The following is a 51,106-nucleotide window of genomic DNA, read 5'->3' on the forward strand; positions in this document are numbered from 1 at the left end:
GCAAAATCAACTATCTTACCACCCAAATCAACGTGCAAGTCATACAACGGCGTGCGGTTCAAACCAGGCATCTCATAAACCTCTCTTTTAGCGAGACTGGTCACGAACGACCATGACAGTGCAATGCGCGTTGCGCACGACACGGGCGAGGTTCGGACCAATCTCATAGTTCGGGAAATCGCCTTTGGTCGATGCCATGACGATCAGATCGAAGCCGTCCTTATGGGCGAGCTTCAGGATTTCGCGGTAAACACTGCCTTCTTCGATATGCACCGGCACGTCGGAGGCATTGTTCTGATCCAGAATAGCCTGAACCGCTTGGCGCACATGATCTTTGGCGCCTGCGCCATAGTTGGCGGGTAGGTTCGGCAGCTGGATGATCTCGGGGATAACGGACACCACATGCAGCTCGGCGCCGTAAAACTTCGCTTGTTCCAATGCGACCGGCAGGGCTTGCTTCCAGGAACGGTCCTCGGTGTGGTCAATGGGCAAAAGAATCTTGTTGGCCATCACGTCTCTCCTCGAGAAATGGAATTCGGTTTCAGGAAGCCGGGGGGCCAGATCAGTCCCCCGGCAGTTTCAATTCCGTCGATTACTCGGCTGCGGTACCGCCCGGCTCTTCGGACTGTCCGTTGCTGGCAAAGAACTCTTTCGTCAGTTTGAAAACGACAGGGCTCAGCAGAACCAGAGCAATCAGGTTCGGAAGCGCCATCATCGCGTTCAGCGTATCCGCCAGCAGCCAGATAAAGCCCAGATCCGCGGTTGCGCCGAAATAGATCATGACGATCCACAGTACGCGGTACGGCATCAGGGATTTAACACCCAGCAGGAATTCAACGCATTTCTCGCCGTAGAACGACCAGCCAAGGATAGTGGTGAAGGCAAAGATCGAAAGAGCGATCGCGATCAGATAGCCACCGATACCCGGCAAGGACAGTTCGAACGCTGCCGAGGTCAGCGCTGCACCGGACTCACCCGATGTCCAGGCACCCGACGAGATGATCGCCAGACCAGTGATCGAGCAGACGATGATGGTGTCGATGAACGTACCCAGCATCGCGATCAGACCCTGGTTGACCGGACCTTTGGTCTCAGCCGCAGCGTGAGCGATCGGAGCAGAGCCCAGACCGGCTTCGTTCGAGAAGACGCCGCGCGCAACACCAAAGCGGATTGCGGCCCATACAGCTGCACCGGCAAAGCCACCTTCAGCAGCGGACGGAGTAAACGCGTGTGTAAACACCAGCGACAGCGCGTTGCCGATTTCGCCGATGTTGATCAGCAGCACCAGCAGACCTGCGATGATGTAAGCAACCGCCATGAACGGAACCAGCTTACCGGCAACCGCACCGATACGGGTGATGCCACCCAGGATGACGGCTGCGGTGAGAACCATAAGCACGACGCCAGTGACCGAAGTGTTCAGGCCAAAGTTTGATTCCAGAACCTGTGCCACACCGTTTGCTTGCACACCGTTGCCAATGCCGAAGGCTGCAATTGCGCCAAACAGCGCGAACGCAACGCCCAACCAGGCCCATTTCGCACCCAGACCGTTCTTGATGTAATACATCGGGCCACCGACAAAGTTGCCCAGCTCATCCTGCTCGCGATACTTCACGGCACAGACGGCTTCAGCATATTTGGTGGCCATGCCCACCAGGGCGGTCATCCACATCCAGAACAAAGCGCCCGGACCGCCCAGGAAGACAGCAGTGGCCACACCGGCAATGTTACCCGTACCGATGGTCGCCGACAGCGAAGTCATCAGCGCATTGAATGGGCTGATTTGCCCTTCACCCTGACCTTCGCGACCTTTGAACAGCAGGCTGAAGCCTGTGCCAATGCGCATGATCGGCATGAATTTCAGGCCGACCTGCAAGAAGAAGCCAGCGCCCAGGATAAGCACCAGCATTGGCACCCCCCATACGACGCCATTTATGGCCCCTACGATTGAATTTAACGCTTCCATGGTATCCCTCCCATTTGCGTTAGGTTATGCCCCGTTTGCGAGAGCCCGCTGACGGGCCTGCTTGAGAGCGGCAAAATCTTCGTCCGCATGGAACGACGAACGGGTCAGCGGGGTCGCCGACACGTGCAAGAAGCCCTTGGAACGTGCGATCTGTTCCAGTTGGGCAAACTCCTCCGGTGTCCAAAAACGATCAATCGGGTGATGCTTCGGGGTGGGCTGCAGGTACTGACCCACCGTCAGGAAATCGACATTGGCAGCACGCAGGTCATCCATGACCTGACGCACATCATTCAGGCTTTCGCCCAATCCGACCATCAGGCCGGATTTCGTGAAGATCTCAGGGTTGGCGCGTTTTGCGTCGTCCAGCAAGCGTAGCGAGGTGTAGTATCGCGCACCGGGGCGAACGGTCGGATAGAGATGTGGGACGGTTTCCAGATTGTGATTGAACACATCCGGAGAAGCATCGAAAACCACTTCCGCCGCATCGCCTTTACCCAAGAAATCAGGTGTCAGAACCTCAACCGTTGTGCCCGGGTTCTGATGACGCACGGCGCGGATCGTCTGCGCCATATGTTCTGCGCCACCGTCGGCCAAATCATCGCGATCAACCGAAGTGATCACCACGTGACGCAAACCCAGTTTCTTAACAGCAGCCGCTACACGCCCCGGCTCGAATACATCCAACGCATCTGGCCGACCGGTTGCCACGTTGCAAAAAGAACAGCCCCGAGTGCAGACCTCGCCCATGATCATCATGGTGGCGTGGCGCTTAGACCAGCATTCCCCGATATTCGGACAGGCCGCCTCTTCGCAGACGGTCGCCAGATTGTGGTCGCGCATCAGGCGGCGGGTTTCGTAGTACTCAGGCCCTTCGACCTTTTTCTTTCTGATCCATTTCGGTTTGCGCGGGATGACACTGTCAGCCTTTTTGGCTTTTTCAGGGTGACGTGGACGAAGCTGAATGGTCATCTGTCTATCCCTCAGTTCACGCGTGAATGGCGCGGCCCATGGCATCAAGGCAGGCTTCTTTGACCGCCTCACCCATCGCGGGATGCGCGTGGCAGGTTGCGGCAACCTCGGCGACAGTTGCGCCTTTGGTCATGGCAAGGACCAGTTCGGCGATCAGGTCGCCACCATGGGCGCCACAGATATGGGCTCCCAGAATTTTGCCATCAGGGCCTGAAAGCACCTTAACGGCACCGTCTGTTTCTCCGGTCGAGCGCGCGCGGGAATTGGCCATGAAGGCGAATTTACCAACCGAATACTCCGCTCCCGCTTCCTTCAGAGCTTCTTCGGTCAAACCAACCGAAGCGACCTCGGGATCGGTGTAAACCACGCCCGGAACGGTGTTGTAATCGACATGGCCAGCCTCACCTGCCAGCATCTCGACACAGGCGACCCCATCTTCCTCGGCTTTGTGCGCCAGCATTGGGCCGGGCACGCAATCGCCGATGGCGTAGATGCCAGGGATTGAGGTTTGGAAGGTGCCATCAACCTCAATGAAACCACGGGGGTTCAAAGATACGCACAGATCTTCCAGCCCAAGTCCGCGTGTAACCGGTCGGCGGCCGACTGCGATGAGAACCTTGTCGGCCTCAATCACTTCTTCCTTGTCCTTGCCAACACGATCCACCGTCAGCGACAAACCCTCATCGGTTTTATCGACCGACTTCAAAGCGCGACCCAACTGAAACTTCAGTCCACGCTTGGACAGCGCGCGCTGCGCCAGTTTGGCAATCTCTCCGTCAATACCCGGCAGGACACGGTCCAAATATTCGACAACGGTGACTTTCGCACCCAGTCGCGCCCAGACCTGACCCAGTTCCAGACCGATCACGCCTGCCCCGATCACGACCAGATGTTCCGGCACATTTTCCAGCGCAATCGCACCAGTCGAGCTTAGGATGTCCTGTTCATCAATCTCGATCCCGTTAAGCGGAGTAGGCTCCGAGCCAGTGGCGATCAGAATGTTCTTGGCCTCGTAAACCTCATCGCCGACCTTGACCTGACCTGCCTTCGGAATGCTGGCCCAACCTTCGATCAGGTCGACACCATTCTTTTTGAACAGAAATGCAATTCCCTTGGTCAGATCGCCCACGATCTTGTCCTTGCGCCCCATCATCGCGCCCAGATCGATGCTGGCCCCCTCAACCTCAATACCGTGAGAGGAGAGATGAGAAAGTTCGGCATATTTGGCCGAGGAGGTCAGCAACGCTTTGGAGGGAATACACCCCACATTCAGACATGTACCGCCGAGCGCACTGCGCCCTTCAACACAGGCTACTTTCATACCCAGTTGAGCCGCGCGGATCGCAGCGACATAACCGCCGGGACCGCCCCCGATAATGATGAGGTCGTAGGTGTTCATTGGTCTTCTCTCAGTAGATCGGGTGGTTGGCACACAGTGCGTGGACTTTGGTACGGGTCTCTTTTTCAACCGCCTCGTCACCCTCGGGTGACTGTGCCAGAGCATCCAGCACGTCACCGATCAGATGACCGATCTGTTTGAATTCTTCGGGGCCAAACCCGCGGCTGCAGCCTGCCGCCGTTCCCAACCGGATACCGCTGGTGACGGTGGGCTTTTCCGGATCACCGGGGACGCTGTTCTTGTTGCACGTAAATCCGGCGCGTTCCAAAGCCGCTTCTGCAGCATTGCCTTTGACGCCAATCGGGCGGAGATCAACCAGCATCAGGTGATTGTCTGTACCGCCGGATACGATGTCACATCCACGGGACATCATCACATTGGCCAATGCATCGGCACTGTCGATGACCCGCTGCATGTAGTCTTTGAACTCAGGCTGCAGAGCTTCTCCAAATGCGACCGCCTTGCCCGCGATCACGTGCATCAGCGGACCACCCTGAAGACCAGGAAAAACAGCTGAATCGATCTTCTTCGCCAGCGCCTCATCATTGGTCAGGATGATGCCACCGCGCGGTCCACGAAGGGTTTTGTGCGTGGTTGAGGTGACTACATGTGCATGACCGATCGGCGAGGGATGCAAACCTGTTGCGACCAAACCTGCGATATGAGCCATGTCCGCCAGCAACCATGCACCGACTTCGTCCGCAATTTCGCGGAAGCGGGCAAAGTCGATCTTGCGCGAATAGGCCGATGCCCCTGCAATGATCAGCTTGGGCTTTTCAGCGCGCGCAAGCTCGGCGACCTGTTCATAGTCAATCAGCCCGGCTTCGGTCAGACCATACTGGACCGGACGGAACCACTTACCGGATTGCGCTGGCTTCGCACCATGAGTCAGGTGCCCTCCTGCGTCCAGCGACATGCCAAGGATCGTGTCGCCCGGGCTTAGCAGCGCCAGCTTGACCGCGCCATTTGCCTGAGCACCAGAATGCGACTGGACATTGGCGAAGCTGCAACCAAACAGCTTCTTGAGCCGATCGATGGCTTCGGCCTCAACCTCATCTACGTATTCGCACCCGCCATAGTAACGGCGACCCGGATAGCCTTCGGCATATTTGTTCGTCAGAACCGAGCCCTGAGCATCAATGACAGCCTGCGAAACGATGTTCTCAGACGCAATCAATTCGATCTGTTCAGCCTGACGCGTGGCTTCCCGCGAGATCGATGCCGCGATGATCGGATCTGCCTCAGTAAGCGACGTTTTGAACATGGTGTCCTCCTCCAATACCGAATCCTCAGTACGAAATTTTGTTTCCTATAGTGGAAATGATTCCCTTAAGGCAACATATTTCTCCTATTTGTGAAGTTGTGTGCGCATGGGGAAATTAGTAAACTACGATAAAGTGGAGGAATTTTCTGATGGGTGAAGGTGGCCGTAGCGAGGTTTCCGGGCAGGAAGAACTGGATGATGGCGCCGCACTGGGCCGTTCGATCCGCGATGCACGACGCGCGAAAGGATGGACGCTGGAGGAAGCGGGGCGCGTAGCTGGTATCGGCCGGTCAACGCTCTCGAAGATCGAGAATAACCAGACACGCCCGAGCTTTGACATCGTGCGACGACTGACGCAGGCGCTGGATATGAACACGCCGCAGTTGTTTCTGCAGTCTGGCCAGACCGGCATTGCGGGGCGACGCGACTTCACACCCAAAGGACAAGGCGAAGTTCGCAAGACATCAACTTATCTGCATGAACTTTTGTGTTCGGAACTCACAAGCAAGCGAATGCTGCCCTACGTCGCGACTATTACGGCCCGTGATATCTCAGAATTCGAAACCTGGATCCGGCACGCCGGTGAAGAATTCATGTATGTACTGAGCGGTGAACTGACCTTTATCTCGGAACACTACCGCCCGCTGCCAATGAAGGCCGGGGATTCCTTGTACTACGATAGCGGTATGGGCCACGGCTGCATCTCGACAAGTGAAGAAGACGCGCAGGTTCTTTGGGTATCGCTAGAGTGACGATCGGCACATCAAACAGCTTGGACTGTCCGTTTGCCAATACTGTCCATAGGGGCCTCCCAATGCCGCCCATCACGTCGACCTGTTAGCTACGGGCGATAAGCAGGATGCTTCTGGAACGACTGCACGCCAGGCATTGGTAGATGCATAAATCAAAGCGTAACTAAAGTGCTACCATCGAAAATTTGCTGATAGAATGTACTTTCCCACTACCGCGAAATCAGCCAATGTCCTGCTCGGCCAAACCCCCGTATGTGGTTGTTGTGCTAGTGGAAATTTTGGGGATTGTTCGAGAACGAAATGGTAAACTTCAGCATCGCAAACGGGAATTCCACGACGTTCGTCGACACCACCCCCGATGGTGGATTGGTTATCGATTTTGCCACCCTCGACAACAGCTTTAGCATTCAGGTCAACGGCGTAGACCTGTTTGTTGGCGGACCTCCCGGAGCACCGAACGAACTTCAGTTTCAGACGCCAGGCACCGCAGGTCAGACGGTCCGGTTTGCTGACGGTGACAGGTATGAGGTCAATACACCTGCCGTCTGGCAGCTTGGGAATACAAACGGCAATCCCGTCGTCCGCCTCGAGATAAATCCCGACGGGACCATCGTACTGTATGGCGTGAAAGCGAACAATGGGCCGCTCGTGCCTCTCGAGCTATTCAATGGGCTGACGGTAAACACTGCTGCAATCGCAGCGGCCTGGAACGACAGCGGTTCAAATACCATTGTTTTGGACCAGTCAGTGACCGGTCCGACAAACGCTGCCGGCGAGTTTGTAGACGTGCTTTGTTTTGCATCGGGGACACTGATCGAGACTTTGCGCGGCCCGGTGCGGGTTGAGGACATGAAAGTTTCGGATGAGGTTTTGACCTATGATCATGGCTACAAGCCGATCAGATGGGTTGGGTCCCGTCACCTGAGTGGTGCTGAACTTGACGCTCAGCCGCGACTTAAGCCGATTATGATCCGTGCTGATGCTTTGGGGGTGGGATACCCCAAACAAGACCTGATCGTCTCGCCGCAACATCGCGTTCTGGTGTCTTCAACCGTCGCCATGCGCATGTTCGATCGCAAAGATGTCCTGATCCCGGCAAACAAGCTTCTCTCGCTTGATGGCGTAGACGTGGTGGAAGACACGCCGGACGGCGTCACGTATTTCCACTTTCTGTTTGATACACATGAAATCGTCTGGTCCAACGGCACGCCAACGGAAAGCCTCTTTACCGGTCCCGAAGCTCTTAAATCGGTCTCGGCAGAGGCCCAGCAGGAGATCAAAGATCTGTTTCCAGCCTGCTGTGACCCACAGTTCGAGGCCCTTTCCGCGCGTTATATACCTAAAAAGGGCAAGCTCATGCGAAAGCTAGTTGAGCGGCATCAGGCCAACCAAAAACCTCTTTTCAGCAGATCAGCGGCTGGGAGTTCCACTGCTTGATTTCGGTTCTTCCCGCCTACGACCTGATACCTCCTCGAAAGCTCTGCTTATTGAGCTGCTCATTTTATGCGGTCATCCAGATACAAGTTGCTTTGGAAGCAACGATTTGACCGCAAGCGTCATGCGTCGCGCGTGAAACGGCATACCGCTTGGACCTCAACCACCGAATTACTTGGCACATCCGCGTTCTCGAGCCCAAACATCTAACGCTCGTGAAGCTTCCGAACATATTCAGAGTTTGAAGTTCTGCACATGTTCGGGCACCGCCACCTCAGGCAAATTTCGATCATCCGGAATTGGTGTCCCTACTTCTGTTCGAACAGGGATGACACCCGCCCATATCGGCAATGCGTAGTCTGGTTCCTCGTCGCTTGGACCACCTGTGCGGATCTTGGCGCTACCTTCGCTGATTTGCATCCCAAGAACCGTGGTCGCCTTGAGATCCTGAGCATGGTCAGGGCGCAGATCTTCGTAACGACCCGGGAACAGGCCATCGACAAAGCGCGCTAGCTTACGCAGTTTTTCTTCCGGATCCTCGACCTTTACAGCAGTTCCGAACAAGGTGACCGACCGCGAGTTCACTGAATGATGCATGCCGGATCGCGCCAAAACAAAGCCATCCAGAATAGCGACGCTGAGACAAACATCCGTACCCCGCGAATGGCGTAGCGCGCGACTGGCGGAAGATCCATGCCAATAGACATGATTGCCCTCGCGCCATTGAAGCGTCGGTGTCACGACGGGTTTACCATCAATCACGTATCCAACTGTGCACATGGGTTGCGCATCAAGAATGGTGTTGATGGTTTCTCGGTCGAAATGCCCGCGCTGATGCGACCGGCGCAGACGTGACCGTTCGGTGATGGTGAGCATATCTGTCATATCGATAATCCACTGTAAGTCTTGCGACTCCCGGTTTGCAGCTATATTGGCAATCTGTGAATGGCCAATTCTTTGAAAAAATGTCAGTCCAATTTAGACAGCGAACTCTTTGCGCTTTCGCTTGACCCAGATGAGAAAACAGCTCTGCAAATGCAATTGCTTGAGGGATTGCGCAGTATCATCGTGTCTTCACCGAAGTACGCAGGGGCACGGCTGCCCGCCAGCCGTATGCTTTCGGCAGAATTGTCAGTCTCGCGAACAACAGTTCAAGCGGCTTACGATCAACTGATCAGCGAGGGATATCTAATCACGCGCCAGGGAAGCGGCACCTTTATCGCTGAGAATGTGAGCCACCTTGCTCCACCTCGCCCCCGGGCCAAGACCAGCCAATACAAAGTTGACAGCTGGTTGCCATTTCAGACTGGCTTACCCGACACCTCGCTGATGCCACATGCCCTATGGGCGAGACACCTTGATCGTGCCTGGCGCAGACCAGATCCAGAGTTGCTGGCGCGCGCCGATCCCCTTGGCTGGTATCCCTTACGCGCGGCCATTTCTGATCACCTGGCCACATGGCGTAATCTGAACTGCGATCCAGAGCAAATCATCATCACCTCCGGCGCGTGGGAGTCTCTTGAACTGATCTGCCGAACCTTGATCGGAGAGGGAAATACCGTAACCGTCGAAGATCCCTGTTGGCACAAGACTCGTGACGTGCTGAGCTTAACGGGGCTGAAAGAGCATTCTGCTCGCATAGATCACGACGGGCTCAATCCGGCCAAAATCTCGCACAATTCTGCAGCAGTGATCGTCACACCTTCCAGGCATTACCCAACAGGTAGAAGTCTTCCGATGCCACGCCGCATCTCATTATTGGATTGGGCCGACCGGGTCGGAGGATTGATCATTGAAGACGACTATGACAGCGAATTTCGTTACCAGGGATATCCATTGCCATCCCTATCCGGTCTCGATGGACTGCAACACACTCTGTATCTAGGGAGTTTTTCAAAGCTCATCAGTACCGCTTTACGGATCGGATACATGGTTGTCCCGAAACGCCTTGTGGACAAAGCGCGCGCCTGTCTTGAGCAGGTTGGACCTCGCGCTTCGCTTATTCCGCAACCTGCGTTGGCCGCATTTATGCAGAGTGGCGACTTTGCTATCCATCTGCGGCGAATGCGCCGTATCTATGCACAGCGCCAATCCCACTTGATTTCGGAACTCAGGGCAGTCGATGATCTGCTCGAAATTCATCCGGATGTCGCCGGCATGCATTTGTGCTTACCGCTGAAGCCCGGTTTAGCCGCCAGAACCACCGATCAGGACATCAGCCACTTGGCTCGCCAGCAGGGACTATCGGTGGGTGCGCTGTCCGCTCATTGCGTCTTACCCACAAAGCAACAGGCGCTGTTGCTGGGATACGCGGCATTCGACAATGAAGTTCTGACCAAAGCGGCCAGTAAGTTATGTCACGTTTTGCGCGGTTAGCTCGGCCGCTCGAAAGCCGATGTTCATCGGCATTAAACTGTTTTCAAGAGCCGCCGGGTTCTGCTTCAATCAACGGCGGCTCCAGGCAACTGGTCAGTCGGTCACAGATCGGCCATTACTTGGTGCTTTTTGCCTCCGCCTTTCAGACTGATCGTGTTTCCGACCGGTCATAGCAAACAACGCAGGCGTTAGTCGCGGATGCACAAAGGCGAAACCATGCTGCTGCAGTCGCATGGGCACCACGCGCTGTCCGCTCAACATGGTCTCGCGCCCCATTTCACCAAGCCCACCCGAGATTAGCCATCCAGGGAACCTCAGCAGGGCTGGCCGTTGCAGAGCCCGGGAAAGCGACTGTGTGAAATCAACGTTCCGGACCGGTTCCGGCGCCGTCGCATTGATGACGCCATCAATATCCTGTCGCGCAAGCGAGAACGCGATCACACGGATCATGTCATCAAGCGCAATCCAGGGCATCCACTGCTGACCGGTTCCAAAAACACCACCGCCGCAGAACTCGAATGGTGTCAGAAGTCGAGCCAGCATTCCGCCATCGACACCCAGAACCAACCCGATGCGCAAAACAACTACACGCACCCCGCTCTGCGCGATCTTGTCGGCTGCTTGCTCCCAAGCCTGACACACATCGTGCACGAAGGCCGGTTCGGCTCCGGATGTTTCAGTCAGCGTTTCATCACCCCGCAATCCATACCACCCGATTGCAGAACCGTTGATCAAGCATTCGGGTTTTTGTCGAAGACGCTGAATCAGCATGCGCAACGCTTCGGTGGCAGCAACCCGGGATTCAACTATGCGAGCGCGCTTTTTGGCGGTCCAAAACCAGTTTGCAACAGGCTCTCCGGCAAGGTTGATGATCGCATCAAACCGTTCCGTGTCGTGGATCTGATCGAGGCCGGTTATTATTCGCACAGGGTGGGATAGCGTGGCAGCTGTTTCAATATTTCGCGTAAACACAGTCACATAATGCCCACCAGCAACAAGTGCCTGCACCAATCGCCGTCCGATAAATCCCGTGCCACCGGTGATCAACACGCGCTGCCTGCGGGGCATATCCGTCACCAGACCAGCCGGATCGCCGCGATCCAAATAATCACAGCGCACAGCAGCAACAAGATCACGAGCGCTGAACAAACCCACACCAATTGCCGAGAGAGTCGCCATGACGCTCCACCATCCATAGCTGACTGGGACAAGTGCTGTGGGCAGGAAAGCCCAGGACCAAAGATAAGGGGCTGCCAACGCCAGAATAGCACCGTAATTCAGCGCCAGAAGCGTATGATTGATGCGTTCGCTACCGGGCAGTCTGCGCGTAAGATCTTCTTCGACAAAATCCCAAAGCGTGATGAAAACTTCCAACATCAGGATCGCAGATAGCACGATGGTGAAGACCCCGTGCGGCTCAAACCAACCGAAACACAGAAATATGACGGCGTAAAACAGGTTGCGAACGCCATGTAGGCGAAGCTCGGTTTTTTGCGAAGCACGCCACGCAAGGCGTTCCGTTCCTTCGTGATGAACGAGCGTGTCGAAAGCACCCATAAATACCTGAATTGAAATGAGTGTCCAAAGGATTGGGTTATCCATAACGTCCCTCCTGTATGTCGTGAAAGACCGCATCCTGCTGAATCAAATTGCCAAGAAGGCGGCTCTGCAATTTCAGGGAAAAAAGAAAGCGCGATTGCCCCAGATCGATATGCGCGATGGTCAGCGCTCCTGGTTGCAGCCAAGCCGGCAACCTGAGTTTTCTACGGCCCAACTGCAGAAAAAAATGGTCACTTTTGAAATAGATGCCCGCACGATCGGCACTTACACGCAGAGCCATTCCGATCCCTGCACCGATATACTCTTCAATGCCGGTAGGGCCCGCGAAGCGCTTTGAACTGCGGATAACCTGAGGAAAGCCTGCAGCCCGACCATATTGGCGCACCCAGAATTGACCTTTACCTAGGCAATCCTCGGTTACAGTTACTACCGCGGGTTGGTTCAGGCAGGACGTATCGTAAGGCAATGGCCCCCCGAGCAGCCGGGTAATTTGGGCTATCAGGCGACCCACCATGTTCATGCGCATGGAAGCCACTTTGCCCTGATAAACAACACTTGCCCCATTTCGCAGGCGATAGCCAAACCGCTTTCGAACCTCGTCGGGAAGCGCGCGCCAGGCGTTCTTGCCAACAAGATCTCTGAACCGGTTGTCCCTAAGAATTTGATGGTGAGGCGAAAAGTTAATCTGCTTCATTCTACTTCCTACTGTTTAGTCAGGTATTTCTGCATAAAGAGAAATCATGTTCCAAAAAATTTTAGACTACTTGCTGTTGATCTTGAGTAGCGACAAAACCTTGTCCCCCATTTTCATCAGCAAAGAGAGTTTTGACTTGGGCACATTGAGCATCTGCTCCGACCAGCGATCGGCCGTGTTCAGGAAATCCTGCATCTCCTGCATCCGACTGAAAACGGCCGGATGCAAATCCGGTTCCGTGGCGGCCTGAGCGACACAAACGTTAATTGCGCGCATGGCCGGATCAATCTCGCGCTCTTTTCGCCCCTTTGCGATCAGCAGAGCCATCTCCCAAACATCGGTTTCGGCGGCGAAGTGCTCTCTGCGATCACCAGGAACCGGAATTCGGTGGATCAACCGCCAGCCAACGAGTTCTTTCAACGAATTCGAAACATTTGACCGAGCAATTCCCAATTTCTCGGATATCTGCTCGGCATTAAGCGGAGTTTCACTGAGAAACAACAGCGCGTGGATCTGGGCCACAGATCTGTTGACCCCCCATTGGCTGCCCATATCACCCCAATACAGAATGAACTTGGACTTGGAGGATGAGTCAGATATATCATTTATTTCTGTCATAACAGAAATAAATGATATCCCCCAGAGAATGTCAAGCCGATGCCACGAGGCGCAATGCCAATCGACATAACGGCATTTTTCTAAGGGCTTCAGATAACACCCACGCTCGCGGTATCGGGTCCAGCTACTGTTAAGACAATGGGCCGATGTGCGGGAGGAACCGCAACTCAAGGCTACCGCCGTTTCGGGACGGCACTCCCTCCCTTGGCCGCTTTTACAGCAGCCCGAGCACGGTTTTTCTTGCTATTGGGCTTTCCTTTGGGGGGAGGAGGACCTTTAGCGCCGCTTTTGCGAGATTTGGAATGCACGTCTTTGCCAGCCTTGGCCTCAGCCTTTGGCTGACCCTTAGGGCTCGCCGCCGCGGGCTTTCGTTTTTTCAAGGGCGCTTGCGCTATCTTTTCCGCGTCTTTCGCCCTGGGCTTTTGATCTTCTGATTTACGGGGTTTGCGATCCTCGGATTTCGACTTGCTGCGCCGAAGTTCCGGCGTGGCGTCCCGTTCCGTTGGGTGGGAATCCATTTTGCGCCGACGCGGTTTGCCGGTAGGCGCGCGATCAAATTTCGGACGCTTGAACGCTGGAATATCTGGCGCGGCGTCCAGACGAACAATGTCTTTTGCCCCCTCTATCTTCATATCTGGGCCTATAGCCGTCAGAAAACCCTCAACGGCAGCTTCACGGATTTCGACATAAGACAAGTCATCCGCGATACGTATCGCGCCTATATCGTCTTTTGTAATCTTGCCCGCCTTGCAGACCATCGGCAGCAAATGACGTGGGGATGCGCTTTGATTTCGCCCCTCCGACAGCGAGAACCATACGCTTGGGCCAAACTCTGCCCGAGGTTTTGGCTTTTCAATCTGTACAGCACCCAGCTCTTCCGGGGCAGAATACCGCTTCTTGTACTGGCGCAGATAGGCTGCTGCGATTTGCTGAGGTGTGAATTTTTCAACCAGTTGGTCGACCGTCGCGCTCTCACTCTCAGTAATGTCGGTCTGCCAATCTTCGGCCGACAGCATACGCACTTGATCGCGTTCGTTTACATCATCAGCAGAAGGCGCAGATACCCAATCGGCGCTTAGTTTGGCGAATTTCAAAATGCGCTCCGCCTTCTTTCGGGAAGACGGAACTACGACCAAAGCACTAACACCTTTTCGCCCTGCCCGACCTGTGCGGCCGGAACGGTGCAAAAGGGTTTCGTGACTGTTGGGCAATTCGGCATGCACCACCAGATCGAGATTGGGCAAATCAATGCCTCGGGCAGCAACGTCCGTTGCGACACATACCCGGGCACGCCCATCACGCATCGCCTGCAATGCATTGGAACGTTCGCTTTGAGTGAGCTCGCCTGATAGCGCTACGACCGAAAAACCACGGTTCGACAGTCGCGTCGTCAATCGCGAGACCATCGCACGGGTGTTACAAAACACGATAGCGTTGGGCGCTTCGTAATAGCGAAGGACATTGATGATCGCGTTTTCACCATCGCGCGCGGCCACCATCATGGCGCGGTAGTCGATATCGGCATGCTGGGTCCGCTCGCTTACCGTCGAGACGCGTTCCGCATCGCGCTGATAGCTTTGGGCAAGCTTGGCGATCGCGCCGGGAACCGTGGCAGAAAACAACAATGTCTGACGGCCTGACGGAGTTTCATCCAGTATGAATTCCAGATCCTCACGAAAGCCCAGGTCCAGCATTTCATCAGCTTCGTCCAAAACCACCGCGCGCACTTGGGTCAGATCAATGGATCCTCGCATGATATGATCGCGCAACCGACCAGGAGTAGCGACGACAATATGCGAACCGCGTGCCAAAGCACGACGTTCATCGCGCATATCCATGCCACCCACGCAAGACGCCAGAAACGCGCCCGCATCGGCATAAAGCCATCCAAGCTCACGCTTCACCTGCATCGCCAGTTCCCGGGTCGGTGCGATAACCAGAGCCAATGGCGCACCGGAAGCACCGAATGTGTCATCGTCTCCCAGCAAGGTGGGGGCTATCGCCAATCCAAAGCCGATGGTTTTCCCCGACCCCGTTTGTGCAGACACCAACAGATCCCGGCCTTCCAGTTCTGGCTGAGTGACCGCTTGCTGAACTGGTGTCAAAGCCTCATAGCCCTTACGGGCAAGCGCGTCTGCGATGGTTTTTTTCACGGCTGAGATTCTCTGTGTAAGGCAGGCTGTGCGACTGAGCAGCATTGCAAGCAGCGCATCATCCGAGATTAAAGACCGCCCTCTATCGGGTAGAATTCGGTTTGTATAGCCACTGTATCCTACTTGTTGCGGAAAACGGCGCGTTTTGTGCAAATAGTCCCCGCCGCAACGCAATCTACGCGGTCAGCCTCAGGGCGATTGGCAAGGAGCAGCACCTACAGCGCCTCGCACCTCAGGCGTTACGGAACCGCAATCGGCATTTTAATTATCAATTTAAACTGCGTTCTTAGATGGTGGCACAGGTTCAGAAACAGAGCATAAAGTCCGAGCGAACCTCTCCGGCCTCGGTCGTATTACCATGATGCGCATGGTGAAACTGGTGCGCGCGTCCTTCAGCTTCGGTTTCAAGTGTCGGGTGCAACGGGCAGACGTAGCCGATCTGGGGGGTAACAACCGCGCGGGATACGCTGGATTGGTCACTTTTCAATGCGCCACCTTTTTGAGGGTCGGCGTGTAGCCCTTTCTAGGCATTCAGGCACAGCGAGCTTCGCCAATACTATTGGCGTCGTCGCCGAAGCCAGTCACTGCCTTAAGCCGATAAACTTAGTCATAGATTTCTTTGGGTGCTTGCGCCCCGTCACAATCGATCTCCGCGATCTATATCTGACCAAGATTTTTGAGGATTGGACAGTCGGGGCGGTGGTCGCCAGCACATTCGTCGATCAGATGAGACAGCGTGTCATGCATCGCTTTCAGATCGGCAATCTTATCGTCTATCTCTTTGAGATTCTGTTTGGCGATTTCTTTCACGTCAGCGCTGGCGCGTTCTTTGTCCTCGTATAGCGCCAATAACGAGCGACAATCCTCAATGGTGAAGCCCAAAGAACGGGCTCTTCCGATGAAGGCCAGTTTGTGCAGTTCCTTTTCATCGAAATGGCGATACCCATTCAAACTGCGCTTTGGCTTGATGAATCCGATATCTTCGTAATAGCGGATCGTTTTAGCTGGCAGACCCGAACGTTCTGCTACATCTCCAATATTCATAGCAGTTCTCCTATACTATTCAGCAGGCACTGAATGCAGCGTCTGTTTGGCATTTTCCGCTGTCTGATCCTGCACAACCTTGTTTGATTTAACCCAACGCAACCGTAGCGCGTTGGTCAGAACGAATACGCTGGACAATGCCATGGCACCTGCGGCCAATACCGGCGAGAGCAACGGGCCGCCAAACGGGTAAAGTACCCCCGCCGCAACCGGTATGAGTAGTGTGTTGTAACTGAACGCCCAGAACAAGTTTTGGCGGATGTTGCGCATAGTTCGCTGGCTGATATTGAAAGCGTTGACCACGCCGGTCAGGTCGCCTGACATCAAAACGACATCGGCTGCTTCGATTGCGATGTCCGTGCCTGTGCCGATCGCAATTCCCACATCAGCCGCCGCCAAAGCAGGCGCATCATTAATGCCGTCACCTACAAAGGCCAGTTTTCCACCATTCAAACGCAAATCTTCCAACGCGGACACTTTACCCTCGGGCAAAACCTCGGCCACAACATGATCAATACCCAGCTGCGCCGCGATAGATTTAGCAGTAGCGGTATTGTCACCGGTGATCATCGCAACTTTCAGCCCCAGTTCGTGCAAAGCTTCAATTGCGGCAGGCGTGGTGGTTTTGATCGGGTCAGCCACAGCAATAATGGCCGCGATAACCCCATCTATGGCGGCATAAAGTGGAGTCTTTCCGTTGACTGCCAGTTCAGCGCCCCGATCTGACAACGCGCCTATTTCAACGCCTTCGCGGACCATCAGTCGGTCAGCCCCGATCAGGATTGTATGGCCTTCAACTTCAGCACGCACGCCGTAGCCAGTGATCGAAGTGAAGTCTTCAGGCTGCGGAAGTTCCAGCCCTCGGGTTTCAGCCGCGCGCACGATAGCCGTGGCGATAGGATGTTCGGATGTGACCTCAACTGCAGCAACAAGGCGCAGAACCTCATCTTCGGTCATTTCTTCAGCCACTATCAGGTCGGTCAGTTCCGGACGCCCTTTGGTCAGGGTGCCGGTCTTGTCCACCGCCACAACGGTTGTTTCCTGTAGCATTTGCAAGGCGTCGCCCTTACGGAACAGGACACCCATCTCGGCCGCGCGTCCGGTGCCAACCATGATTGAGGTTGGAGTAGCCAACCCCATGGCGCAGGGGCATGCTATGATCAGCACCGCAACCCCGGCTACCAACGCCAGGCTGAGCGCAGGATCGGGTCCGAACAACAGCCAAACCAGAACCGTCATCACGGCAACAGTGATAACTACCGGCACAAACCATAGCGTGATGCGGTCGACCAGGCCTTGAATCGGCAGTTTGGCCCCCTGGGCTTGTTCGACCATCTGGATTATCTGGGCCAACATAGTATCGGCACCGATCTTTTCGGCCTGGTAGGTCAACGCACCAGTGCCATTTACGGTCCCTCCAACCACAGTAGCGCCTTCGGTCTTTTCGACTGGAACCGGCTCACCAGTAATCATGCTTTCATCGACATATGACACACCAGTCACTACGGCACCATCCACCGCGATCTTTTCGCCCGGTCGAACATGAACAAGATCCCCTACAGCGATCTGCTCAATCGGAAGCTCAACAACCGATCCGTCGCGTTCAACGCGCGCTGTTTTTGCCTGTAAACCAACCAGTTTGCGAATTGCTTCACCAGTTCTGCCCTTAGCGCGAGCCTCAAGGAAACGCCCCAGCAAAATCAGAACCACGATCACCGCGGCAGCCTCGTAGTAGACGTTTGCAGTTCCCGCAGGCAGGATACCGGGCGCAAAGGTCGAGATAAGCGAGAAGCCATAAGCCGCTGAGGTGCCCAGCGCCACCAGAGAGTTCATGTCTGGCGCGCCTTTGAACAAGGACGGGAAGCCCTTGGTATAGAACTGCAAACCTGGCCCAAAAAGAACGATCGTGGTCAAAAGGAACTGCATATAATAGCTGTTTTGGATGCCTATCGTACTCGCTATCAGATGGTGCATGCCCGGAATAACATGCGAACCCATTTCAAGGATGAACACCGGCAAAGCGAGCAAGGCAGCAAAGCCCGTTCGCCGGGCCAACTGGAGGATCTCTTCTGCTTTGCGGTCTTGTGGTTCGGTTTGCGAAGCCGATCGCACGGTTGCCGGATAGCCTGCAGTTGCGGCAAGCGCCGCGATGGCTTCGGGCGTGGTGACACCCTCAGCATAGCGCACCGTGGCACTTTCGGTAGCCAGATTGACTGACGCAGACAACACGCCATCATCAGCTTCCAAGGCTCGCTCAACGCGCCCTACGCACGATGCGCAGGACATGTTTTGAATATCAAGCGTGACCTCATTGGTCAGGGCCGGGTATCCGGCGCTGCTTAGCGCATCTGCAATAGCCGCTTTATCAGCTGGATCGCGAAAATCGACCTGAACACTTTCGCTGGCAAGATTAACCGAAGCGGCATCAACCCCAGGAACAGCTTTCAGCGCACGCTCGACCCGCCCAACACAGGACGCACAGCTCATCCCCTGAACCTGAAACCGCGCATGTGAATTTTCAGTCATATTGTCACCACAAGTAGTCTGCTGACGTGCAACATAAGGGTTCCAGCAAGTGGAAGGTCAAGGGACGTGGGTGACTTTCTTTCCAACTAATTTTGGTGATCCATTCGTCATAAGCTGACCTTCCTGTGCTGGAATACTTAGCCACAACAACAGAATACAGGAGCGACCCTCCATGACGACCCTGAGTATCCTGAGGAGGCGAAGCTATGGTCGCATGATAAGTTGAGGCGCGCATAATCCTGCCCCATTAGCTCTATCTTACGTCTCTAACAAACTCGATGAGACGGGTCATTTCACCTTCGGCGCTCGCCACACGAACACCGATCAACATGGCTGCCGCGATTTGACCTGTGCGTAATCTCATCACATCAGTTTCCGTCCACTTGTTCTGCCTCAGTGCGCTGCTCTTGCAGTTTGCGCTCCCGATCCGGCCAACTGTCCTTGATAAATGCAAGGATGTCCCAGATGTCCTGATCCGACAGGGTGTCCCCGAAACCTGGCATGCCACTTTTGACGTCGGTGACACCCATCTGTTTCAAAGTCTGTTCCCCACCAAGCTTTGTATAGTCGAACAACAGCTTGTCGCCGTGGTGCCATGTGTGGCCTGTTCGGTCATGTGGGGGCGCCCGCATAACGCCATCTGGATCAGGTGTCTGCCAATCCTGCTGACCCTCCAGATTCGCCCCATGGCATGACGCGCAGTTTTCGGCGTACAAATCTGCACCGCGTGCCGTATCCGAGGGCGAGCTGTTCTGTGCACGCCCGCTAAGACCCCAGCCTGTGACAGTGACAATGATCACTACCGCAGCCAGTGACATCCATTTCGCAACGCTTTTATTCATCACACCACGCTCAACCAAGTCTTCATACCAGCGGCCTGATGCGACAGCATGTGGCAATGAAACAGCCAATCCCCCGGGTTATCCGCAACGAACGCGATTTCTCGTGTTTCGATCCGGTCGACCAGGATTGTGTCCCTCAGCGGCCCAAGACCCCCGTCCGCCAGAACTTCCTGAAAGTGCGTCCCATGCAGGTGCATGGCGTGGGGAAAGACGGTGTCGTTTTTGATCTGTATACGAACGACGTCACCACGAGAGACAGAGGCCAACGGGTTCTCTGGCAAACCAGCAATACCATTGAAAGTCCAGATCTGACCCTGCCGAACCAATTCATCGCTACTCATGATCTGGCCTTTGTACGAGCCTTGGCGCAGCCCACCCATTGCTCCTCCTTCCATTACCAAAGGAACGGTCAGAGCGTCCGAAACATCCTTGAGCACAGAAACGGGATTGGGTGGCAGAGCCTCTATCGCGCCCCGGGCGACAGTTGTACCGCGCCTCGAAACCGGAAGCTCAGCAATGACAAATGCTTCATCACGTTCGTGAAGAATGATTTGAACGGCTTCACCCACGTCAGATGTGACATCTACAACTAGATCCACTCGTTGCGCAGGCCCGAAAACAAGGGTTTCAAAATCCTCTGGCTGCGTTACTGGCATGCCGTCATAAGCGATCAGTTTCCCGATTGCTCCACTGACTGAGACATACATGATCCGATCAGTCGCGACATTGACCAAGCGAAGCCGCAATCGCTGGTTCTTTAAAATTTCGGTCATGGGCGATACATGCGCGTGAACGTAATTCCCAATTCGACCTGCATGCGTCCAGTCATGCATTGAGCCAAAATCATCGACAATTTGGGCATCCTGCCCCAACCGCCAGTCATCCAGCAGAACCGTAATGTCATGATCCGTGTCCGGCGGGTTCGTTTCATCGACGATGAACACGCCGTAAAGGCCCCGGGCGACTTGTTCCGTCGACTGGTTATGTGAGTGATACCAAAAGGTTCCCGCGTCCTTGAGCGGTAATTCATACTGAAATTTATTGCCCATTTGCACCACCTCCTGTGTGAGACCCGGCACCCCGTCCATGTTGTTTGGAACCCGCAATCCATGCCAGTGAATAGCCGTTGGTTGGGGGAGCGAGTTCAGGAGCGTCCGGCGAACCGTTTCGCCCTGACAGGCACGAATTTCGGGGCCCGGAACACCGCCGTCATATCCCCAAATCTCGGTTTCCGGATAGCTGTCGGGCGCTATACGCGCCAACCCTGAACGCGCCTCAATTGTTTTAGGAGGCGTAGCCGCCCTCCCGATAGCAGGCACCGCGAGCAGTGCCGATGTACCTGCAACGAATTGCCTGCGATTGAGCGTCATGATGACTTCCTTCCCAAGAATACTTGATCTCTCATTGGATTATCCGCCGTCGTGCACATCCAGCAGATAGATCGCCATCGCCTTGCGGTCATCCTCTGTCAGAAAGCTGGTGCCATAGTTCACGACCTCTCCCATTGCGCCCCCGAATACATCGCCATCAGGCATGACACCTGTGCGCAAGGCATAGACCAAATCATCAACCATCCAGCCACGCTGTTGCAGCGTCTCAAAGTCGATGGCTGGCGCCTTGTCACCGCCCGGCAGAGAGTCACTTCCCTTGAAGTGTTCGGTGTCTGATTTTCTCGCGCCAACCAAGTTCCTCCCGGTGTGGCAGGCCGCACAATGCGTGGCGCCTTCGACCAGTAACCGGCCCCGGTTCCAAACATCATCCTTACTCGGCACAGGATCGGTGCGGGGCGGTTCCAGAAAAGCTGCGCGCCACAGTTTCAGGCCCCAACGCTGATCGAAGGGGAACGCCATATCCTGCTCTTTTGACGGTTCCGCGACCGGTGGAACCGTTTGCCAGGCAGCCCATAGATCGGCGATGTCCTGATCCGTGAAGTTGGCATAGAACGGATAAGGAAATGCCGGGTAGTAGGGTTGTCCGTCGGGCGACACACCCTGTCGTACGGCACGGGCAAACTCCTCGACAGTCCAACCACCGATCCCGTGATCAGGATCGGTAGTCAGATTCGGAGAATAAAGCGTACCGAACGGTGTATCTAACTCTACCCCGCCGGCCAGCGGCGCACCCCCTTTGGCAAAATCTGTGTGGCAGGCGATACAGCCACTTGCCCTAGCCAGATATGCCCCACGGTTAACGTCACCCTCGATGTGAATAGATTGTAGTGGCCGGCCAATCGGCCAAGCCATTATTGCAACAAGTCCCGCTGACGCCATGACGGCAGCAGCAAGGCCCAATCGGACTAGCGGACTCATGACGCATTCCTATTCCGACCGAAATCGCGTGTGGCATGCCGAGCAGGTCTGGCTCAGCATCATGAACACGCCATCTGCTGGCATTTCAGAAAGTTGTGCCTGATCCGGGCCCCCGCCCATCATGTCGGCACCCGTCATAGAACCAGCACCCATCATGGTTGCATTGCCCATCATACCGGAATCCTTGCCCGATCCGGACGCCATCAACCCGTTGTCCGCCGCAAGCACGAGACCTTCAGAGTAAGTTTCCAACTGTCTGGCCAATTCTGCAAAGGAACCCCAGTCCTGCCAGATTTCCGGTTTTGCCTCCGAGGGTTTGCCATCAGTTCCCTCTGGAAACAGCTTTGTCATGCTCTGACCGGCATGGAGCCCTATTTTCTTCGCTTCGCTCCGCACCGTTTGCGCGTTGTACGGCGTTTTCCCCTGCATCATCGGCGTGAGGACTTTCATACTGTCCTTCATCGCGGACATACCGTCCATGCGCTCTTTGACGATGCCTGTTGCACCACCATGAGCCAGAGCGGCTGCAGCAAACAGAGAAACCAGGGCGACGCCTGTGGTCATTTTTAGAATGTTCATTGCTTTGTCCTTATCGTCTGCTTCGACGCGCTCGTACTGAGCGCAATTCGACTGATCAGATCAGGACGCGCGGCGGCGGCGGGTCAAATGCTGTGATACCGAGAACCCGGTATTGGGCGCGTGGTATCGAGTATCTTTGTTCCGTGTCTTTGGGGGCAGGCAGCGGCGGACCTATCGAAAATAGCCCGACAGCGTTGCAAATCGATCCGCCATGACAATGCCCCGGATGACCTTGTTGGACATGCTCCACGTCCGCAGTGTCCGTATGGTCAACAACATGTTGCGAGCTGCTACCATGCGCATGAGCAGAGTCGGCAGTCACAAGTAATCCGCCAATGGTCAGCACCATTGACAGGATCATGTAACGAATTGCACTGCCAATCCGGCTCGTCACTTTCAGAAAATCCCGTTTTCCTGCTGCAACTCTCTGATATAGGCAACGATGCCTTTCACATCGGCACGGGTCAAGCCATCGACCGGCGGCATATTGCCAAACCTCCAATGGTGTGCCCGAACTCCATTCTGGACTGCGACATAAAATGACTCGTCCGAATGGTGGCTTGGTTCATAGATCTTATGCACCAATGGCGGCGCAAGCCCCTCCAGACCAGTTGCATTCACACCATGGCAGGCCGCACATTTAGCGTCGAATGCCACCTTTCCGACTGCCGCAAACTCGCTCAACTGCCCCGGTGGATTGACGTTTTGGATTGGGTCTCCCGGCTCCAGCGTCACCGTATCAGGTGGCGCCATCGAGTGGCCAGTTGGTTGCTGATTGAGATTGTAGACGAGTACGGCGGCACCTGCGACCGCTACGCCGCCGATCAAGAGTGTAAGTTTATTCATCTCTGTATTTCACTTGATTGTCAGTTATCGGTCAGTTTTGCACGCCCGGTGAAATCGACCTGGACGAGGTCAGATCAGTTTTACCTGCGTGCCCACTGCCGCCAATTTGAACAGTTCTGCAATCTGCTCGTTGTACAAGCCAATGCAGCCGTTGGAGGATCGTCTTCCGATCTTGCGGGTGTCGTTGGTGCCGTGGATACGATAGTACTGCCAGCTCAAGTATAGCGCATGTGTCCCCAGAGGATTCTCGGGGCCCGGGCCTACATAGTCAGGCCACGCCGGATTGCGCTTTTTCATTGCCGGTGTCGGTCGCCAAGATGGCCCTTCGACCTTGCGAGTAATTGTAGTGTAGCCCAGCCTTGTAAGGTCTTCCGTGAGCGGAACGCTGGTGGGAAACATACGATAGACGCTTTCGTCCTCCGACCAGTATTGCAGCACTTTTGACTGTGTATCAGAGAGGATCACACCGTTCCTGAGTGTATCAAAATGGTCCTGCCATTTGGCAACGCGGAACGACGAAACGTTTCGGAGCGTACCTTCGATTGCTGCGGGTTGGGCCAAAACGGCCGGTGCGGGAAAAAGCGTCGTTGCAGCGAACGCGGCTATCACTTCGCGTCGCGATATACCCTTTCTATCTTCGCTCGGTTTCATGCCTGCCATCCTGATCGGTTATCCTTGTTTCTCGATTCAGGTAGCTCATATGCCCGATTCCTGCGCTGGAAGGTCAACATGAAAAAAACTTCGCACAAAGAAGCGCCAATACCTTTCGTGCAGCCGACCCTCTGCGAGCGAGGGGACATTGCTGGGGCCGCGAGGCACAGAGGCAGCTGGCATTCACCATAATCGGCGCCACTGAATAACTGGTGTGGTGAAAATCCCTGCATTGCAATGCTTAGCTCGCCACACGTCTGATCCAACAATCAAGACTGGGTCGGATTTCGTCAGCTGTTGTTTTGTATTGACCTGCTGCCTCTCAAACTGACGGTGTTGATACCGGTCTCACTTCCGTTCCAAACGATGAAACCCCATTAAAAATCTGTGGACCACCCTCGTGAGCGGCTAAAGGTGGCCCACAGAGATAGCAGGTTAATGAGTTGTTATCTCAGGGCCTCGCAAAAGAATGTCGGCGTGGCCAATACGAGTTTTCTGCTTTGGCTAACAAAACGCTGACGCATTCCCGGTTCAGAAGCTCCATTCATAGGATGCCCACAAAGCTTGCGTAGACACATCAGCGCCTAGGGTTGATCTTGCCTCCAAGCGCAGGTTTCCACCGTGCTTAAAGGCTCTCTCATAGCTCAGACCAACTTCGCCGAAAGTATCGGTTCCACTACCGCCCGAGGCCAGAGCAAGCGTATTGCCGAAGACTGCCACATCTATGATCGATGGCGCATCTGCGTCACGGTGAACCGCTGCCAATGATGCAGATAGGTTTCCTCCGCCCAATGACGCTGTATAGGCAGCCCCGATGCGGGTTTCATTGAACGTGATGTCTCTTGCGCCCACAGTCGCATTGGCTCTGCTGCCCATCTCGGTGTAAGCATCCAAATTCTGCTCGCCATATAGAAAACTGGCTCTGGGTGTCAGGACCGCGCCGTGCTCCAACACAAAATCACGTTCAGCAGCAACGAAAGCTGTGATCATATCGCTCGAGTAGTCAGCAGCCGACCTTGTGTTTCCACTGACGCGGGTTTCGTTGTGATCCAAATCGCCATAACCCAACCCGAAACTTACATCAGCAACTCCGAAGTTTTGCGCAACAATCCCGCTGACAAACACGCCGGACGTATCGAAAGACGTCGCGCCAAAGGTTCCGTCATTCTTGAAATAGCTGGCCCCGAACCCGTATCGCAGCCCGGCTCCAAGATCGCGGGTCAAACCAGCGCTGGCGCTCCACATATTTGATGAAAGCGCCAAAGAGCTGCCGTTCGAGGTACCGTCACTTCTGCTGCCGCTGACAAGGAAATACGGTCTAAACCCTTCGATTGCACCGCTTCCGCTCGTGCTGAGCACAACTCTGTCTCGGCTCACATCGGTGCTGTCTGCTTTGTCCAACTGACCTGTAAGGACGTAGGACAGCCCTGCGACCTCGAAAGCCTGGTTGGTATTGGGCTGAAACTCACGCGCATCGATGGAAGCATAGACAGGCGCCGCGCCACCTTCGTCGTCAACAAACCATCCCTGGGACGGTGCGGACACCGAAGTTGTAAACACCCCGTTTGACGTATCGTCGTCCCGGAAGCGGTAGATCACTTTGCCTCCGACATGGGTCAGGTTGACATCGTGGTCACTCACCCGCATCAACCCATCGATGTTTGCCGTGGATTCCAGATTTAGTGTGCCCCCACCATCACCCAAGTAAATGGCGTAACCCTTGCCGGCGGACTTCACTGCGATGTCGCCCGTGACATTGATCGTTCCCTCTGCGGTACCGACATACAATCCGTAGGCTTCAACATCCCCCCCATTGGCCGCCACCGCAATCGACCCGCTATGCGACAGAACTCCGTTCTCGTTCAGCGCGCGCGCTTTGACGCCATATGCACGCACCTGATCGGATCCGTCCGCAGCCACAGCTATGGCTCCTGAATTGTCAAGAACCCCGGAGATGCCCCCATCGATCAAAATTCCGGACGCAATAAGTTCAGCTGTGTTTCTGGCCTTTGCACCAACCGCAATGGTTCCACTATTTTTCAGTATACCACTGGTGTCGATTGAGTTTATCGACGTTCCAACAGCAGAGCCGCTTACGCCATCGTTCAGGTCGAGCGACACACCGATACGACCCGAGTTATGAAGCTCACCCAGGAAGCTAATGATACGGACACCAGAAGCTTCAGCATTAATAACTCCATCCCCTTTGGCCGAAACGTTAATAGAACCGGAATTCGATAAGTCGGTAGAATCGAACAGAAATCCAAGGCCTACGCCAACAGCCTCGACGGAACCGCCTTGCGTGCTTTCCGCTGTTACCGTGAGTTCGCCGCTGTTGGAAATATGACCATCGGCCAATATGTTCGCGCTGACCCCGTTTGCACTTACGAAGGTTCCGTTATCACCTTGGGCCGCAACCACGATTTTCCCTGAATTCGAAATCGATCCTCCCATCTCCAACAGTGATGCAGAAGCACCCGTTGCGAATACTTCGCTGGCACCGCGACCAACTGCCGTTACAGCAACAGTGCCCGAGTTAGAAATGCTGTCGGAAATGGTGTCGGTTTCAAACCCCCTTGCATATACCGATTGCGTGCCGGCTGCTTTCGCCAGGACGATGCCTGAGTTGACAACCTGTCCACTAGTGCCGCCCAGCCTTATCCCCATGGCTGAGGCGGTAGCACCGTCCGCTACTACAGTCAGGTTCCCGCTGTTGCTCAGCGTACCCTCAATCGTGCCTGCTGAAATGCCATAGGCATATGCGCTTGAGCCATTGCTCTGGGCCTTGACGGAAATTGTACCTGTGTTGTTGAAGTCGGCATCGCCAACAACACCGCCAATCCGTATTCCTCCGGCCGAAACGTAAGAACCCTGCGCTGCGACCGAGATTTGACCGCTGTTGGAGAATGTACCCGCCACGGTAGAAGATCGGATACCGATTGCTTCGACACTAGAACCATTGATCACATCGACGGTAATCGCGCCCGAGTTGTTCATCGCGCCGTTGATCTGGCCCAAGCTTATACCATACGCCGAGGCATGGCTGGAGGCATCAATCTGAACGGTCACATTGCCCGAGTTCGACAGCGTGCCATCCACTGTATTTGTTGAAATACCCGAGGCGTCACCGGTACCCGTGCCAATCGCTGTGGCACTAATGGAGTTTGTGTTGTTTAGGGTGCCAACAATATGCCCGGCTTCAATTCCAATGGCATTGGCGGTTCTTCCCCGACCCGTTGCCCAAATAGGCCCAGTGTTCGCCAACGTGCCTGTAACAGTTTCGGCGAGTATACCGGTTGCGGTTACGGTACCCGAACCGGTTGCAGCCGCGATCAGAGGCCCGGCATTGGTTAGTTGACCGGAAATATCTCCAACCTCGATTCCATATGCGAAAGCCTGTTGGTTCCCAGCGCGAGCATCCACAAATATCTGGCCACTATTGTCGAGCGTACCTGCCAGATCTTCCGCCTGAATCCCGCGGGCCCGTGCGCGGTCACCGTTTGAGGTAACGATGAGTTGCCCACTGTTCGTGACGCTGCCATCTACATCTGCAAAATCCAGCCCGTCCGCAACAGCACCCGAACCCAGCGCAATCGCGCGGATTGTCACGAGACCCGAATTGTCGAAACGGGCGGCTGTGCTGAGACTGCCAATGTCAATGCCGTCCGCACCGGCTGAGCCGCCGATAGCCTGCCCATCGATGGAACCGGAATTGGTCAGGCTGCCGGTAAGATTGGAAACTTCAATAGCATCAAAATTTGCCGCACCGGTGCTGCCGGCGGTCATTGAAACGGTCAGGGCACCGCTGTTGTGCAAATTGCCGGATACGGTGGAAATCTCAATTGCATCCCCATTTGCATTGGCTCCCCCGTTCCCAGTGACAGAAATGACACCGGTATTGTTCAAATCACCGGACAAGTCGCCGATGCCAATGCCATCGACGCTGGCAGTTGTTCTGGCAGTTGCAGAAGCCGTAACGGGTCCTGAATTCTCAACTGTCCCAGCGACGGTTGTCAGTTCAATGCCATCCGCAAACACATTCCCGCCGGAGCTGACGGCGTCGACAGCAATGCCGCCACTGTTGCGGAAGGTTCCATTCACGCTCTGCGCAACTACCCCAGAAGCAAACACGCGGGAGCTGAGATCAGCACCAACACTGATCGTTCCGCTGTTGGCCAAAGTGCCATCAACTTGGTTAACGTTAATACCGGCAGCGGTGCCAAAGGTCAGCGCCGAATTTGCGATGTCGATGGTGCCAGTATTCTGAATGGCGCCTGTCACATTCCCCGACACATCAATACCGTGCAACACTGCACTGTCGCCAAACGCCGCTCCCATCGAAATTGTGCCGGAATTCACAACGGCACCGGACAAATCGCCGTTGATGTCGATCGCGGCTCGGGTTCTCTGAATGCCTTCGGGCGCTGTCAGCCGCCCGTCATTTGTCAGCGTGCTGGAATAGTCCGCCACATTAACTTGAACCAGGCCCCGTCCCGGCAACGGGTCTACGTTAATCGACCCGGTCGCCGTAATGGTATGATCTTCGTCAACACTACTGATCAGAGAAGCGGTCCGCGCCCCATCAACGACCTCACCAAAAACAGATCCTGTTGAAATTGCCAAAACCGAAGCTGAACACAAAAAAACGGAAGGGGCGACACTTGCTACTCTTCCTTTCCATTTGGTCAACCGTCCCCCACGTGCGAAAGCACGAACTCTTTGCTGGATCTGCATATAACTTTGCCCCATCTGGCTAAATTTCCGTTCCCTGGGTCCGGAGGGTTGTTTCCCCTGCGTCACCCGTTCCATGCGCCATTTGTTTGCACACTCAAAACTGGCGTTAAATGTGCGCTGGAGGCGGAAATATGGCCAAATAGGCAGATTAGAACTTTAGTTTATGCATTTTCCACAAGGGTTTATGCCAACATGAGACTTTATTCGGCAGATGTGGACAGGGGTGTCACTCTGAGTGCGACGCCCCTACCAATAGTTGGCGTCAAGCAACCGATCCGCCATCTGTCAGATCTTCCAAAAAAGCACTGAGCAGCTGAGTTTTGCCTGCATAGCCGGACTTTTTGTAGATTGAATTGGTTTGTGCCTTGATGGTGCCTTCCTTGGCGTTGCGAATTTCCGCCATTTCAGCGATCGAGCACCCTTTGATCAACAGGCGGGTAACCGCACGCTCGGCCTCAGAGAAAGACCATTGCTCGAAATACGCATTCAACAGGTCCTCGAAGGCACTGGAGGCCCTGGCCACCTTATCTTCAAGTGACTCTTGATATCGGCGCATTTTCAGAACTTCGAACCCAAGCACCATGATTGAACCAAACAGTGAAAACATGATCAGGACTTCCCAGACATGAATTTCATCCCATTCATCAATCCAAGCCACGCCCATTGCCTCACCAATGTCTTCGAACAACATAATGCAGGCGCAAAATAGCGATGCGAAGAACGAAAAAGTCAGGCGTTTTTTTGATGGCATAGAGGCCTCCCCACAGGCAGTAGATTTGATCGCGGGTTCTTACGCGAAGTAAGCAGACCACCTCAAGCGACAACCGCCGTTCTCTGCAGCAAAAATCGACTGTTCGAAATGCCCGATGCGGCGCAACTTGGCCAGATGATTACATCGATCTTCAGAGACCGTTAGCCCTGCCCCAAACTCTTGAGCCTCGTCCGCCCACGCCCGCGATGTTCCAGGAACATGAACGACAGCAGCACTGCTATCAATGACACCAGAAGGATCGCAAAAATTACATCAGACAAGAAATGCCGGCCAAAAACAGTGCGAAGCAGCGCACCAAGAACTGATACCGTGAGAGCAGAGCCAAAAACAATTCGGCGCAATGCCTTGTTTCGAAGAAAACGGGTCAGGACATAGGCAGATATCGCAAAGGCTGCTGCTCCGGCGGCCTCACCTGAGACAAAAGAGCAATTTGCCTGACATTGGGCGGCGATCTCAAAGGGTGGGGAAAACGAAAGATTACCGCCAAACTCCATAATATCAGCTGGTCTGGCACGACCCCAGAACGACTTTAACAATCCATTGACCAGAAGCGCGGGCCCGATCAAGTACAGGCAGAAAATGAACCCCCACACGCGCCTCGGCACTCCGGTGTACGTGCTGGAGATAGAACCTGCGAGAACGCCGCATAGCGCGAGTACTGCCATATAGAAGTAGGTTTTCTGCGCTGCCTCGCGAAACACTGACAAAACAGGTGAGCTCGCTGCAGCGAAACCTTTAACCGGCTCCCAGAACAGTGATGAAATCCAAACATCAATCCATGGAGCTGAAGCAAACAATGCCTGAAAAGCAGCGACCAGAAAGAACAACCAGATCATGATCCGGGTTCGATTGCTTTGATATCTCGCCAGATAGTCTAACGGTTTTTGACCTCGGTTTGGTGCGGCAGGATGGATTGGTACGAACTTCTGCATGAGTTTCACTGGGTTGCTGCGCACGATGTGCTGACGACAAATCAAGGCGCGAGTTAGCAGGTACAGCCCATCTGGGCGCCTCTCGTGCGAGAGGCGCAGATTGCACTGCAATTTATTGGATCGACGTTTGGCCTGCCCTGAGGCCAAAGTACTCTAGAGGGAGATATTCAAGAGCTTCTCAGCATTCTTGTACCCGATTTTCTCCTTGACCGGTCTGGGTAAATCCACGCCACGGAACCATTCGGCCCCTTCAATCCCACTGACAAACGGATAGTCGGTCGAAAACAGAACTCGATCCTCGCCCATCACAGTCAAAGCCAGTTCAAGCAGTTCGGTCCGGAAGAACGCGCTGGTGGTGATGTGGAAATTGTCGGTGACGTAGCTTTGAACAGGCTTTTGCAGTTTGCCTGTTGTTACCTTTGCCAGATCATCCCCGATGCGCCAGTAATAGAAGGGTAATGCCTCGCCCATATGGCCGATGATAATCTGCAAGTTCGGGTGACGGTCAAACACGCCGCTGACGATCATGCGCAGGCACTGAAGGGCAACTTCCTGATGCCACCCATAACCCGCACCGCTGAGAAACCTGCTGACAATCGGGTCACCCAGATCATCGTAATACAGATCCATCGCCTCTTTTGATGCCCACCCCGGATGAATGTAGATCGGTACGCCTAATGTCTCGGCCATGGTCAGAACCGGTTCGAATTCCGGATGATCAAGGAACATACCATTCACAGCACCATAGGTCATCGTGCCAACGAACCCCAATTCGTTGACACATCGCTCAAGCTCGAGTGCGGCTGCCTCAGGCGAGGTAAGCGGTAGCGCGGCAAAACCGCGAAACCGATCCGGATGGGCATCGATGTAGTCAGTCTTGATCTGGTCGTTCAGCCTTGTCGCATAGTCGATGCCCTGCTGACCGGGCAGGAGTTGCGCACCCGGTGTCAGAGCCGACAGAACCATGATATTCAGTCCGGCCTCATCCATATGGGCCACGCGCCCCACGCCCACATCCATGATGTCAAAGGACGGAACACCCGGTGGGAATTTGATGTTGTTAAGTTGCATCATTTCCGGAGTGGCGAAATGTTCTTCAAGCCCGATCAGAGGCATGTCTTTGTCACGCTCGGCGATTTCTGCTGAGCCGATGGACCAGAGATCACTGTTTGCAAACGACACACCCGGCAGGGTCATAGCGCCCATCGCTGAAGCAGATAGCAAAAACTCACGTCGCTTGATCATTTGAATGTCATCCTTCCCAGCACGTCATGGCCTTCGATGCGATGCTTCACGACGGCTGCAACATGGCCCGCGACAACGGCTAGCATCGCGTAGGCGAGCCATCTGTGAAGGGTCGCCGTGGTCGTTTCGAGATTGTAGCCCCATAGCGCTTCTTTCGTCGGAAATATTTTTGGCATGCTGAGGCCGAACAAAGTTGTGCCATGTCCACCAAAATCCGTTTCAGCCCATCCGATCAGGATAACCATCAATGGCAGAACGTAGAGCGCCAGATGGCCCAAGTGCGAGAGCAGTTTTTCCCAGTTCGCCAAAGCCGCCAACGGAGCGGGGGCCGGTGTGACAAACCGAAGAGCAATGCGCAGCACGATAAGGAACAGCAGCATGACGCCCATGGAGATGTGAATTGAGAATAAGGTTTCCTGTATCGCGGAATCATCCGGTACCAGCTTGGTCATCGTGTACCCACAAGCCCACATGAAGGCGAAACAAATCGCCATAAGCCAGTGTAGAACCCGTGTGGAAAAGCTGTAGCGTTCCATGTTAGCCACCCTTTCTTTGAAGCTGCTAAGCGAGATGCCGCAGAGGGGATGAGCCTTCAAGAACGGACGCTGGAGCGGTATCCGACCTGCGTTAAAGGTATGGGTTCTTTCGCGAACGGTCGGGTCTCGACCATTCGCGATGGGAGCGCTAGATACTCAACATGAAGTTGGATCAAGTTGCTGTCTCTGTTGGGCTTATCAGAAAGGTTCTGCTTGCCGCTTTAATCGGGGCGGGCTTCATATTGGTTCTCGAACCAACCCATACGGAGAACGTGCCCATACTGGCGGCTTTTGCGCTATGGTTTACCCATCTGTTCTTGGCTGCCGCGCTGTTTTTGACGGGCGTCCTTGTGCTGCAACGGTTCAGATGTCCCGATCCGATCCCGGCAATCGCCTCTGCACTTGTTTTGCCAATACCTTTCGCTCTGGGATCTCTCGTCTTGGACTATGGTTTCGGCAATGCCGATGATGACCTGCAAGCAGCTGGAACACCCGTTTCTGTTTTCCTGAATGAAATCGTCACAATTACTCCGCTCGCTTTGGCAGTAGCGGTGGCAATGACATTTCTTCTTCGCCGAAGTCCATCAGATGAAAGCGCTCTTCAGACCGAAGGGCAACCAAAGGAATTTCCCCCATCATTGAAGCAACTCATACACAGCGTACCGAGCGCTCTTGGAGATGACATCATTCACCTTCACGCGCAGGACCACTACGTGGAAATCGTTACCACCGAAGGACGCGCATTGCTTTCAGAGCAGTTCGGAGATTGTTTGGAAAAGCTGGAAAACCTGAACGGAATTCAATGCCACAGATCTCACTGGATCAGCTTGGCGCATGTCGACAGTGTTTCGCGAAAAGGTAGCGCGTACACCTGCAAAATGAGCAATGGCGATCAGGTTCCTGTCAGTCGGAGGCGATACGCAGAGCTGCGCGACAAAGTCGATGCTGCTTTCACCAGTGCCCGAAAGCAGTGATCTGCAACTAAAAACGAACGGCTCTTCTTACATCTCTAAGCGCCGGTCGACAGTGGCAAATGAAGGTGAGCGCAAACGAACCGCTTTTTCATGGTCAGCGTTGAAATGTCGGCTCTCGCTGCTAGTTCAATCGTGCTTTTCGGAAGATGCTGGAATGATGCCAGAAACTAACAAATAGCTATCTCGGTATCTTAACTTGCCAGGATTGAGAGGAACTTATGTACACTCGGCGGAGCGCTTTAAAACTCGGGATTGCATCTTTTCTGGCATCGCTTGGCTCTAGCGTCCATTCGCAGGATCTCGATGGCACCACAGTCATCGTCATAGGTGCGGGTATATCTGGTCTCGCTGCGGGTCAGGAACTTTTGAGACACGGCGCAAAAGTGATCATATTGGAAGCTGGGGACTATGCTGGTGGACGTATTCGAACCGATATGTCCATGGGTGTTCCATTTGAATACGGGGCAGGCTGGATACATGGGCCAAGTTCTGCAAACCCCATTCAGAAGCTTGCGGCGCAGATCAAAGCACCGACCTTTCTAACCGATGACAACAGTCTTGAAGTTTTCGGACCGGATGGCACCCCACTGACAGACGCAGAGTATCAGCACATCGATGACACATACGAACGTCTGTTGCGCAAGCTGTATCTGCGCGTCTGGAACAGGGACACAAGAAGCATCAAGGAGGCCATCGCCGATTTGGAACCCGAGGTGCTGAATGACCCTCTGGGCCGGTGGTTGCTCTCTGCCTTTGTTGAATTTGATATTGGCGCGGGGATCGAGGATATCTCTGCCGCCAATGCCTTTGCAGATACGGCCTTTGAAGGCGACGATGTCATTTTCACCGAAGGGTATGACACGATCTTGGCTCCGCTGATGAGCGGACTGGACATTCGACTAAGTACCCCGGTCAACCGCATTGCATACGGCGATGACGGAGTGATCGTGAACGGCATCCCGGCTGACTATGCCATTTGTTCGGTTCCTCTGGGTGTGTTGAAAACCAACGATATTGAGTTTGACCCACCTCTGCCGACTGACCTGCAAGTGGCAATTGACAAGCTTGGCTTTGGCTCGGTGACGAAGATTGCCCTGAGATTTGACAAGGCCTTCTGGGACGAAAAGACCCAGTATTTTGGGATCGTAACCGAGCCAAAGGGACGGTGGAACTATTGGCTAAACTACCGGACGTTCAGTGAAGAAAACGTTTTGCTTGGTTTGTCTTTTGGCAGTTACGCCCCGATTGCGGATCGAATGAGTCAATCGGAGATGACTGAAGACGCCTTGGCGGTTCTGCGGTCGGTTTGGGGAGAGCATGTAGTCGAACCGAATACCGTTCTGAGCACACATTGGTCTGAGTACCCCAATTTTCGAGGGGCTTATTCTTATCCGCAAACCGGCGGGTCAACCGAACAATTTGAAGTCTTTGGTGAACCTGTAGCTGAACGGCTTTTCTTTGCTGGTGAGCACACGATATTTGATTATCACAGCACAACGCATGGAGCGTTATTGTCAGGCCGGCACGTTGCGACCCGTATCATTGAAAACTAAAATGCAGATCTTCAGATGCAGTGCGGCATTCGGCAAAAAAGGGTTCACTGCCGCAATTCGTTGCTGTCGCGTCAACTGGTCGGACGAACCCAGAATTATCGTTGGTTCCACTTCAGTCTTTCTCTCGTACAGCAGGTTACGGACCACACACCCCAGACGTTCAGCATCAGGTGGAAAATGATAAGTGAGCGGACAAAACGAACATTAGAGAGTTAGGAGCAAAACCTTCTCCACTCTGTAGCAAAGCCAATGGATGTTTCGTTGCTCTTGGCTCTACGTGCGTGGTGCGTTTTGGCGTAGATCGGAACGCTTAAAAAATCCGCTGTTCACTATAGGCACCAAGAATATGTGGCTTGCCAGCAGTCCACGTCCGCATTCGCAACCCTTTGGCTATCGGATGATTTCCTCTGCCTTGAACGGGACCAAGCTTTCACGGAACTGTTCGATGAATTCAAGCGTCACAAGTGACGGTTGCTTCAAGATCGGGCGCACAAGCGAGAGTGTATGTGACAAGATTGGCTTGAACGGCCGATAGCTCAACCCGCGTGCCGCATACTGGATGGCGTCCAACTCACTTACCACAGACACCCCCACACCTTTAACCGCCAACTCGCAGGCCGCTGTGAACTGCCTGACCTCGATGTGGGAGTTCAATTTGACATTGGCGTTTTGAAACGCTTTTGAGAGGCGCCCAAAAAAGTCGCTGTCGCGACGTGTGTGAATAATCTTGGCATTTGCAAGATCATGCGGTGTGATCTCGGAGAGGTTTTCCAACTCATGCCCAGTAGGAAACACGCATACTGTACGAACATCGATGTTTCTGCTTTCAACAGCCGGATGACCGTTAAAGCTATCAGTGATACCGAAATCATACTGCTCACCGATCATCCACTCGAGAATACGCTCTGGTCTGTCTGGCTCGATTGTCATGGTGACACCGGGCCGATCCTCCAAAAACTCGGCGACGACGTTGGGAAGATGGCTGGTTGCGAACCCAGGCAAGCAAGCGACACGGATGTGCCCAGCCTTGCGCTGTGTGATGTCCTGACTGACATCAGAGATCTGTTTCATGAGTTCCAGAACTCGCTCTACGCTGGGCTGTAGATAGCGAACCTCCTGTGTTGGCACCAACCGTCCCTTGCTCCGGTCAAAAAGCTGAAACCCAAGCGATTTTTCCAAATCTGATAGCAGTCTGCTGACAGCAGGTTGACTGACCCCAAGTTCTGCCGCCGCCCCGGTCACCGAACCACTGGTGGTCACAGCCATAAGCGCTTCCAGTTGTCTAATTCTCAAGATTTGGCTCATGATTGGTTCCGATTTCCGCTGCGCCCCGCCATCATATAATATAATGTTATGTTTTTTGCCAATAATAAGGTCTTGAATTATATTCTGCCATCGGTAACGTCGTTGGGATAATAAGCCCACCAGATGCGCCATGCGCTTGGTGTTAGTGAACGCATCAATTTGATGCATGGGAGGAATCATGAATAAGCAATTTCTCGGCGCTCTCGCCGTAACTACTGCGTTGTCCCCCGTGGCGGCGATGGCGCAGACCGAAGTTCAATTCTGGCATGCCTTTACCGGTCGACTGGGTGATCTTGTGAAAGCCCAGGTTGAAGAGTTCAACGCCAGTCAGGATGAGTTCGTCATAGTCGAGAGCCACAAAGGCAACTACTCGGAAACTCTGAACGCAGGCATCGCGGCTTTCCGCGCGGGTGAGCAGCCGCATATCCTGATGGTTTTCGAGGTTGGCACTGCAACGATGATGTCGGCCGAAGGTGCGATCAAACCAGTTCACGAAGTGATGGCCGAAAGCGGTGCGTCCTTTGACCCTGACGCCTATATCGGCGCCGTCAAAGGGTATTATACGACCACTGATGGCGACATGCTGTCCCTGCCCTTCAACTCTTCGACGCCAGTTTTGTGGGTCAACCGCAACGCCATGGAAGCGGCGGGTGTCGATCCTGATACAGACCTGTCCACTTGGGAAAAAGTCGGCGACGTACTTGAACAGCTGAAAGCCGGTGGCGAAGACTGCCCGCTGGTGACCGCATGGCAAAGCTGGATTCACCTTGAGAACCTATCAGCCTACCACGATGTTCCATTTGCGTCGCAAGACAACGGCTTTGCCGGACTGGATACCGAGCTGATGCTGAACGGTCCGACCCAAGTTGCACACCTGACTGCAATGGGTGACTGGGCCAAAGACGGAAAGTTCATCTACACAGGTCGCAGAAACGAAGGTGGCGCGAACTTCCGCGCTGGCGAATGCGCCTTGTTCACCGAAAGCTCGGCAGGGTATGCCGGGATCAGCTCAGAAGCGGAGTTCGACTTTGATGTACGCCCGCTGCCCTATTGGGAATCGGCCGTAAGTGAGCCACAAAACACCATCATTGGTGGCGCCTCGCTGTGGGTGATGGAAGGTCATGATCCCGAAGAGTACAAGGGCGTTGGAGAGTTCCTGAGCTTTTTGTCATCACCTGATGTACAAGCGGCCTGGCACCAGAACACCGGTTATCTTCCGATCACCTCAGAAGCTGGTGAGGTTACTCGTGCCGCAGGTTTTTACGATGAAAACCCGGGCACCGACATCGCAGTCATTCAAATGACAGCGAAAGAACCAACCGCAAACTCGAAAGGCCTGCGTCTGGGATCGTTCGATCAGATTCGTGGCATCATCGACGAAGAGCTTGAGGCTGTCTGGTCCGGTGAGAAGACCGCTCAGGAAGCGATGGACAGCGCGAAAGAGCGCGGTGACGCGCTGCTGCGCCGTTTCGAATCTGCCAATCAATAAGTCGTAATTCGATGCGGGCCTTTTCAGGGCCCGCATTTTCTTTCTTCAGTGGACTATCAGGATGGAAAAACGCGTCACCTTCCGCGGCTGGTTATTGCCATTGGCGCTGATCGCCCCGCAGGTCATCATTTCCGCTGTATTCTTTTTCTATCCGGCTGGGCAGGCAGTTTGGCAATCTCTGTTCATACCTGACCCTTTTGGGCTGTCGTCCCAATTCGTGGGGCTCGGCAACTTTGAGTTCCTGCTGAGCGATAAGTTTTACCGCGCATCGTTTGTGACAACTGCAGTGTTTTCAACGCTCGTCACGCTGTGCTCGATGATCCCGGCCTTGTTTTTGGCAGTCATCGCGGATCGCCTGATCAAGGGATCGGGGGTCTATCGGACGCTGCTGATCTGGCCCTACGCCGTTGCCCCCGCCGTGGCGGGTGTGCTGTGGCTGTTCATGTTCAACACGCGCGTTGGTGTCGTGTCGTGGTACCTCGGTCAACTCGGCTATGACTGGAACCACGTTCTGAACGGCACCGAAGCAATGGGGTTGGTGGTCGTCGCCTCGGCCTGGGGGCGCATCAGCTATAACTTCTTGTTCTTTTTCGCGGCACTGCAATCGGTCCCACGATCGGTAATCGAGGCTGCTGCGATTGACGGTGCGCGCTTCTGGCGCAGGTTCTTCACGATCGTACTGCCGCTTTTGTCACCTACCGCGTTCTTTCTGTTGGTGGTCAATGTCGTCTACGCCTTCTTTGAAACCTTCGGCGTGATCCACACGATTACCGGCGGTGGTCCACAACAGGCGACGACAATTCTGGTCTACAAGGTCTTCTCGGATGGGTTCGTCGGACAGGACCTCGGTTCATCTTCGGCACAATCAGTCATCCTGCTGATCGTTGTCGGCCTGCTGACCGTCATTCAATTCAAATACGTGGAAAAAAGGGTGCACTACTGATGGCAGCCCAACAACACGGAATGGTCGAAAAACGTGGAATGGGGATCTGGCTGACCCATGCCATGATGATCCTTGGTGTATTAGTCATCTTTTTCCCGATCTGGCTGGCGTTCGTGGCATCGACGGTGACCCAGCCGGAAATCGTATCGCCACCCATGCCAATTCTTCCCGGCGATCAGTTCTGGGAAAACTACAAGGCCGCGCTGTTTTCTGGTGTGAACGTCCCTGTCGCCACGATGCTGTTCAACAGCCTCGTAATGGCGATTGGGATTGCGGTGGGCAAAATCGTGATCTCACTGCTTTCTGCCTTTGCGATTGTCTACTTTCGCTTTCCCGGGCGGACGACATTCTTTTGGCTGATCTTCCTGACGCTCATGTTGCCGGTTGAAGTTCGTATCGTTCCGACGTTCGAGGTCGTTGCCGGGTTCGGAATGCTCAACAGCTACTATGGGCTTATCTTCCCCTTGATCGCCTCTGCCACGGCGACGTTTCTGTTCCGTCAGTTCTTTCTAACGATCCCAGATGAACTGGCCGAAGCTGCTCGAGTAGATGGAGCCCGCCCGATGCGGTTCTTCATTGATATCGTGGTACCCATGAGCCGGACCAACATCGCGGCGTTGTTCGTGATCCTGTTCATTTATGGATGGAACCAATATCTCTGGCCGCTTTTGATCACCACCGATCCCGAAATGAACACCATCGTGATGGGTATCAAACAGATGTTCCCCTCCGGTGATGATGTGGCCGAATGGCCTGTCATTATGGCGACGTCCATTCTGGCAATGATCCCGCCGGTCATCGTGGTTGTGTCGATGCAAAAGCTCTTTGTGCGCGGCCTTGTCGATAGCGAGAAGTAAGAAATGGCAACAGTAACCCTTGAGAATGTCAAAAAGAGCTTCGGCCCAACCGACGTCATCCATGGCATCAACATAGATATCGCGGACGGTGAGTTCATCGTAATTGTTGGGCCGTCGGGCTGTGGGAAATCCACGCTACTCCGGATGGTTGCAGGTCTGGAAACGGTGACTGCAGGTGAAATCCGGATTGGAGAAGAACGGGCCAACGACAAGGAACCGATGGATCGCGATATCGCGATGGTGTTCCAGAACTATGCGCTCTACCCACATATGTCCGTGCGCCAGAACATGGGATATGGCCTCAAAATCGCCAAGTTACCCAAGGCTGAGATCGATCAAAAAGTGACCGAAGCTGCCAAGCTGTTGCAGCTGGAACCCTTACTGGATCGCAAACCCAGACAGTTGTCAGGCGGCCAGCGTCAGCGCGTGGCAATGGGCCGGGCTATTGTCCGGGAGCCAGCGGTCTTCTTGTTTGATGAGCCGCTTTCGAACCTCGACGCCAAACTGCGTGTTCAGATGCGCTTGGAAATCCGCGAACTTCAGGAAAAGCTGGGGATCACTGCGCTATATGTCACCCATGATCAGGTCGAGGCCATGACTATGGCTGACAGAATGATCGTCATGAACGGCGGTATCGCCGAACAGATTGGCACACCGCTTGAGGTTTATGAAACACCGAGAACTCTGTTCGCTGCGCAGTTCATCGGCAGCCCCGCGATGAACGTGTTTGACGCCCAGCGTGAAAACGGGACGATCAAAATCGGCGACATTAAGGTTGGTCCATCTGCGGGTCCTGATACCAAGTTAAAACTGGGGATACGACCAGAGCATCTGTTGTTGGATGATAACGGTCCGCTAGAAGCGGCGATTCAGATGGCAGAACCGTTGGGAGCAAACACTCTGCTGCACGGTCAACTTGCCGGCGTCGGCGGAGCGATCACGATAAGCCTTCCGGGCGTCCATCCGATCGAAGGCCGACATCCGAACATACGGTTTTCGGTCGCCTCAGAGCACATGCATCTGTTTGACCAATCAACCGGCGAAAGATTGGAAAGTTGATGGCGTTTCCTCAGGTCGAGGCCTTTCGTGGCGGTAACAACCTTATCCGGGTTGTGGGTCATCGAGGGGCGCGAGGCGTTTTGCCGGAAAACAGCATGATTGGCTTTGACTTTTCGCTTTCCATCGGCGTTCCGCTTCTTGAATTTGATGTCGTCCTGACGGCTGATGACGTACCGGTCATAACCCACAACCATCGGCTACACGCACCGAGCTTTCGCGACGCAGATGGCCTGTTTCTCATCGGCGAGGAGCCGAAGGTTTCGTCATTGACCTTCGAGCAAATCCGGCAATTCGATATCGGGCGGTTGGATGGGCATTCGGCGTACGGTCGTCGTTTTCCGGATCAGGCTCAACTGGACGGCGTTCATGTGCCAAGGCTGCTGGACCTGCTCAATTTGATCGATGACCCCAAATACGCCGATGCCTATCTGATGCTCGAACTGAAGTCGGATCCTGACCTGGCTCACGATGCGCCTTACAGAGAGAACTTTGTCGGGCGAGTTCTTCAGGAAGTTCGTGACAAAGGTCTGTCATCGCGCGCGGTATTGCACAGTTTCGACTGGAATCTACTGGAAGAATGCCAGCGACAAGCCCCTGACATGCCGTCTTCTTATCTTACCCAGCTTCCGGAAAATGCGGACGATGTTGGCGAAGATTCCTCGAAAGCTGTCTGTCCGGACTTTCGCGGCCGTCGCGATGAAATTCCATCGCTGGTCAAACAAGCCGGCGGTTCGCTTTGGTGCCCATACTATGCGGATGTAACAGCAGAAAATGTGGCACTTGCAAAAGAGCTGGGCCTGTGTATTGCCGTGTGGACGGTCAATGAGCACGAAGAGATAGGTAGGATGATCGACCTTCGCGTGGACGCAATCGTATCTGACTATCCTGGACGGGTTCAAAGGCAACTGTCGGATTCAGGCATGGGTTGGCACTTCACTCACCAGTGATTTTTACGTCATAATTATCCGACGCCAATCATGTTTCTTCCAGTCTCGGTCAGAAAGGAACAACCGCGTCACTACATCGATCTGCCTTGTTAGACGAAAGGCATAGAGACTCGTCGGAGTTCGCCACGTGGAAGATCGGCAGAAACGGGCGGACTTCCCATCTGATCTCTAATTCCGTGACGCAACTCCAGACCGTGCCCAAATTTTCAGAAGTGTGACCCGCGTCACTGACACACGCGTTGGAACCGGCAATACTGAGGACATTAGTTGATTGCGCTTGAATATATTACAAAGCGCAGATTTTCATTATCCTCCCTGTGGACTGGGGCGCGCTGTTGACCGGCGCGCCCTTTTTTTGTTCGGCGGCTCGTTTTCGATTTCGCGGATTTGGCCCGCACACCGACGATAGCAATCAGCCCAATCTGTGGGGCGTACAAATACTGGGCCAGTTGTTTTGTAGAACTGACCGTGCAGCAACGTATGCCGCCAACGGGCCTAACTTGGTGTCTTTTCTCAAAACCTTGACGTGCCAGCGCAATAAATCTGAGCCGCAGGTTGCCAAATTGAGTGCGCACACAGCGTGTCAAACACACTCAACTGAAAGGAGCCAAACGATGAAAAAGGTAATGATTGCAACCGCTACGGTGTTCACCCTTGTTACAAGTGCTGGAATGTCCATGGCGCATCCATCATTTGGCCACGCAGCATTGGGTGGAGGTGAGTTGTCCCGTCCGAACCTGAGCGCCCACCTGGAATCGAACGAAACCTTCGGGACCGAATTGCCGGTTGCGGGGCTGGGCGGGGCCGACTGGAGTGCAGTTAATGGAGACTCCGAGGCAGCCATCAACAGAGAATTTGAACCGGGTCTTAGTGCGGTGCCACTGGGTTCCATATGCAGCGAGATTCCTCCCCACCAAAAACACCATAGCAAATATTCGCCATGCTATTGATCCAAGGAGAGCTTTTCGTTGCGTCTTGGTGAAGTCCCCCGGAACTGTGACGAAAGCTCCACGGCTTCTTATCTGATCGCGGTTTCCATGACGAAACGCCAGAACATGCTTTAATTCACCGTCCCAGACGAATTTGAGCAACCTGAGATCGCTCTAAGCCGTGCGAACACTGCCTGGAGAGTGGCCCGTCCAAGTCTTGTAGGCATTGGTAAAGGCTGCCTGATCAGAATAGCCCAGCGCAAAAGCAATCTCGGAAAGACTTAGCTTGGGGTCATCAAGATACTGCTCTGCCAGCCTTGCACGAATGTCCTTTAGCAGCTGCTTGTAGGTTGTGCCTTCTTTGGCAAGTTTACGACCAAGTGTACTGATACTCATCCCAAGCGTCTTGGCGATTTCATCTTGTGTCGGAGCATTGAATGACAGTCGCGAAGTTATCTCACCCTGAACCATCGAACTTGTTTCACCGATGACTGGCGTTAACTCCTTCATCAGGCTTTGCACATGCGTTTCAAGATGCAAAAGCAATGCGGGGTCCGTATCCTTGATAGGAATAGCCATCACCGCCTTGTCAAACAGGATACCTGGAACGCGTTGGCCCTGTTTGACACTAACCGATAGTGCATTGGAAATCTGTGTTTGCTTCTCTTCAGTCAATTTATGCGGAAACCGTATCTCAAGCACAGGCAATGCTGTCTCGGCTGCAATTTGAAGACTGGTCAAGAAAGCGGAAACTCGAAACTCATTGTGAGCACCATCCGCGTGCAAAAGCTGGGCAACGGAATCTATTTCCAGAAACATGCCGCGATCGTCTTCATAGAATGACAGTTTGGCAAAACCCCGAGCCAAGCGAGCGTAGTTCACGGCCTTCTCGATTGCCTCGCCAACGGTCGGAGAATTCAGAACGACATAGCTGAGAAGTGTTGTTTTTCTCGGGTTGAAGGTTGTCCCCGCAGAGATCGGGAACAGGGGGTCTCCGGTCTCAGTGATAGCAAGTTCGAGGAGGCGGAGTTCATTCCGAACGTCGACAAAATCCGGGGGAGTTTCGTGAATATCAACGGGTAGGTTGGACGATCTCAACAGCGCAACAATATCTAAACCTCTGTTGTCCAGAAGCTTGGCTATGTGATGCACACCAAAACCTGGAACATTCCAGGATTGGCTATCAGAACTAGTTTGGTTTTCATTCACGTTGACATACCGCCCGAAATTGATGCGCCCTGTGAAACCGGGGCGTTTGTGTTTTGGGCAATAATAGACAGGGTGCAAAAGCTATGCCAAGCAATCGTTTGGCTGCTACAAGGGGGCTAGCCGCAGAGAACGGAAGCGGTGAGCCCCAAACTGACGCGCGCCGCGCGACCCATGTAAGATCGCGAAGCGCATACTGCGACCGCAAACTATCGTGGCTACGGATATTGTCTGACCTGCAAAATCGCAGAGCCATGCCTCACTGCAGCCTTACGTTCTAGACATCCGCGACCTCGAATCGATAAAGGCACGTTCAATTGGCTAGGGCTCTACCGTCCCGATAGTCGCAGTTTTTTGCCGCAGTTATCTGGTAGTAAAATGTGGGGCCAACGTTACCATTTGGCCCCACAAGCATGCCTCATACCCAGCCCATCTTGTAGTGATGATGGTCAAACGTCAGGTGTTGTCCACAACCTGCCAGACCGGGGCGGTAGTGGCGGTATAGCGCGCGCCAATAGGGCTGAATGGCAACGCCTTCATCCTGAATCAGTTTCTGGATTTTCGCCATGACTTCACGGCGCTGATCCGCGTCAGCAATCGCCAGCGCCTCATCCAGCAAGGCGTCGAACTCCTTGTTTTCCCAACCGAACTCGTTCCAAGCCTCGCCTGAACGATAGGCCACGTTCAGAATTTGTACGGCAAGAGCCCTGTGGTTCCAGTTTGTGGCCGAGAACGGGTACTTGGTCCAGTCGTTCCAGAAAGTGGAGCCCGGAAGCACTGTCCGCTTTACTTTGATGCCGGCATCACGCAGCTGGGCCGCTACCGCATCGCAGGTGTTTTTACGCCAGTCATCGTCAATTGAGATCAGCTCGTGCTCGAAATCAGCCATTCCGGCTTCGTTCATTAGCTGCTGGGCTTTGGCCGGGTTAAATTCAGGTAGCGGCAGTTCGGCATAGGCCGGATGCACAGGCGCGACGTGGTGATTTTCAGCAGGTGCCCCAAAATTGTTGTAGCCCAGCTCGAGGCAAACAGCATTGTCTACCGCCAAAGCCAGCGCGCGCCGCACCCGAACATCTTCATAGGGGCGTTTGCCGTCAACCTCGGCCAGTTGGTTAGGCCGAACCACTAAGGTCGAGGCGGTGACCACTTCAGATTTCTCGAGCCCCAGATCGTCTAGGATGGAGATATACTCGCCTACTGACTCATGGAGCATGTCGACTTCTTCAGCGTCGATTGCTGCAAGCCAGGCCGAGGGGTCCGTGCCAAAATCCAGATATTCGATGCGATCCAGATATGGGCCGCCATAAACTTCTGTCCCCCACCAGACATGATCCGGGACACGCTCCAGTACACATTTCTCACCTACTGCGAGCTCGGCGATTTTGTATGGACCCGTACCTATGTTGTTCAGCAGATCGTTGGTGTTGAACCCCGAGTGGATAATCTGCGCTGGATAATCCGCCATGGCCGGGATCAGTGAAATGTCGGGACGCGGCAAGTTCAGTTTGAGGGTCAGATCATCGACCACCTGAATGCTGTTCTGAACGGCCTTTTCGGTTTCCTTGTCCACCAGCGTTGCCATGCGACCGGCCATCGAATTGCCCTCTACCGTCTTGTCGCACCAGCCTTCGATATTGCGAGCCACATCAGACGCAGTAAAAGGGTCGCCGTTCTGCCATGTCACGCCGGGACGAACCTTGAGCGTGTATTCCGTTGCGGTGTCATTCACCTCCCAACTGTCCAGCAACATTCCCCGGAACGATCCGTCATTGTTGTATTCGACAAGATACTCAAATGTTCCACGGGTCATGTTCCCGATCTGGGACCAGTCGTAAACGCGAGGCTCTTTCAGCCCTTTTACATCCATTTGTATTCGCAAAGTACCGCCCTGTTGAGGCGTTGCCTCTTGTGCATATGCTGGGCTGGCTTCGCCCAACAGGCCATAGGCAGCACCAACGCTGAGACCAAGTGCGGTGGAACGGGCAAGAAATTCGCGCCTTGTGATTTTTCCGTCGCGCAATTCGCAAGCGTGCATTTCCGCGGCGGGGTGCACGTCTCGCTTTGTTTGATTTGAGTTCATAGGAAGCTCCCTGTGTTGGTTGAGCGGGCACGTTTCAGTAAGTGGCAAGAGATGGTCCACCTGCCTGCGCGGCAGCTGGGAATTCACGCGCCATTCGCTCAATAAAGTTCTGTTTTCTTGCGCTATATTTCGGATCGAAGAACAGGTTGATATGTTCACCCGGGTCGTTGAGCAGGTGGAACAATTCTCCCCACTCTGGGTTCTCGGGATAGATCGTGATACGCCAATCACCTGTCATGAGGGTCTGGTTGTAGGTATCCATGCGGGTACGTGGATGATATTCGGCAAACAGCTCCGTCCGGGCGGGCGCATCTCGATCCGACAGCAGGGGCTGGAACGAGTGCCCGTCCGTCGGCTGTGACCGAAGCCCGATGTAGTCCTGAAGTGTCGCGCGCAAATCCAGATGGCTGGTAATGGTGTTCCGTTCGCCGGGCGCAATGCAGGGGCCCGTCATGATCAGTGGAACATGGAGAAGCGATCTGTAAGGGCTCGGGCCTTTGCGGATCAGACCGTGATCGCCCAGCAGCTCTCCGTGATCTGACGTGAATATTATCAGCGTGTCTTCTGCCAGCCCACTTGCCTCGAGTTGGGCCATCAAACGACCAATGCAGTCGTCAATCATCGACACCATTCCATAGGTGTGGGCGATAGCTTGACGCAGCGAGGTTTCGGAAAACCGCTGCGTTGTCTGCATGAACCCCTGCTCGCGTGGCGGGCCTGGGTTGCGCAGGAACTCCACATAACTCTTGCCTGTTTCCTCGCGGTCACCATCCAGTATGTAGGACGGCATGTCAGACAGTTCGTCCGGCCTCAGTGCTGGTGCAGGCACGTCGTTCGGGTCGTACATGTCACACCAAGGCGCAGGCGGTGAGAACGGATGATGCGGGTCGGGATAAGAGACAAACAGGAAAAAGGGTTGCTCTTTGTCCTGATCCCGCACGAAATCGCACGCCCGATCGGTGATCCAGGTATTGTAATGAAGCTCGGATGGGATCGCGGATTTCCAGACCTCATCCATATCTCCGGTCTGCGGTTCCAGCGCGTTTTCCGGCAGATATAGCGCCGCGGCGTCCGGTGCAGTCTCGTTCAGCCATTGCGCATAGTGGCCGCCTTCGGTGGCGCTTACGGATTCACCGATCAGGATATCCACCGTATCGAACCCGTAGAACGGGCCATTCCAACCGTCGCTTTCCGGCAGTTTCCAAAACGCGTTCGAATCTGGCATACCGTGTTCGAGCCCGGCCAGGATGGGTTGGAAGTGAAATTTACCGACCCCATGCGTCCGATAGCTCGCTTCTTTCAGGTCATGGGTGATCAGAGGCAAGTCACCGGGCAAGGCCACTCCGTTGCGGGTCAGACCATGATTGCGGGCGTAGAGGCCGGAAAACAACGTCGAGCGGCTTGGCGAACAGATCTGGTGCGGGGTGAAATGCTGACGAAACACCGCCCCGCGCGCAGCCAGAGCATCGATGTTCGGAGTATTGACGACAGGGTTTCCAGTGCAGCCTAAGCTGTCGGCTCTCTGCTGATCGGTCATGATCAGGATGATATTTTTTGGCATCGATATCGCCCGCGTTAGATAGTCAAAAAAAGCGTAGCGACGTTATTGCATTCAGAAAAATACTATTAATTACCTCTGATATTTGCAAAACAAATACCATGTTTACGCAGAAGCAGTTAGCCGTGTTCCGGGCGGTCATGCAGACCGGATCCGTCTCAGCAGCCGGGCGAAGAATGAACCTGTCCCAGCCCAGTGTCAGCCGAATCCTCGGCGACTTGGAGAGGCAGTTTGGCGTGCCCTTGTTCCAGAGGAAAAGCAAAGGCGTTTCTCCGACACCAGAAGCTGAAGCCTTCCTTGAAGAAGTCGAACGGAATTACCTGGTTTTGACAAATCTGGAAGAGGCTGCCGCACAGATCGCCCGAAAGGAACAAGGGACCTTGTCGATCGCGACCATAACTGCGGCATCACTGGAAATTGTGCCCAGCGCCCTTGCCCGGCTTCAGGTCGCCGAGAAAAACATCAAAGTGGTATGGCAGGTGAAGTCCTCGAAATGGGTGCTGGATTTCGCTCGTTCTGGAACACTCAGAACCGGCTTTGCGAATGTCTTGCATATGCCATCCGGTATGAAGGTTCTTCACGAAGGCACATTACCCCACATGTGCCTTGTGCCTGCTGACCATCCGCTTGGTGCGCAACGAACCCCTTTGTCGCTGCGCGATCTGCGCCCTTATCCGATCATTGGATTGTTGGGGCAAGTCGCGGATGAGCTGGCAGTGCGCAACGTGGGTGCAAATATCCACTCATCCTTGACCGCCGAGACATCGCTGGCCGCAATTACCCTCAGCCAGCACTGCGACGGCCTCCCAATATTGGATGCGTTTACAGCCCATTACTGGCATCAGAACCATGACGGACAACCCCGTATTGTCGAAGATTTGCCCGACTACAGGTTTGCGGTGTTCGAGCCTTTGGGCACTAGCGCGTCGCTGATAGATCGCGAATTCCAAACATACCTAATTGAAGAGGTCGAAAAAATCCAAGCATGGCTCAGTGGCTTCAACTGTTAGCATCGGACTCGTTGAAAAAAACGAAAGCTAGCCAGACCAAATCACAAAATTCTTGGAACAACCGCAACAAGTGAACGCTTTTGGAGAGGATGCACCAAACTTGCTCGGATGGTTTCTGGGATTCAAGTCTACCCGCCTGAAATCTCAACGTTGAGAAAGGCGTTGATAAGTTGGTTTAGAAACAACTGGCGCTCTGCTCGAAAACAAATCCTGCTCACAAAGGCTTCGCGGCGTTGATCGCAATCCGATTTCCTTCGCTGTCTTCGATTTCAGCTACATAACCGCCGTCCCCAATGTCTGTCTTTGGGTACAGTAACTTTGCACCTTCGGATTCGGATAGTCGCAAGGCTACGTCAATATCGTCCACAGCGAAATAGAGAATGCAGCCCGTTTGCGAAGGTTTGTAAACATCACCTTTCGCCAAGGCTCCACTTAATCCAGCCTGATCGTCCGAACGGGGAAAGAACGCCATCTCATATCCGTCGACCATTTGACGATTGAGCTCAAATCCGAAAACGCGCTGGTAGAATTTGATTGCTCGATCCATGTCCGCAACCGGTATTTCGAAATGGCATACCGGATTGGTCATATGCTGTTCCCCTCGAAAAGTAGGGCAAGACTACCCCCAATGGCCGGACAAAGTCACGCAACCGAATGCGTAGCGAATGTGCCGTATGCATGCTCGAAGAATGCCAGAAAGGGAAGCATTCTTGAAACCAGCGAAACCCAATGACTGCTTTGCTAAGCATAACAGATCTTGTCCTTTGGCCAGGCCGCTAACCGCAAATTGGACCAAGCGGCCGATCAACCGCCGACCGGGGTCAGCGGTTGAAGTGTTTTACGCAGTTCCTAAGCGGCGACCTGTGCCACGGGTAATTTACGTGGGTATGGGTCGCCTTGCTTGTACGATCCCGCCGCGGTGAACAGAACGTCGGTCGATGAGTTCAAACCGGTTTCTGCAGAGTCTTGCAGAACACCGATGATGAAGCCGATGCTAACCACCTGCATGGCCGTTGCGTTGTCGATGCCAAACAAGCTGGTAGCCATTGGGATCAACAGCAGTGACCCGCCTGCTACGCCCGAAGCCCCAGTAGCGGCAATCGAGGCAATGATGCTCAGGAACAGAGCCGAGAGGAAATCAACCTGAATGCCCATTGTGTTAACGGTTGCCAGCGTCATGACTGTGATGGTTATTGCGGCGCCGGCCATGTTGATCGTCGCGCCGATTGGGATAGTGACCGAATAGGTCTCTTCATCCAGATTCATGCGGCGGCAAAGTTCCATGTTCACTGGAATATTGGCAGCCGAACTGCGCATGAAAAAAGCGGTAATTCCGGATTCCTTCAGGCAAGTGAAAACCAGCGGATAGGGGTTCTTGCGAATGCGGAGGAACACAATCAGAGGATTCACAACCAACGCCATGAAGATCATGCAGCCAATCAACAAAGCCAACAGTTGGCCATAGCTCGCAAGTGTCGCAAAGCCGGTCTCAGCTATCGTCGAAGCCACGATACCGAAGATACCAATTGGGGCCACCCGGATTATTGCTGCAACGATCTTGGTGATTGCGCCGTCCAGATCCGACATCAGGGTCTTGGTCGAGTCGCTGGCGTGGCGGAAGACCAGCCCAAGGCCAACAGCCCAGGCGAGAATGCCAATATAGTTAGCCGTTGCCAGCGCATTCACCGGATTATCCACAATTTTCAGCAGGATGTTCTTGACCACCTCAGCCAAACCGTCCGGGGCATCCAAAAGCTCCGGCGCACCCGTCAGATGCAATGTGACCGGAAACATGTAGCTAGCTGCAACAGCGACCAGTGCGGCTGCGAAGGTTCCGAGAATATACAAAAGTACCACCGGGCCCATGCGCGCCTCGCTGTCCTTTTTGTGGTTTGTGATCGCAGCACAAACAAGGATCAGCACCAGTACTGGCGCAACGGCCTTCAATGCGTCGACGAAGAAGTCGCCAAGCAGGCCAACGGCGGAGCCGGCAGCAGGCCAAAGAGTGGCGAGAAGAGCACCGGCTACAAGACCGATGCAAATTTGAGTAACCAGGCTACCGCGCAGAATAAAATTCATGGGGACCATCCAGTTTGAATAGGGGCCTGGCGGGTGAAACTCACTCCCCTACAGGCACGATTAAAGTTGAAAGGCTGGTGGCTATTTGGGCGCTATGGAGTTGATTTAAACGTCTGAAGAAGGGTGAGGCTTTTGCAGGTCTTGGCTGAAGTAATTGTTTTTTGAATGAAAAAGCGTAATTTATGCTGTCCTTACAAAGTCTTACCCTACGTCAACTTGGTTGCACCACTAAATGACATCTAAATAATATTTAATGACTTTCCCCAAGCGAAGGCTCTGTATAACCACCCCTATCCGGCCATTGCGATCCAGTGACGAACACATAAAGCCATCAGCCATAATGGTCGGATGAGTTTCCGCATCGAAGATGTGTAAACCCTGCGGTTGAAACTCGGTTATCTGCCTGAATACCACAGGTCAGATCGGCTCGATCTTCCAGTTTTCGAACTGCTCTATAACCCCAGCAAGCGGACCATGTTCAGGTTTTAGAACGGTGTGGTCTGTATGGGCGATGTTGTCATTTTCCTAGTCGAGCTACAGGCCAAGCTTCTGGAAGAAAGGTACTTTTGACTCTCCAATGCGCACTATCGTGGCCATAGGATGCAAGCTGGAGATTGATACCTGACAACGCCCAACCAACCAGCCTGGCTTGTTCAAATAGGTACTTTCAATACAAATCAAATCGCTTGATGGATCTCGATAATATTTCCCTCAGGGTCGTGAAAGAACACTTGGTGCCACTCTTTTGCGAAGGCGGTACCGTAGTCCGAGTAAGGAATTCCGTTGTCGTCCAGCAATTTTTTGAACGCCTCGATGTCATCGGTACTAGAGCGCGTCTGGCTTTATCAGATTCAGTCTTCCCCAGTTTTCTGATCCGTGATTCCATATCTTTGAGCAGATATGGAGGTAGCAGATG

The 51,106-nt window shown here is 54.1% G+C and carries 43 protein-coding genes; 12 read left to right on the plus strand and 31 right to left on the minus strand.

Features of this window, described 5'->3' with window-relative positions; genetic code table 11:
• Nucleotides 1-87: 87 nt before the first annotated feature.
• The 5 genes from ACR0CW_RS20915 to glyA all read right to left on the minus strand — a co-directional run bounded on the left by ACR0CW_RS20915 (nt 88) and on the right by glyA (nt 5,598).
• Nucleotides 88-510 (minus strand): universal stress protein, encoded by a 423-nt coding sequence (locus tag ACR0CW_RS20915; RefSeq protein ID WP_155150495.1) that lies wholly within the window; start codon nt 508-510, stop codon nt 88-90.
• Between the two features lie 82 nt (nt 511-592).
• Nucleotides 593-1,966, minus strand: coding sequence for an alanine/glycine:cation symporter family protein (locus ACR0CW_RS20920; RefSeq protein WP_170331851.1), 1,374 nt, complete (start codon nt 1,964-1,966; stop codon nt 593-595).
• A gap of 24 nt (nt 1,967-1,990) precedes the next feature.
• Nucleotides 1,991-2,935, minus strand: coding sequence for a lipoyl synthase (lipA, locus tag ACR0CW_RS20925; RefSeq protein ID WP_480789259.1), 945 nt, complete (start codon nt 2,933-2,935; stop codon nt 1,991-1,993).
• A 16-nt stretch (nt 2,936-2,951) separates the two neighbouring features.
• Nucleotides 2,952-4,334, minus strand: a complete 1,383-nt coding sequence (gene lpdA, locus ACR0CW_RS20930) for a dihydrolipoyl dehydrogenase (protein WP_480789260.1) — start codon at nt 4,332-4,334, stop codon at nt 2,952-2,954.
• A 10-nt stretch (nt 4,335-4,344) separates the two neighbouring features.
• Complete coding sequence (gene glyA / locus ACR0CW_RS20935) at nt 4,345-5,598, minus strand: serine hydroxymethyltransferase (RefSeq protein WP_480740878.1); 1,254 nt, start codon at nt 5,596-5,598, stop codon at nt 4,345-4,347.
• A gap of 149 nt (nt 5,599-5,747) precedes the next feature.
• Here glyA and ACR0CW_RS20940 point away from each other — a divergent pair, with 149 nt between their 5' ends.
• Both ACR0CW_RS20940 and ACR0CW_RS20945 read left to right on the plus strand, forming a co-directional pair.
• Nucleotides 5,748-6,350, plus strand: coding sequence for a helix-turn-helix domain-containing protein (locus ACR0CW_RS20940; RefSeq protein ID WP_480789261.1), 603 nt, complete (start codon nt 5,748-5,750; stop codon nt 6,348-6,350).
• A 300-nt stretch (nt 6,351-6,650) separates the two neighbouring features.
• The gene (locus ACR0CW_RS20945; protein WP_480789262.1) at nt 6,651-7,787 is read left to right on the plus strand and encodes a Hint domain-containing protein; all 1,137 of its coding nucleotides are present in this window, start codon (nt 6,651-6,653) and stop codon (nt 7,785-7,787) included.
• Between the two features lie 231 nt (nt 7,788-8,018).
• On the opposite strand, the gene ACR0CW_RS20950 is transcribed toward ACR0CW_RS20945, so the two are convergent.
• Complete coding sequence (locus ACR0CW_RS20950; protein ID WP_480789263.1) at nt 8,019-8,669, minus strand: pyridoxamine 5'-phosphate oxidase family protein; 651 nt, start codon at nt 8,667-8,669, stop codon at nt 8,019-8,021.
• Nucleotides 8,670-8,819: 150 nt separating this feature from the next.
• On the opposite strand from ACR0CW_RS20950, the gene pdxR reads away from it, so the two are divergent.
• Nucleotides 8,820-10,160 (plus strand): MocR-like pyridoxine biosynthesis transcription factor PdxR, encoded by a 1,341-nt coding sequence (pdxR, locus tag ACR0CW_RS20955; RefSeq protein ID WP_480789264.1) that lies wholly within the window; start codon nt 8,820-8,822, stop codon nt 10,158-10,160.
• A 93-nt stretch (nt 10,161-10,253) separates the two neighbouring features.
• On the opposite strand, the gene ACR0CW_RS20960 is transcribed toward pdxR, so the two are convergent.
• From ACR0CW_RS20960 to ACR0CW_RS21050, 19 genes are all read right to left on the minus strand, one after another.
• Nucleotides 10,254-11,762, minus strand: a complete 1,509-nt coding sequence (locus ACR0CW_RS20960) for a TIGR01777 family oxidoreductase (protein WP_480789265.1) — start codon at nt 11,760-11,762, stop codon at nt 10,254-10,256.
• Nucleotides 11,755-12,414 carry a DUF4166 domain-containing protein gene (locus ACR0CW_RS20965; RefSeq protein WP_480789266.1) on the minus strand — a complete coding sequence of 220 codons (660 nt, stop codon included), beginning with the start codon at nt 12,412-12,414 and terminating at the stop codon, nt 11,755-11,757. The genes ACR0CW_RS20960 and ACR0CW_RS20965 overlap by 8 nt, the downstream gene beginning before the upstream one ends.
• Nucleotides 12,415-12,480: 66 nt before the next feature.
• Nucleotides 12,481-13,032: a GbsR/MarR family transcriptional regulator gene (locus ACR0CW_RS20970; RefSeq protein WP_155150467.1), complete on the minus strand. Its 552-nt coding sequence runs from the start codon at nt 13,030-13,032 to the stop codon at nt 12,481-12,483.
• A gap of 173 nt (nt 13,033-13,205) precedes the next feature.
• Nucleotides 13,206-15,185 carry a DEAD/DEAH box helicase gene (locus tag ACR0CW_RS20975; protein ID WP_480789267.1) on the minus strand — a complete coding sequence of 660 codons (1,980 nt, stop codon included), beginning with the start codon at nt 15,183-15,185 and terminating at the stop codon, nt 13,206-13,208.
• A 304-nt stretch (nt 15,186-15,489) separates the two neighbouring features.
• Nucleotides 15,490-15,672, minus strand: coding sequence for a hypothetical protein (locus ACR0CW_RS20980; protein WP_170331873.1), 183 nt, complete (start codon nt 15,670-15,672; stop codon nt 15,490-15,492).
• A 170-nt stretch (nt 15,673-15,842) separates the two neighbouring features.
• Nucleotides 15,843-16,229, minus strand: coding sequence for a Cu(I)-responsive transcriptional regulator (gene cueR, locus ACR0CW_RS20985; protein ID WP_480789268.1), 387 nt, complete (start codon nt 16,227-16,229; stop codon nt 15,843-15,845).
• A 15-nt stretch (nt 16,230-16,244) separates the two neighbouring features.
• Nucleotides 16,245-18,755 carry a heavy metal translocating P-type ATPase gene (locus tag ACR0CW_RS20990; protein ID WP_480789269.1) on the minus strand — a complete coding sequence of 837 codons (2,511 nt, stop codon included), beginning with the start codon at nt 18,753-18,755 and terminating at the stop codon, nt 16,245-16,247.
• A gap of 368 nt (nt 18,756-19,123) precedes the next feature.
• The gene (locus ACR0CW_RS20995; protein ID WP_480789270.1) at nt 19,124-19,597 is read right to left on the minus strand and encodes a c-type cytochrome; all 474 of its coding nucleotides are present in this window, start codon (nt 19,595-19,597) and stop codon (nt 19,124-19,126) included.
• Nucleotides 19,597-20,967 (minus strand): multicopper oxidase family protein, encoded by a 1,371-nt coding sequence (locus ACR0CW_RS21000; protein ID WP_480789271.1) that lies wholly within the window; start codon nt 20,965-20,967, stop codon nt 19,597-19,599. Before ACR0CW_RS21000 ends, ACR0CW_RS20995 begins: the two co-directional genes overlap by 1 nt.
• 39 nt (nt 20,968-21,006) lie before the next feature.
• Nucleotides 21,007-21,906, minus strand: a complete 900-nt coding sequence (locus ACR0CW_RS21005; protein WP_480789272.1) for a c-type cytochrome — start codon at nt 21,904-21,906, stop codon at nt 21,007-21,009.
• 9 nt (nt 21,907-21,915) lie between these two features.
• Nucleotides 21,916-22,485 (minus strand): c-type cytochrome, encoded by a 570-nt coding sequence (locus ACR0CW_RS21010; RefSeq protein WP_480789273.1) that lies wholly within the window; start codon nt 22,483-22,485, stop codon nt 21,916-21,918.
• A gap of 55 nt (nt 22,486-22,540) precedes the next feature.
• Complete coding sequence (locus tag ACR0CW_RS21015; RefSeq protein WP_480789274.1) at nt 22,541-22,846, minus strand: hypothetical protein; 306 nt, start codon at nt 22,844-22,846, stop codon at nt 22,541-22,543.
• A 35-nt stretch (nt 22,847-22,881) separates the two neighbouring features.
• A complete protein-coding gene (locus ACR0CW_RS21020; RefSeq protein WP_480789275.1) occupies nt 22,882-23,331 on the minus strand; it encodes a c-type cytochrome in 450 nt (149 codons plus the stop codon).
• Nucleotides 23,332-23,400: 69 nt separating this feature from the next.
• Nucleotides 23,401-23,991, minus strand: a complete 591-nt coding sequence (locus tag ACR0CW_RS21025) for a L,D-transpeptidase (protein WP_480789276.1) — start codon at nt 23,989-23,991, stop codon at nt 23,401-23,403.
• A 522-nt stretch (nt 23,992-24,513) separates the two neighbouring features.
• On the minus strand, nt 24,514-28,605 hold the full coding sequence (locus ACR0CW_RS21030) for a beta strand repeat-containing protein (RefSeq protein WP_480789277.1): 4,092 nt from the start codon (nt 28,603-28,605) through the stop codon (nt 24,514-24,516).
• Nucleotides 28,606-28,978: 373 nt separating this feature from the next.
• Nucleotides 28,979-29,467, minus strand: a complete 489-nt coding sequence (locus tag ACR0CW_RS21035) for a helix-turn-helix transcriptional regulator (protein ID WP_155150431.1) — start codon at nt 29,465-29,467, stop codon at nt 28,979-28,981.
• A gap of 161 nt (nt 29,468-29,628) precedes the next feature.
• On the minus strand, nt 29,629-30,420 hold the full coding sequence (locus ACR0CW_RS21040) for a phosphatase PAP2 family protein (RefSeq protein ID WP_480789278.1): 792 nt from the start codon (nt 30,418-30,420) through the stop codon (nt 29,629-29,631).
• A gap of 153 nt (nt 30,421-30,573) precedes the next feature.
• Nucleotides 30,574-31,665 (minus strand): amidohydrolase family protein, encoded by a 1,092-nt coding sequence (locus ACR0CW_RS21045; protein ID WP_480789279.1) that lies wholly within the window; start codon nt 31,663-31,665, stop codon nt 30,574-30,576.
• Entirely contained in the window at nt 31,662-32,201 is a 540-nt protein-coding gene (locus tag ACR0CW_RS21050; protein WP_480789280.1) for a cytochrome b, read from the minus strand. The genes ACR0CW_RS21045 and ACR0CW_RS21050 overlap by 4 nt, the downstream gene beginning before the upstream one ends.
• 161 nt (nt 32,202-32,362) lie before the next feature.
• On the opposite strand from ACR0CW_RS21050, the gene ACR0CW_RS21055 reads away from it, so the two are divergent.
• Both ACR0CW_RS21055 and ACR0CW_RS21060 read left to right on the plus strand, forming a co-directional pair.
• Nucleotides 32,363-33,175 carry a LytTR family DNA-binding domain-containing protein gene (locus ACR0CW_RS21055; RefSeq protein WP_480789281.1) on the plus strand — a complete coding sequence of 271 codons (813 nt, stop codon included), beginning with the start codon at nt 32,363-32,365 and terminating at the stop codon, nt 33,173-33,175.
• Nucleotides 33,176-33,393: 218 nt separating this feature from the next.
• Nucleotides 33,394-34,728 carry a flavin monoamine oxidase family protein gene (locus tag ACR0CW_RS21060; protein ID WP_480789282.1) on the plus strand — a complete coding sequence of 445 codons (1,335 nt, stop codon included), beginning with the start codon at nt 33,394-33,396 and terminating at the stop codon, nt 34,726-34,728.
• Between the two features lie 390 nt (nt 34,729-35,118).
• Here ACR0CW_RS21060 and ACR0CW_RS21065 read toward each other — a convergent pair whose 3' ends face one another.
• Complete coding sequence (locus ACR0CW_RS21065) at nt 35,119-36,033, minus strand: LysR substrate-binding domain-containing protein (RefSeq protein WP_480789291.1); 915 nt, start codon at nt 36,031-36,033, stop codon at nt 35,119-35,121.
• A 178-nt stretch (nt 36,034-36,211) separates the two neighbouring features.
• On the opposite strand from ACR0CW_RS21065, the gene ugpB reads away from it, so the two are divergent.
• From ugpB to ACR0CW_RS21095, 6 genes are all read left to right on the plus strand, one after another.
• On the plus strand, nt 36,212-37,522 hold the full coding sequence (gene ugpB, locus ACR0CW_RS21070) for a sn-glycerol-3-phosphate ABC transporter substrate-binding protein UgpB (RefSeq protein ID WP_155150417.1): 1,311 nt from the start codon (nt 36,212-36,214) through the stop codon (nt 37,520-37,522).
• Nucleotides 37,523-37,583: 61 nt separating this feature from the next.
• Nucleotides 37,584-38,465, plus strand: coding sequence for a sn-glycerol-3-phosphate ABC transporter permease UgpA (gene ugpA / locus ACR0CW_RS21075; protein WP_155150415.1), 882 nt, complete (start codon nt 37,584-37,586; stop codon nt 38,463-38,465).
• A gap of 20 nt (nt 38,466-38,485) precedes the next feature.
• The gene (gene ugpE, locus ACR0CW_RS21080) at nt 38,486-39,322 is read left to right on the plus strand and encodes a sn-glycerol-3-phosphate ABC transporter permease UgpE (protein WP_480741637.1); all 837 of its coding nucleotides are present in this window, start codon (nt 38,486-38,488) and stop codon (nt 39,320-39,322) included.
• A gap of 3 nt (nt 39,323-39,325) precedes the next feature.
• Nucleotides 39,326-40,381 carry a sn-glycerol-3-phosphate import ATP-binding protein UgpC gene (locus ACR0CW_RS21085; RefSeq protein WP_480789283.1) on the plus strand — a complete coding sequence of 352 codons (1,056 nt, stop codon included), beginning with the start codon at nt 39,326-39,328 and terminating at the stop codon, nt 40,379-40,381.
• Entirely contained in the window at nt 40,381-41,328 is a 948-nt protein-coding gene (locus ACR0CW_RS21090) for a glycerophosphodiester phosphodiesterase family protein (protein WP_480789284.1), read from the plus strand. Before ACR0CW_RS21085 ends, ACR0CW_RS21090 begins: the two co-directional genes overlap by 1 nt.
• 614 nt (nt 41,329-41,942) lie before the next feature.
• Nucleotides 41,943-42,278 carry a hypothetical protein gene (locus ACR0CW_RS21095; protein WP_170331908.1) on the plus strand — a complete coding sequence of 112 codons (336 nt, stop codon included), beginning with the start codon at nt 41,943-41,945 and terminating at the stop codon, nt 42,276-42,278.
• 153 nt (nt 42,279-42,431) lie between these two features.
• On the opposite strand, the gene ACR0CW_RS21100 is transcribed toward ACR0CW_RS21095, so the two are convergent.
• The 3 genes from ACR0CW_RS21100 to ACR0CW_RS21110 all read right to left on the minus strand — a co-directional run bounded on the left by ACR0CW_RS21100 (nt 42,432) and on the right by ACR0CW_RS21110 (nt 47,104).
• Entirely contained in the window at nt 42,432-43,466 is a 1,035-nt protein-coding gene (locus ACR0CW_RS21100) for an AraC family transcriptional regulator (protein ID WP_480789285.1), read from the minus strand.
• A 415-nt stretch (nt 43,467-43,881) separates the two neighbouring features.
• A complete protein-coding gene (locus tag ACR0CW_RS21105; RefSeq protein ID WP_480789286.1) occupies nt 43,882-45,543 on the minus strand; it encodes an ABC transporter substrate-binding protein in 1,662 nt (553 codons plus the stop codon).
• A gap of 34 nt (nt 45,544-45,577) precedes the next feature.
• Nucleotides 45,578-47,104 (minus strand): sulfatase family protein, encoded by a 1,527-nt coding sequence (locus ACR0CW_RS21110; protein ID WP_480789287.1) that lies wholly within the window; start codon nt 47,102-47,104, stop codon nt 45,578-45,580.
• Between the two features lie 98 nt (nt 47,105-47,202).
• Between ACR0CW_RS21110 and ACR0CW_RS21115 the strand changes: the two genes are divergently transcribed.
• Nucleotides 47,203-48,111, plus strand: coding sequence for a LysR family transcriptional regulator (locus tag ACR0CW_RS21115; protein ID WP_480789288.1), 909 nt, complete (start codon nt 47,203-47,205; stop codon nt 48,109-48,111).
• A gap of 214 nt (nt 48,112-48,325) precedes the next feature.
• On the opposite strand, the gene ACR0CW_RS21120 is transcribed toward ACR0CW_RS21115, so the two are convergent.
• Both ACR0CW_RS21120 and sstT read right to left on the minus strand, forming a co-directional pair.
• Nucleotides 48,326-48,700 (minus strand): VOC family protein, encoded by a 375-nt coding sequence (locus ACR0CW_RS21120; protein ID WP_480789289.1) that lies wholly within the window; start codon nt 48,698-48,700, stop codon nt 48,326-48,328.
• A 260-nt stretch (nt 48,701-48,960) separates the two neighbouring features.
• Nucleotides 48,961-50,190: a serine/threonine transporter SstT gene (gene sstT, locus ACR0CW_RS21125; protein ID WP_480789290.1), complete on the minus strand. Its 1,230-nt coding sequence runs from the start codon at nt 50,188-50,190 to the stop codon at nt 48,961-48,963.
• Nucleotides 50,191-51,106: the final 916 nt, after the last annotated feature.

It is taken from the genome of Ruegeria sp. CH6, from assembly GCF_056537005.1.

Bases quoted from the DNA above. Each gene is read 5' to 3' on its own strand.
- ugpA (WP_155150415.1), top strand. From the start codon at position 37,584: ATGGAAAAACGCGTCACCTTCCGCGGCTGGTTATTGCCATTGGCGCTG.
- ACR0CW_RS20940 (WP_480789261.1), top strand. From the start codon at position 5,748: ATGGGTGAAGGTGGCCGTAGCGAGGTTTCCGGGCAGGAAGAACTGGAT.
- ACR0CW_RS21110 (WP_480789287.1), bottom strand. From the start codon at position 47,104: ATGCCAAAAAATATCATCCTGATCATGACCGATCAGCAGAGAGCCGAC.
- ACR0CW_RS21090 (WP_480789284.1), top strand. From the start codon at position 40,381: ATGGCGTTTCCTCAGGTCGAGGCCTTTCGTGGCGGTAACAACCTTATC.
- ACR0CW_RS20990 (WP_480789269.1), bottom strand. From the start codon at position 18,755: ATGACTGAAAATTCACATGCGCGGTTTCAGGTTCAGGGGATGAGCTGT.
- ACR0CW_RS20960 (WP_480789265.1), bottom strand. From the start codon at position 11,762: ATGGATAACCCAATCCTTTGGACACTCATTTCAATTCAGGTATTTATG.
- ugpB (WP_155150417.1), top strand. From the start codon at position 36,212: ATGAATAAGCAATTTCTCGGCGCTCTCGCCGTAACTACTGCGTTGTCC.
- ACR0CW_RS21035 (WP_155150431.1), bottom strand. From the start codon at position 29,467: ATGCCATCAAAAAAACGCCTGACTTTTTCGTTCTTCGCATCGCTATTT.
- ACR0CW_RS21015 (WP_480789274.1), bottom strand. From the start codon at position 22,846: ATGATCCTGTCAATGGTGCTGACCATTGGCGGATTACTTGTGACTGCC.
- ACR0CW_RS21085 (WP_480789283.1), top strand. From the start codon at position 39,326: ATGGCAACAGTAACCCTTGAGAATGTCAAAAAGAGCTTCGGCCCAACC.
- ACR0CW_RS21045 (WP_480789279.1), bottom strand. From the start codon at position 31,665: ATGATCAAGCGACGTGAGTTTTTGCTATCTGCTTCAGCGATGGGCGCT.
- ACR0CW_RS21095 (WP_170331908.1), top strand. From the start codon at position 41,943: ATGAAAAAGGTAATGATTGCAACCGCTACGGTGTTCACCCTTGTTACA.
- ACR0CW_RS20920 (WP_170331851.1), bottom strand. From the start codon at position 1,966: ATGGAAGCGTTAAATTCAATCGTAGGGGCCATAAATGGCGTCGTATGG.
- ACR0CW_RS21120 (WP_480789289.1), bottom strand. From the start codon at position 48,700: ATGACCAATCCGGTATGCCATTTCGAAATACCGGTTGCGGACATGGAT.
- glyA (WP_480740878.1), bottom strand. From the start codon at position 5,598: ATGTTCAAAACGTCGCTTACTGAGGCAGATCCGATCATCGCGGCATCG.
- sstT (WP_480789290.1), bottom strand. From the start codon at position 50,190: ATGAATTTTATTCTGCGCGGTAGCCTGGTTACTCAAATTTGCATCGGT.
- ACR0CW_RS21025 (WP_480789276.1), bottom strand. From the start codon at position 23,991: ATGGCAGGCATGAAACCGAGCGAAGATAGAAAGGGTATATCGCGACGC.
- ACR0CW_RS20945 (WP_480789262.1), top strand. From the start codon at position 6,651: ATGGTAAACTTCAGCATCGCAAACGGGAATTCCACGACGTTCGTCGAC.
- ACR0CW_RS20965 (WP_480789266.1), bottom strand. From the start codon at position 12,414: ATGAAGCAGATTAACTTTTCGCCTCACCATCAAATTCTTAGGGACAAC.
- pdxR (WP_480789264.1), top strand. From the start codon at position 8,820: ATGCAATTGCTTGAGGGATTGCGCAGTATCATCGTGTCTTCACCGAAG.
- ACR0CW_RS20995 (WP_480789270.1), bottom strand. From the start codon at position 19,597: ATGAATAAAAGCGTTGCGAAATGGATGTCACTGGCTGCGGTAGTGATC.
- ACR0CW_RS21065 (WP_480789291.1), bottom strand. From the start codon at position 36,033: ATGAGCCAAATCTTGAGAATTAGACAACTGGAAGCGCTTATGGCTGTG.
- ugpE (WP_480741637.1), top strand. From the start codon at position 38,486: ATGGTCGAAAAACGTGGAATGGGGATCTGGCTGACCCATGCCATGATG.
- ACR0CW_RS21105 (WP_480789286.1), bottom strand. From the start codon at position 45,543: ATGAACTCAAATCAAACAAAGCGAGACGTGCACCCCGCCGCGGAAATG.
- ACR0CW_RS21040 (WP_480789278.1), bottom strand. From the start codon at position 30,420: ATGCAGAAGTTCGTACCAATCCATCCTGCCGCACCAAACCGAGGTCAA.
- lpdA (WP_480789260.1), bottom strand. From the start codon at position 4,334: ATGAACACCTACGACCTCATCATTATCGGGGGCGGTCCCGGCGGTTAT.
- ACR0CW_RS20970 (WP_155150467.1), bottom strand. From the start codon at position 13,032: ATGACAGAAATAAATGATATATCTGACTCATCCTCCAAGTCCAAGTTC.
- ACR0CW_RS21055 (WP_480789281.1), top strand. From the start codon at position 32,363: ATGAAGTTGGATCAAGTTGCTGTCTCTGTTGGGCTTATCAGAAAGGTT.
- ACR0CW_RS21005 (WP_480789272.1), bottom strand. From the start codon at position 21,906: ATGAGTCCGCTAGTCCGATTGGGCCTTGCTGCTGCCGTCATGGCGTCA.
- ACR0CW_RS21115 (WP_480789288.1), top strand. From the start codon at position 47,203: ATGTTTACGCAGAAGCAGTTAGCCGTGTTCCGGGCGGTCATGCAGACC.
- ACR0CW_RS21060 (WP_480789282.1), top strand. From the start codon at position 33,394: ATGTACACTCGGCGGAGCGCTTTAAAACTCGGGATTGCATCTTTTCTG.
- ACR0CW_RS20950 (WP_480789263.1), bottom strand. From the start codon at position 8,669: ATGACAGATATGCTCACCATCACCGAACGGTCACGTCTGCGCCGGTCG.
- ACR0CW_RS21010 (WP_480789273.1), bottom strand. From the start codon at position 22,485: ATGAACATTCTAAAAATGACCACAGGCGTCGCCCTGGTTTCTCTGTTT.
- cueR (WP_480789268.1), bottom strand. From the start codon at position 16,229: ATGAATATTGGAGATGTAGCAGAACGTTCGGGTCTGCCAGCTAAAACG.
- ACR0CW_RS21020 (WP_480789275.1), bottom strand. From the start codon at position 23,331: ATGAATAAACTTACACTCTTGATCGGCGGCGTAGCGGTCGCAGGTGCC.
- ACR0CW_RS21000 (WP_480789271.1), bottom strand. From the start codon at position 20,967: ATGACGCTCAATCGCAGGCAATTCGTTGCAGGTACATCGGCACTGCTC.
- ACR0CW_RS20915 (WP_155150495.1), bottom strand. From the start codon at position 510: ATGGCCAACAAGATTCTTTTGCCCATTGACCACACCGAGGACCGTTCC.
- lipA (WP_480789259.1), bottom strand. From the start codon at position 2,935: ATGACCATTCAGCTTCGTCCACGTCACCCTGAAAAAGCCAAAAAGGCT.
- ACR0CW_RS21050 (WP_480789280.1), bottom strand. From the start codon at position 32,201: ATGGAACGCTACAGCTTTTCCACACGGGTTCTACACTGGCTTATGGCG.